Genomic DNA, 51,708 nt, shown 5'->3' on the forward strand with positions numbered 1-51,708 from the left:
TTGCGTTTCTTGGTGTAGCCGAACAATTTCAACGACCGCATCACCCGAGCAACCCGCTTATGATTAGCCGGCTCATGACCTGCTTGGTCTTTCAGCTCAGCAGTGATGCGTTTAACCCCGTAGCAACCTTGTTCTGTGGTGAATACAGCCTTAACTCGGGCACCGAGGATAACATCACTGAGCAGGCGTCTCTTCCGCGAAATATTTGGCCGCCTTACGCAGGATATCTCGTTCTTCACGAAGAAGTGCGTTCTCCCTTTTGAGCTGGCGGTTTTGTTCGACAACGGATACTGCTGTGGCCGCATTGTTGTTACGTGTGGACGCAGTGGACCCGTACTTGGTGATCCCGTTTTTCAGTGTGACTCGATTGATCCCAAGATCGGTGGCAATCTTCTGAATCGAAGCACCGTCGGAATTCTCGTACAATGCGACCACGTCACGGCGGAACTCCTTAGAGTAGGTCTTGCTTGGCATGATGTGGAGATTACCTTTCGTTCCCAAAAAGTTGGGATATCAGGTGTCTACCAAACGGGGGTCAGGTCCGTAACAGAAGTTGGGCTATCGGATAGCGGTTTGGGGTCTATCCGAAAGCGGTGTTGTTAGTTCTCCTGTTCTTTTTGGTTTACCAGACCTTTCGACAGGAATTGACGCTTCCTGGCGAGGAGAAAAGGCAGGTTGTCCTTAGCCGAAGATGGCGTGCAGGCATAGGCCGCCGCAAGAGGCGTTACGGTCAATTTCTTTATACTGGGAGGGCATGAGATTACTTCCCATCGCCTCCACCGTTCTCTTCGTCGGGTTAGCTGCCCCGCTTGCAGTGGCTGATGTCCCGGCCTCGCAGGTGCGCATCGACGATCAGGCAGACCTGCTCAGTGATGCCGAGGAGGCAGAGCTAGCTGAGGCCACTGCCCAGGTCACGCTCCCGGCAACGGTCACAGACGTGGATTTTCTCACCTTTGCCAGCAATGATGAGAACTTGAATGACACGGTGCGTTTCTACGCGGGCAGCCACGGGATGCAGGATTCTGAGGGCGAGAAGTACGCCGATGGTCATCTCATCGTGGCAATCGGAATGGATCCGCGCGGCATGGGGGTCTACGCCGGGGAGGATGTGGCCGATGACCTCAACTTGCGCTCCGATGAGCGGATCGCCGGAGTGGTAGACGCCATGCGCCCGCTTCTCCAGGATGAGAAGTGGAAGGACGGGATGCTGCGCGGCGTGCAGGCTGCAGCGGATACCGATCTTGTATCGGAATCCTCCGGTGGCAGTAGCAATGCCGGCTTGGTCGGGGGAATCCTCGCCGGTGGTGCGGGGATTCTCGGCGTGGGCGGTGTCGCAGTGGCGGTGGTAGTAGGCCGCAAGAGCAAAACCAAGCAGGCCCGCGAGGACTATGAGTTCATCCTCGCCCACCACGGCGATATGGCGCAGCGCCTCGATGAGATTGATGTGCGCGCGCACTCACTTAGCTCCCCGCTGGCCAATGATTCCCTGCGCAAGGAGTGGAAAGAGATCCAGGAGAACTTCCTCGCTGCCCACGAGGAGGTCACCCGGCTGGGCTCCTTGAGCACGAGTTCCTCCGATAAGGAGTTCCGCGAGCACGCAGGAGAGCTAAGCACGGCGCGCGCCGCGGTGGAGGCGGCGATTAATGCCGAGACCAACCTAGAGCAGCTGGCGCGGATGGAGCATGGGGATCCGGAGGTACGCAGGCGGGAGCTGACCACGCTGCACTCCGATGTGTTGGAGGCCGTCACTCAGTCCGAGGGCGAGCTCAATGAGCAGTTGACTGCCCTTGATGAGCGCGTGCTTGAGCTGCGCGAAAAGCTAGACGCACCAGAGTTTATGGATTCCTTCGCCGCCATCTTGGCGGACTACCGAGTACTCATTGATGAGCTCACGGATAGGCTTTACGCTAAATCGCAGGCAGAGCGCAGCGAGGACCACCGGGTAGGTGGCCTGGGATCGGCCGCCTGGCATCCAGGCGTGGGCACCTATTATGTACCCTTCTACACCACGAATGCCTGGTACCAGGCCGATGTGGAGAGCGCACAAGCCGCCAGCTCCAGCAGCGTCAACACTGGCTATTCCAGCGGTGGCTTCTCTGGGGCCGGCGGCTCGGGCAAGTTCTAGGCGCAGGAGGCTTAAGCCTCTACCGCAGCGCCTTCGCGGACCGGGTCGATGCCCAGGCGGTTGAGCATGTAGAGCACACGGGCCTCTAGGTCATCGGCCAACTCGCGGGTGGCCTCGAGGTCATCGGCGTTTTCGATGTCCCAGATCTTGACGTCCTTGCCCGCCTCATCGCGCTCGAGATGGCGGCCGAGGTAGACAATATAATCCGGCATGGCCACGGTGCGAACCTCATCGAGGTAGCGCTTGCCTGGCTCCAGCATCCCGCGCTCGTGCAGGACGTGGGCCATGTGGCCCTCTTCGCTGATTTCCGGGTGGGTGGCGGCGGCGTCGACTACGAGTGCCTCGCCGGCGTGCTTCTTGGTCAGGGCCACTGCCGCTTGGGCGAGGGCTACCTGGGAGCCGGCGACGAAGCGCACGTGGATGCGGTGGTCGCCGAAGTGCTCCTTGAGTTCGCGCTCCACCATGACAGGAACGAATTCCTCGAGGTTCGCGCTCTGGGAATGCTTAGCGATGACCTCGTCCGTCTTGCGGTTGATTTCCGCGGCGGAGTACTCGTGCCCATAGGCGCGGTGCAGATCCTCACGGATGACGTCAAAGCGGCGTTTGTTGATGTTAATCATCTCTAGCTCACCTTCTCACTTTCTCTTGTTAACCTTTAGTTAACCGTAGCACATTGCTGAGAAATGCAAATGGTGGGCACGCACCCAATATTTAATTTGCTACAAAACTGCAGGTGTAGGCACTTTCCAGAAACACAAAAGGCGGACAGGGGTTGTTCCCCTGGCCGCCTTCCGGCTTACATTCGGACGCAATTAACTTGGCGTTAACCTTGCTGCATCAATCTTGCAGCTTCCGCACTGCCTAGTGCCCGCGCTCCTGCTCGAGCGGCTTGCCCTCGTTCCACCACGGGGCAAGCTTGTTATCGAACATGGTCAACGCCGAGGCGATGGCCATGTGCATGTCTAGATATTGGTAGGTGCCCAGGCGCCCGCCGAAGAGGACATGATTGTCCTTGGCCTCGGCGGCGGCGCGGCCTCGATAAGCAGCGAGCTTGCTGCGGTCCTCCGGGGTGTTGATGGGGTAATAGGGCTCGTCACCCTCCGCCGCAAAGCGCGAATACTCCTTCATGATGACCGTCTTATCGGAGGGGTACTGGCTGGCACGCTCGGGGTGAAAGTGGCGGAACTCGTGGATGCGGGTGTAGTCCACGTCCGCATCGTTGTAGTTCATCACCGGGGTGCCCTGGAAGTCACCGGTGTCGAGGACCTCGAGGTCGAAGTCCAGCGTGCGCCAGCCCAGCTCGCCCTCGGCGAAGTCGAAGTAGCGGTCCAGCGGACCGGTATAGACCACGGGAGCCTCCAGCGACTGGGCGCGCAGGTCCTCGCGAACCTCGAACCAATCCGTGTTCAGGCGCACCTCAATACCTGGGTGATCAGCCATGTTCTTGAGCCACTGGGCGTAGCCCTCGCGCGGCAGGCCCTCGTAGGTGTCGTTGAAGTAGCGGTTGTTGAAGGTATAGCGCACCGGCAGGCGGGTGATATTGCCCGCCGGCAGCTCCTTGGGATCGGTCTGCCACTGCTTGGCGGTGTAGTCGCGGATGAAGGCCTCATAGAGAGGCCGTCCGATGAGGGAGATGGCCTTTTCCTCCAGGTTCTGCGCCTCATCTGCCGAGAACTCGCCCGCCTGCTCCTTGATGAGCTCGCGTGCCTCATCCGGGGAGTAGTAGCGGCCAAAGAACTGGTTAATAAGGCCCAGCCCCATGGGGAACTGGTACGCGGTGCCATCGTGCATGGCGAAGACACGGTGCTGGTAGTCCGTGAACTCGGTGAACTTGTTGCAGTATTCCCACACGCGCTGATTGGAGGTATGGAAGAGGTGCGCGCCATACTTGTGCACCTCGATGCCGGTCGTGGGCTCGGGCTCCGAGTAAGCGTTGCCGCCTAGGTGGTTACGGCGCTCCACGATGAGCACCTTCTTGCCCAGCTGAGAGGCAGCACGCTCGGCTACCGTCAGCCCGAAGAAACCCGATCCAACAACAATGAGGTCATAAGAAGTCATGCGTTCCACCATATTGCAGCCGCGGGTGCTACGAGGTTAAGGCACGGGCTAAAACCAGTTTTCCAACACTCGCCCGACGCCGCTTTCGCGGTTGCTCAGCGCGATCTCATCCGCGGCTTCCTTAACCGCGGGGGCGGCATTAGCCATGGCATAGCCCCGGCCGACCCAGCGCAGCATCTCAATATCATTGGGCATATCCCCAAAGGCGATTGTTTCCGCGCGGTCGATGCCGTGGTGCTGCGCCAGCCACTGCACGCCGTGTGCCTTGGTCACCCCTGCCGAGGCAACCTCTAAGATGCCATCATCCATGGAGTAGGTAATGTGCGCGACGTCTGGATCGATGAGCGGGCCGACGGCCTCGAACATCTCCGCCGAGCTTAAGTGCGGGTTGCGCAGCAGCAGCTTGGAGGCGGGACGGGCCACCACATCCTCGAGGGTAAGAACGCCGAAGCCATCAAAGACCGCGTTATCGGAATAGCTCGGGTCCACCACGAAGAGCTCGTTGACCGGGTCTTGGGGGGTATTGCCTACGCGTTCAGCACCCACAGAGACCCCGCCGGAGGAGCTCAATGCACCTTGAGCCAGCGTCACAACATCGTGGAGAACTTCTGGCTTCAACTCATAAGACTGCACCACGCGGTCTTGGAAGGAATCGAAGATGACCGCGCCATTGGAGGTCACGCAGATAGGCCGCACGGGAAGCTGATCTAACACGGGCCGAATCCAGCGATAGGGCCTACCCGTGGACAGGGCGAAGATGGCGCCACTGGCTACTGCGCGCGCGATGGTCTCGCGGTTGCGCTTGGTTACCCGGTGGTTGGCGTCCAATAAAGTGCCATCAATATCGCTGGCGATAAGCCGCGGCGCAGCCAGTGAAGTAGTCATAACTCACCAGTCTAGAGCCGCGGCCGCAATTGGGCGCGACGAAGGCTAGACCTCGATCTCCGTGTCGGCGTCATCCTCCCACTCCAGGGAGCGCTTCACGGCGCGGCGCCAATCCCGGTAGAGCGAATCTACCTCTTCCTTTTCCATCTTGGGCTTCCATACGTGCAGGTCGCCGCGCTGTTGGCCGAGGACCGAGAGATCATCCCAGAAACCGGCATCGAGGCCGGCGGCAAAGGCTGCGCCAGTGGCGGTGGTTTCCACGTCCTTGGGCCGGTGTACTTCCACGCCGAGGATATCGGCCTGGAACTGCATGAGCAGCTCGTTGTGGGTCATTCCGCCGTCCACACGCAGTTCCGAGATCTCCACACCAGAGTCCGCAACCATCGCATCCGCGACGTCGCGAGTCTGGTAGGCCGTGGCCTCCAGCACCGCGCGCGCGATGTGGTTGCGGTTGGCAAAGCGAGTCAGGCCCACGATGACGCCACGGGCATCGGGGCGCCAATAGGGGGCGAAGAGGCCGGAGAAGGCAGGGACAATATAGACACCGCCGTTGTCCTTGGCCGCGCGCGCCATGTTCTCAATCGAGGCGGAGTTCGGGATGATTTGCAGGTTATCGCGCAGCCACTGCACCAGCGAGCCGCCCATAGATACCGAGCCTTCCAGCGCGTAGATGGGCTTTTCGCCCTCCCGCTGGAAGCACACGGTGGTCAGCAGGCCGTTCTCGGAGAACTTCGGAGTGGTGCCGGTATTGAGCAAGAGGAAGAGGCCAGTGCCATAGGTATTCTTCGCAGAACCCGGACGGAAACATCCCTGACCGAACATCGCTGCCTGCTGGTCACCCAGAATTGCCCGAATGGGAACCCCGGACAAGGAGCCACGCTCACGGACCCTGCGGAAGTCACCCAGCGAGGGGCGAATCTCCGGCAGCATGGACATGGGGATGTCCATGGCCTTGCACAATTCCTCGTCCCACTCGAGCTTTTCGATGTCCATGAGAAGCGTACGCGAGGCATTGGTGACGTCGGTGGCGTGCAGGGCCGGTTCACCGTCATCACCCTCGACGCCGCCGGTGAGGTTCCACAGCAACCAGGTATCGATGGTGCCGAAGAGCAGATCGCCCTTCTCCGCCCGCTCGCGCGCACCCTCCACGTTGTCGAGGATCCACTTGACCTTGGGGCCGGCCGGGTAAGAGTTGATGATGAGACCGGTGCGCCGGCGCCAGGCATCCGGGCCATCGGCCGCGGAGAGTTCCTTGCAGATATCGGAGGTACGAGTGTCCTGCCAGACAATGGCGTTGTAGACCGGCTCGCCGGTGTTCTTATCCCAGACCACGGTGGTCTCACGCTGGTTGGTAATGCCCACGGCGGCGATGGAGTGGATGGCAATATCGGCCTCTGCCAAGGCTGCACCCACCGAGTAACGGGTGTTATTCCAAATCTCCTGCGGGTCATGCTCGACCCAGCCCTTCTCGGGGAAGATCTGCTCGTGCTCGTATTGGCCTACCGAAACTTGGTTGCCGTCATGGTCGAAGATGATGCAGCGCGTCGAGGTGGTGCCCTGATCGATTGCTACGACATACTTCTTCTCGGTCTTCTTCTCGGCGTCGTTGCCAGCTTCTTTAGGTGTCATTTCACTTCTCCTTTTTCTTCTTGCTTCTGATTGTTTCTACTTAGAGGACCACCGACAGTGTTCCCACTGCAACGGCCGCGGCAAGAGGAGCCACGATTGGCACCCAAGCATAGGACCAATTCGCGCTGCCCTTGTCCCGAATGGGAAGGACGAAGGCGTACATCAGGCGCGGGCCCAAGTCACGTACCGGGTTGATGGCATATCCCGTGGGGGTTCCCAGGGACAGGCCGATGGCCACGACGACGAAGGCGACACCGAAGTAGGTCAGCGGGCCGAGCTCACCGCCGGCAGGTCCGAAGGCGATGAACATCAAGAGCACGCTCGTGCCGATGAACTCGGTGAGAGCATTCCAGCCGTTCTTAGGGTGAGCAGGGGCGGTGAAGAAGATGCCGCCGGTCTGCGCGTTGGCGCCGGTGACGTTGCCTTGCTCGTCGAGATTATTGGCGTCGAAAAGCTGCTTGAAGGCGGCCCAGACCAAGATTGCGCCGACCATCGCGCCCAGCAACTGCCCGGCGACGTAGTAGCGAACCAGTCCCCACTCGAGCGAGCCATTCACAGCGAACAGTAGCGTCACCGCCGGGTTGAGGTGCCCGCCACTGGGATCCGCCACGCTGGCGCCAATGAATACGGCCATGCCCCAACCGAGGGCGATGACGATCCAATCCGATCCGCGAGCGCCAGAGGTGCGCAAGGTGACCAGCGCACACGCGCCGTTACCTAGGAGGAGCAGCAGGGCTGTTCCGAGGAACTCCCAGGTAAATGCGTCTAAACCTGTCATGGAATACATTCCTTCCACGGTCGTGGCCGTATCTGTGTGAGCGGCCCTGACTTATGCCAGGGCCGAGGGCGGGGAAGTGCCTTAAGGTTTAGGCGTTAACAACAATGTCGTTGGCCTCGCGGTCCGTCAGTGCCTTTTCTGCGGCGAGTTCCGCCTCAGTGCGGCTGCGGAAGAGCTCGACCTCAGCCTGTTTTTCCTCCTCGCTCCAGCCCACCAGCGGCGCGATGAAGTCCGCCACCGGGGAGGCGCAATCGAGACCGCGGTGGCCGTATTCGATGGAGATGCGCAGGCGGCGGGCCAGGACATCCTCTAGGTGCAGCGCGCCCTCGTGCGTGACGGCGTAGCGGGCCTCGGCCCACAGGTAGCCCGGGGCCGCAGGAATGGGCTCTAGCAGAGACTTCTCCTCGGAAGCGGGCGCCAAGACCTCGTCGATGAGGGATCCATAGCGTCCCAGCAGGTGGGTGATGATGTGCTCGCTGACCCCATAACGCTGAGCCAAGAGCGGGACCTGGTTGGCCAGCGCGTGATAGCCCGCAGCACCCAGGATCGGCGTCTTCTCCGTCACGGATTCGGCGACGGTGCCCGGCAGCTCCTCGGCGGCCAGGTCGACGGCGTCCTTACCGATCACGCGGTAGGTGGTGTACTTGCCGCCGGCAACGGAGACCAGTCCCGGCGCGATGACGGCGACGGCGTGGTTGCGCGAGAGGTTCGAGGTGGAATCGGACTTGCCCGAAAGCAGCGGGCGCAGGCCCGAGTAGACGCCCACGATGTCCTCGTGGGTCAGCGGCGTGCGTACGCGCTGGTTGACTTCCTCGAGGATGTAATCAATATCGGCGGCGGTGGGCGCGGGATCAGGCAGGGAGAGGCCGCGCTCCCAATCGGTGTCAGTGGTGCCGATGATCCAGTACTCGCCCCAGGGAATAACGAAGAGGACGGATTTTTCCGTGACGAAGCACAGCGCGGCATCCGCGTCGAGGCGCTCCTTGGGCACGACGATGTGCACGCCCTTGGAAGCATGGACGGTGAACCTGCCCTCTGCTCCGGCCAGCTGCTGGATCTTGTCGTTCCATACGCCGGTGGCGTTGATGAATACCTTGCCGCGCACGGTGGCCTCGCGCCCAGTAGCGTTGTCACGCACGCGAGCGGCGACGATGCGTCCGCGCGCGTCCTTGTCGAATCCGATGACCTCCGTGCCGGTGCGCACGGTGGCCCCGTACTCGGCGGCGGTGCGCAGGACGGTCATGGTGTGGCGGGCGTCGTCGACAAGCGTGTCGTAGTAGCGCACACCACCAACGACGGCATCCTCCTTGAGCCCCGGCGCGACCTTGAGCACGCCGCGTCGCGTGAGGTGCTTTTGCTTGGGCACGCTTTTTGCTCCACCCATGAGGTCATAGAGGGTGAAACCGCCGAACATCATCACGCGCTCCCACACGTGGTGGGTGAGGGGGAAGATGAACTTCAACGGCTTGACTAGGTGCGGGGCCAGGGTCGACATGTTGAGCTCACGCTCGTGGAGGGACTCAGCCACGAGGCGGAAGTCCAGCATGGCCAAGTAGCGCAGTCCACCGTGGAACATCTTGGAGGAGCGCGAGGAGGTACCCGCGGCGAAGTCACGGGCCTCGATGACGGTGGTCTTCAGCCCGCGCGTGGCGGCGTCGACCGCGGATCCCGCACCCACGGAACCGCCGCCGATGATGACCACGTCATGATCTTCTTCCTCGTAGCTATTCCAGACGGATTCGTAGTATTCGGGATTGAAATGTTGCCTGCTGACCTGTGCCATGTTCGGATTCTTCCCTTTCTGGGCTCATTTGTGGGCCCTTTTTTGGGCCCACTTCTCGGCCCGTGGCCATACCCAGGGTATAGGCCACAGCAACAACTTCAAAGTGGCGCTACTCACACGTAACTTTCGGTAGCGTAACCTGCATGGAGACAATCGACGCCCCCACCAACACCCATTTTTCACCCCCATCAGGGTGAGCAAGACCATACGTTGGCGCAAGCAAATGACTCACAAACACGCAGCTCTCCCCACCGCACGTCAACCAGATAGATCTACCCAAGCCAGCAAAGTGCCCGTAACATACCTACGAAAACCACAAAAGTAGAAAGAGCCAGCGCACAGTGTTTAAAGCCCTCAGTTTCCGGAGTGTCCGGAGTGTCCGGAATCTCGCATGACCACCGAAACCGCACCATTTGTTGCCGCCCAGAAAGCAGTTCAGAAACGCACTCTCGCCGTACTAGCGACAATGCAGGTGATCGGGACCATCGGCGTCGGCGTCGCGCCCTCGATTGGCATCCTCGTCGCCGATGAACTCACCAATAACGAGGCCTGGGCCGGGCTCGCCCGCACCTCCAGCACCCTAGGCGCTGCTCTCATGGGCGTGCCTTTTGGCCTCCTTGCGGCGCGGCGCGGCCGCCGTTTCGCTCTCAGCACCGGATGGTGGACCGCGGCCTGCGGCAGTGCGCTCCTCGTTCTCGCCGTTTCGCAGCACTTGGTGGCCTTGCTCTTCTTCGGGTTATTCCTCATGGGGGCAGGGTTGGCGGTCAGCCTGCAGGCGCGCTTCGCGGCCACAGACCTCGCCGATGTTCGCCATCACGGGCGCGCACTCTCCCTCATCGTCTGGGTCGGCACCATAGGCTCCGTTTTAGGCCCCAACCTCGCTGTCCCCGGGCGCTACATCACCAACGCGACGGGACTGAGCCTCTATGCCAGTGCTTTTGCGATAGCGGCGCTATGCATGGCTATGGCCGGTGTCATTTCCTTCACTTTCTTGCGCCCGGATCCATTGCTCGAGTCACTGAAGCACTCCGCCGCCGCTCGCCCCTTGGCCACTCCACTTTCCCAAAAAGAAGCCTTTGGCCAGGTATTTACTGAGCTACGCATCAACCCCGGTGCCCGCTATGCGGTTCTCGCCATCGTCTCCGCACACATCGTCATGGTGGCAATCATGACGATGACGCCGGTGCACATTACCCACCACGGCGGCTCAGTAGAGATCGTCGGCATCACCATCAGCCTCCACGTTCTCGGAATGTATGCTCTCGCCCCGCTCGTCGGCCAACTCACTGACCGGTGTGGTCACCGCATCACCATTGTCATCGGCGTTCTCATCTTCTTTGCCTCACTCCTCGCCGGAGTGTTCAAAGCAGAAGACTTTGGATGGATCGTATTCTCCCTGATCCTGCTGGGGCTGGGCTGGTCCTTCGTCAACGTCGCCGGCTCGGCCTTGTTCAGCTCCGTGGTATCCGCACAGTCTCGCACTGCGGCACAAGGCGGCGTCGATGCCCTATCCAACTTCTGTGGCGCCTTCGCCGCCTTGATATCGGGGCCACTGCTCGCGCTGACGTCTTTCCCCGTTCTGTCCATTTTCGGAATGCTCGCGCTAGTTCCGCTCTTGCTCCTCGTCCTGACGCGCTCCCCACAGATTCCATCGCGTCCGTGATTCACCGGTGCCACTGCCCTACGAGGTTTGAGACATACGCGTGGAGACTGCCTTTCCTTAACAGAATGTCGGGATATCAGGTGTCTACCAAACGGGGATCAGATCTTACAGAATTTATCTAAATGCTAACAGAGGCAGAAAACGGAGAACCTCCTCCAGCCCCTTCGAACTGCCTCAGCGTGCAATGGTGCAGACGGTACCCCTTCCAATGGGCTTGCCCACAAGTATGACCGCTACTACACCTACCCACCCCTGCTATCACAAGCACCCGCTACTAAAACCCTGGCTGCGACAGCAAACTGGATGCTAGTGCAGAATGATGTGCATCGGAGAGTTGTTGATTATGGAAGTCTTGGCTTCTAGAACAGTACTTGTAGAGGAGATCTCAACGGGGGAGCTCTTGCATCTCAGTTTTCTATCATCAAAAAAGCGGTAGCTAAATCCGACCGTGGGCACTCCTCCATTTCTTACCAGAGCTTTGTTTCTTCCCCACTTGCAATTGCTTATAAACCCATCGCACTCAACACGTGGGAACGTGAAAATGTAGTGGAACCACCGTGTTCCCCATACCGGTTCAAAAACCGTGTGGATTTCACGATACTCTGCAGTTTTTTCTATGTTGTCTTCGTCTTCCAATTCTTTAAACCCTTTATCAACAGGAATGTTCAAGGCAGAGATCACAGCAGCAACTATCGCCACCTTGCCAATCGTACGTCCACGGCATCAGCACCGGGGAAGATTGTGGGTGCCGATAATGCTTACTCGCAGACTCGGAAAAGGTTCGTGTACACCGCTTTTGTTACCCACGTGTTCTCTCACTGCGTTGTCGGGTGCGAGCTGCCAGAGAATCGATACGTACTGAAGCTTAGCCACTGCAATCTCTCAACCAAGCGCTTGTGTGCTCGAAAGGGATAACGGGTCTGATTCACCACCGCGACCACAGTTGACAGACCATCTGCTCTGGGGCCGGTCTGCTCGTTCCAAGTCGCAGCATTCCCATCGCATTGCAGGAAGGCAGCCTATCCAGAAAGACACTTCGGGAATTGCGAGGGGCAACGCACCGACAGACATCAAGGCCCGACCCCCAGTTCTACAACTCGACACTTTTTACAGCGGACCTGTGTAGCTAGACTCGAAGATCACGATGTTGAAAGGACAGACTGTGCTCTATATGATTCCCGGATTGCTAGCTGGGGCCGCCTTCTACTTCATCGTCTCGGCGAGCAACTGGTTCGCTTGGAAAGTATCTTCAAAGAAGTACCGGCTAAAGGCATATGGCCTACTGTTCATCCATTGTCTTGCCGCTATCGCATTCAGTATCTTCCTTGCGTTCCCAGGGGGTGGTGGGAACTGGGCAACCCACCTGCAGATCAGTGGATTCTTGCTGGCTGGATGCGTCCTAAGTTTCATTAACCGCTAGAGGCCCTCCAGATTCCACTGCTGTGTGGATTAAACCCTTGCAGTGGCTCGCCGCCGCGCCCTAACATAGCTCTGTTTGAGTGCACGGCTTTCTCTAGAGGCGAGCCTGCTTAGAAACGTCCCGCAAAACACCACAGAACAGGAAGAGAATTAAAGCAATGAGCTTGTCAGTAATTGAGGCTATTGAATCGCGCCGCTCCACCCGCAAGTACACCGACGAGATCCCCAACGCCGAGCTCATCGATAGGGTGGTTAAGCTTGCCCTCGAGGCACCCAGTGCTTTTAATGCTCAGCAAAGGGAGATCGTCGTGGTCACGGATCCGGATGTCAAGCAGGCGCTTTTCGATGCCTCCCATCAGCGCCAGTTCCTCGACGCCCCGGTTGTCTTCGTTGCGGTGGCACGGGCGGAGAATGATCCCAGCGATCTAGATGAGATCCTCGGGAGCGAGCGTGCCGCCCGCGTCGAGGGATTCCTCCATGGGCGCGACTTACAGGCCGCGCGCGAGGCTTCTTTGAAGGACGCCAGCCTCGCCGCCGCGTTCTTATTACTGGCAGCACAGTCCGAGGGGCTGGGCACCAGCCCGACGACCGGCTGGGATGAGGAGAAGGTCAAGCAGGCCCTCGGCATCGGCGGGCGCGCCGACCGAGCCATCGCCCTCATCATCGCCGCCGGCTTTCCAGCCGAGCATCCGCAGCACCCGGGCCGGTTGGATAATCGCCGCATCGACAACAGCTACTAGATCTACCTAATCCGGCCCCGCGTTTCACTGTCCTCCTCTACGGAACCTCCTCGCCGCAATCGGAAGGAAGATCAAGGTCAGCAAAAGTGGCCATGCGATCGCCCCAGCTAGGGCGTATTCACCCGCCAAGCTCTGCGTCTGCCACGTTGCAGACCCCAGTAGATCCCGCACGGCACTGGCAGTTGCCGATACCGGGTTGAGCTCGGCTAGCGCTCCCAACCACGCGGGCATTGTAGCGGGGTTGACAAAGACGCTGGAAAAGAACGCGATGGGCCACACCAAAATCTGTATATAGGCGACAGATTCGACCGACTTCGCGCCGTAGCCGATGTAGAGCCCAATCCACAGCATCGCGAACCTGAATAACATCAGGATTATAAAAGCGAGGAGAACTCTTCCGAGAGTGGTATCGGGGCGCCAGCCAATCAGCAACGCAAAGGCCACCATGATGGCAAGCGTGATGAGAGAACTAATCATGTCAGCGATGCAGCGACCGAGCACAATGGAGGCCGCATTAATGGGGAAGGAACGGAGCCGATCGTTGACGCCGCGTGCCGCATCAGCTGCAGCTGTCAGCGTGGTCCCATCCAACCCAAAGAGCATGGTCACGGCAAGCATTCCGGGGATCAAGAACTCCGTGTAGCTTACTTGCGCGGGAAGGGTCAGCGCCCCGCCAAATAGTCCTAGGAACAGGACGGTGACGAACACCGGGAATAGCCAGTTAGTCACCATCACACTGATCTGGGACTTCCACGACCGCATCACACGGACCGTGATGATCCAGGCCGCATCCCAAACACTGGGAGGCTGGACTGACTCCTGCGTGAGTATCTTTAGCGTCATGGCTAGTTGCTCTCCTTGTCCTTAGTGAGAATCGAGGGATCAGGCGTGCCACCCGTGAGCTTAAGAAATACTTCTTCCAATGAAGGCTTGCGCAGTGTGACTTCCTTCGGCGAGAGCCCTTGCTCGGTCATGGCGTGCAGGCTCGCCCCGAGTACGTCCGGGTCGGGAGCAGGAAGGGAAACCTCGAGCCTCCTCTCATTGATCTCAGCCTTGAAATCAATGGTCTTGAGCTCTACGAGTGCGGCCCTCGCATCCGCTTCTGTGTCGAAGCATAACCGAATCACCGCAGGCCCGACGATGTCTTTGAGCTCTTCAGACGTACCTTGAGCGACAACCTCGCCACGCGAGAGAAACACAACCTGATCCGCGAGCTGGTCTGCTTCCTCCAAGTACTGGGTTGTCAGCAAGATGGTTGTGCCCTCGCTAAGAAGCAAGCGCAGGGATTGCCACAGGTCACGTCGAGCCGCTGGGTCAAGGCCCGTTGTCGGCTCATCGACGAAGAGAACATCTGGACGGAAGATCATGCTAGCCGCGAGATCGAGCTTGCGCCGCATTCCACCCGAGAATCCCCGCACCGTCCGATCAGCTGCCTCGACAAGGCCAAACTGTCGAAGCAACTCTCCAGAGCGCGTGGCTGCGCCTCCTCGACTGAGTCCCCGGAGCCGACCGAATAGCATCAGGTTTTGCTCGGCTGTGAGCTGCTCGTCCACGGCCGCCGTCTGCCCGACCAAGGCGATATGGCTCCGCACCTGCTTAGCCTCAGTCTTCAAGTCGTAGCCCGCGACGCTCGCTCGGCCACGATCAAATCGCAACAGCGTTGCCAGCCCGCGGACCGCGGTGGTCTTGCCGGCACCATTCGGCCCCAGCAGGGCCACTACTTGGCCTTTTTCGACTTCCAAACTGAGATCTCGTAGCCCTACTTCTCCCTTTTTGGTGCGGTAGGACTTCCCTATTCCTTCGGCCTCGATTGCTAGTTTCATTCCGCACCTCCCGTATTTTACAGCGTACGGTACACCGTATCACATAATGTTATACGGCGTACAGTACTGTAGAATCCGACTAGCATCAAGGCTTCAAGGAAGGGAAAGAAATGGTCGAGCGCACGGGAAACGGTGACCCGTTGCAAAGCCTTGCGCTGCTGTGGCGCACCAATGTCAAGAAGGGGCGCTCAGGGTTGACACTCGATGCGATCATCGACGCTGGGATCGCCATTGCCAACGAGTCCGGAATTGACGGACTCTCGATGCGCAAGATTGCGGAGAAGCTCGGTGTCAGTGCAATGTCGCTCTATGCCCATGTTCCCAGCAAGACGGAGCTGATCGATCTCATGGTCGATCACGTCAACGGAAAGGTCTACCCAGATGCGGAAAGCCTTCCGCCGGAGTCCGGCTGGCGAGCTGGCCTAGAAGTGGTCGCAGAGCGAAACTGGAAGCTTCTGTCCGATCACCGCTGGCTGAACGACGTTGACACTGTTCGCCCGCCCCTAGGGCCGGGCACCACCGGAAAATACGACATCGAACTAAAGCCGTTGGTTGGAAGTGGGCTTGAGGATGTAGAGATTGACCAAATCCTTACACTCGTCCTTGAGCACGTCAAAGCAGCTGCGCGCCTCTCATCCGCGGTTGCAGCAACCAACGAAACAACTGGAAACAACGACCAAGAATGGTGGAGCGTCGCTGGGCCTGTCCTCACGGCCCTGATTGATCCTGCGAAGTACCCTCATGCCTCGAGGATTGGCATGGCCGCCGGCCAGGAATATGACTCGGCTGTCGATCCGGACCGCACCTATGCATTGGGGCTGCGGACGATACTCGATGGGGTGGAGTGTCTAATCCTTCAGAAGAACGAGAAGAACCCGGAATCCTGAGCAAAGATTCCTTATTCAAACTAGTTGCTCTCCTCCGCGCGCAGCTCACGTTGCCGCACGATGATATCGAGTACCTCGGCCGCGCCGTCCTTGTCGGCGGTGTAGGTGACAGAGCGGGCGTCACGCAGCACCTCGACCGGGGCGGATTCCAGCGCCACGCTGTTGAGCCAGCTCAGCCCCTCGTCGCCGTGCTGGCTGAGGAATGCCAGGACCTCCTGGGAGCCTTCGGCAGCAGGGTCAATGCCTAGCGCGTCAAGAACGGTATGCGCTGCGTTAGCGCGGGTGGCGGCGTGGGAGGTGATAATAGAGCCCTCGCCATATTGGGTGATGCTCAGTTCCTCGGCGAGTTCATCGCCGAGTGCCTCGCGGATCTGCTCCGGCAAGAGTTCTACGCTGCCGCTGAGTACCCCGGCGGCATCCGCGCTGGCTAGGTGCTGCCAATCGATGCCGGCTTCATCCCCCAAGGCTTGCTCCACCGCGAGCACGGTTTCCTCTGCTAGCGGATGGGAGTCCACGATGTCCTCGCCGTGGCGAATCAGGGCGCCGTTATTCTCAATGAACCAGAGATCTTGGGGCAGCTCGTCGCAGCGGTGGCTGCGCGCGCCCTCGGAGACGAGGACGAGGTGCTCGAGATCGTCGACAAGCGCGGCGAAGAGTTTACGCAAGCGTGCACTGATGGCGCCATCCTCGTAGACAAAAGCCTCCTCGTCAGCGATGACCACCTTGGGCACCTGCGAGTAATCGGCCTTGACTCGGTTGGGCAGGCGCGACATGATGACGCGGGATTGGGCGGCCGCGCCGACGAGCACCTGTTCCACGCGGGATCCGAGGTAGATCTCCTTGCTGCTAGCAGCAAGTTTCTCCTGGGCATCTGCAACATCACTCTTGAGCTGCTCGAGGACCTCAGCGATGCGCTCCTTGCCCTCACCCAGGCCGCGGCTGGCCTCCTCGAGGACGGCGTTGAGATTATCGTGCACCCAGGCCGTGATGTCGTTGGGGGTGGCGTTTTCAGTGTCCTGCTTCTTGGCAGGACTGTTCATGTGTATCTTGGACTTGGTGACATCCGCCAAGCTCAGCGAGATGTCCCGGACGCGATCTTTGAGGCCGGTGAGATCATCACTCAGGCGGCGCACGCGGTAGCGCTCGGACTCGATGGCCTTATCCTGGGACTCTGTCTGTGCCAGGCTGGGCGCTCCCCCGCCCTTGCGCGCGGGCACCCAATACTCGCCGGCAGGCATGGGACCGAACTCATCCTCGTACTCCTGCCACATCTTCTCCAGCTCGGCCTGCATGCGGCGGCGGATCTCTGTGGTATCAGCCTCGAAGTCACCTGTGGGATAGAAAGGCTCGAGTGCGTGGATGAGGATCGGGGTGTTGGTGCGCCCCAGGTGCCGCTTGTGACCCTTGGTCCACAAGCGCTGTGAACCGAAGATGACCTGCGGGATCACCGGAACACCAGCCTCGAAGGCGATGCGTACGGCACCGTTGCGCATGGCGCGAATCTCAAAACTGCGCGAAATCGTGCCCTCAGCGAAGACGCCGACGATCTCGCCGGCTTTGGCTGCGTCCACAGCAGCCTGCAGGGAACGTGAGCCATCGATGCGGTCGACGGAGATGTGCCCCATCAGCCGCATGAGAAAACCGACCCCCGGCTTGGCAAAAATCTCCGATTTAGCCAGGTAGCGCACGAGGCGGTGACGCAGGCGAGGCAAGAACCCGCCGAGGACGAAGTCCATGTAACCGGTGTGATTAAGCACGAGGACCGCGCCGCCGGTGGCAGGGATATTCTCCTCACCGCTCACCCGCATCTGCAGGCCTTGCGCCACGGTCACGCCCTTGGCAGCGCGGACGATCTGCCGATAGCAAAAGTCTTTCGCGCGCCTATTCTTCTTTCGCGCTTTGTTTGCAGATGCCTTCGCAGATGCATCCGATGGATTCGACACGGTGGGCTCCAATGCAAGGCCAGGAAACGATGATCTACTGTGTTCTATTTCGGTTCTTTAGTTCTTCTTTGGCTCAAGCACGTCTTTGCCCATGAAAGGCCGCAGAGCCTTCGGGACGATGACGGAGCCATCAGCCTGCTGGTGGTTTTCCAAGATGGCCACGAGCCAGCGCGTGGTAGCCAGCGTGCCGTTGAGCGTGGCGGCGGTCTGTGGCTTGCCGTTTTCATCGCGGTAACGGGTGGAAAGGCGGCGAGCCTGGAAGGTGGTGCAATTCGAGGTCGAGGTGAGCTCGCGGTAGGTCCCTTGGGTGGGCACCCAGGCCTCGTTATCGAACTTGCGGGCTGCTGAAGATCCGAGATCTCCGCCGGCGATGTCGATGGTGCGATAAGGCAGCTCCATGGCCGCGAGCATGTCCTTTTCCATCTGCAGCAACGCCTGGTGCTGAGCCTGAGCCTCCTCCGGCTTGCAATAGACAAACATCTCCACCTTGTCGAACTGGTGGACGCGCAAGATGCCGCGGGTGTCCTTGCCGTGGGAGCCAGCCTCACGGCGGAAGCACGATGACCAGCCGGCGTACTTGATGGGGCCGGAGGAAAGATCGATAATCTCATCCTTGTGGTAGCCAGCCAGGGCAACCTCGGAGGTACCTACCAGGTACAGATCATCCTTTTCGAGGTAGTAGATCTCATCCGAGTGCTGGCCCAAGAAGCCGGTACCCGCCATGATCTCCGGGTGCACCAGCACCGGCGGAACCATCAACTGGAAGCCTGCCTCGCGCGCCTTTTGGGCTGCCAGCAGCATCATGCCCAACTGCAAGAAGGCACCGTCACCGGTGAGGTAGTAGAAGCGTGCGCCGCCAACCTTGGCGCCACGCTTGACATCAATGAGGCCCAGGGACTCCCCGAGTGCCACGTGATCCTGGGGTTCGAAATCGAAGGTAGGTATCTCACCCACTTCTTCGACGACAATGAAGTCATCCTCGCCGCCGGCCGGGGCACCCTCGACGACGTTGGAGATCTTGTACTGCAGCTCTTCCACCTTGGCCTCGGCAGAGCTTTGAGTCTCCTCTGCCTCCTTGACGCGGGCCTTGAGCTCGTTGGAGCCCTCGAGCAGGCGCGGGCGGTCTTCCGGGGCGGCCTGCCCAATCTTCTTGCCAAAGGCTTTTTGCTCGGAGCGTAGCTCATCCGCGGTCTTAATTGCGCTGCGGCGGGCCTCATCGGCCTCGATCAGCGAATCAACTAGAGAGGGGTCCTCGCCACGGGTTACTTGGGAGGCTCGGACAACATCGGGATTTTCGCGCAGGTACTTGAGATCAATCACGTGCTAGATCCTACCGCACCGCCCCAGCCTTGCAGTGGTAATAACCAGCGATTTATTATGTAGACATGTCCTCCCCACACGCACTGCCCGCCCGCACCATCAGCGACGGCCCCATTCCCAAGCACGCGCAGTTGCGTGACATCCTCTCTGAGCTGTGCCAAACCACCCTCAAGCCGGGCGATATCCTGCCGGGCGAGCGCATCTTGGAGGAAACCTACGGTGTTTCCCGCATCACCGTGCGCCGCGCCATCGGGGATCTGGTCGCAGCCGGGCGGCTGCGCCGAGTCCGCGGCAAGGGAACCTTCGTGGCCCCCAACCCGCTCGTCTCCCGCCTGCACTTGGCCTCTTTCTCCGATGAGATGGGCGCGCAAGACGTCAAGGCCTCCTCGAAGATTTTGTTGGGCGGGCGTAGCACCGCACCGGAGGAGGTCTCCGCGTTCTTCGGCACCGATCCCTCCCTCCCGCACACGCACCTGCGCCGCCTGCGCCTGGGTGATGGCGAGCCCTATTCCATCGATGATGGCTGGTATAACTCCGCCTACGTGCCCAACCTGCTCGAAAATGACATCTATAGATCCGTCTACGCCATCTTGGATTCGAACTTCCGCGCCCCCATTACGGAGGCCGACCAGACGGTGACTGCGATCGCCGCGGATCCCGCCGTCGCCAAGCTGCTCGACGTGGAACCCGGCACGCCCCTGCTCCACATCATCCGGCACTCCCGTTCGGGCGATCGCCCCGTGGAATGGTGCTCTTCCGTCTACCGAACGGACCGCTACCGGCTTAACACCCGGGTCAGCAGGGCCCGCGACATTTAGCAGCAACGGCCGGTGACCAGTAGGATTGGAGTTCTTATGAGTAAATCTTCCTCTTGGCGCTCGGCTGCGGCGGTGAATTGGCTCCTGATCGCGGCCCTCATCACCGCCGCTTTCCTGGGCTCCTATGAATACTTCGCGCCGAGTAAAGAGAACGCGGCGGAATCCGGCGAATCCGCAGGTGGAAGCAATAGCACCGCGACTACCGCGGCCGCTGTCGCCGCCTTCTCCTCGGCCGAGCCGGGAACCTGCCTGACATGGGATATTTCCGCAGATTCCCCCGTCAGCAACTTCCAGGAAGTTACTTGCGACAAAGAGCACCGCTTCGAGGTCTCCGCGCGCGAGGATCTCAGCACCTACCCCACGAGTGAATTCGGCCCCTCGGCCACGCGCCCGGAGCTCAACCGCCAGGATCAGTTGCGCGATGAACTGTGCCAGTCCTCCACGCTGACCTACCTCAAGAGCAAGTGGGATCCCTCCGGAAAGTTTGACATCGCCTCCATTCTGCCGCCGCAAGGCGCGTGGGACGAAGGGGACCGCACGCTGCTCTGTGGCCTGCAGACCACCGATGATAAGGGAGTCCCGCAGCTGAGCACCGGAAATGTCGCCGCCGTGGATCAGTCCATCCTCGCCTCGCCCGGGCAATGCCGTGTCATCGGTGAGGACCAGGTCGTGCGCACTGTGGACTGCTCTCAGCCCCACCAGCTCGAGACCGTCTCCACGGTCAACCTGGCGGAGAAGTACCCCGAAGGCTATCCCGGTTCCGAGGAGCTGGATAAGTACCTCGGGCAGACCTGCACCGCAGCGGCCACCGAATACTTGGGCAACGAGGAAAACCTCTACCAATCCACGCTGCAGCCTTTCTGGGGATCACTATCTGAGGGCTCCTGGAACGGCGGTTCTCGCTCGGTGAACTGTTCCCTCGTCCACTCCAATGAGAATGGTTTTTCCACCATCACCGGCTCTGCCAAGGGCGGCCGCGATGCCCTTAATATCGACGGAAAGGCTCCTGAGGAGCGCCCCGCCCGCGACCCCATCCGCGAACCCGCCCGCTAGAAAAGCCGGTGGGTGCCTGGGACTGAAAGGCAGCTTTAAGACTATGGTGCATGTTTCCGAGGAGCGCTTCGACGAGATGCTCAATGACGCCCTCGATAAAATCCCCGAGGAATTTGTCCGGCGCATGCGCAACCTTGTCATTTTGGTCGAGGACTATAACCCGGAGCAGCCCAACCTCCTCGGGCTCTACGAAGGCGTGGCGCTGACCCACCGTACCTTCGACCACACCGGCCACCTGCCGGATGCCATCACCATCTACCGCGGCGCCCTCCAGGACTGGTGCTCCACCGAGGAAGAATTAGCTCGGCAAGTAGAAGTAACCGTTTTTCATGAATTCGGGCACTACTTTGGCTTCGAGGAAGAAGAACTCCACGCACTCGGCTGGGGCTAGTTCGCACGCCCCGGGTCCATCTCGGTATCGGCCCACCTGGTCAACGTCCACTGACCGAAGTCCCGCCCGCGCGGCTCCATGATGGTGAAACGGCAATTGGGCATATAACCACTGAAGGCAAAGTCTGCATCGATGCCGGTGGCGTGGCAGGTTGCCACCCTAATCGCCGCCCCGTGGCTGACAATGATGGCATCCTCCTCCGCGTCCAAGGTGTGAGCCACGCTCTCCAGGGTGGGGCGATAACGCGCGAGCAGATCGAGGTAGTTCTCCCCGCCCGGCATACGGGCCCCGGCGTCCCCATCGAGCCAACCCCGCAGGGTGACCATGTACTCGCGGTGGGAGTCCTCACTATTGCTCATCTCCAGATCGCCGGCAAATACCTCATGGATACCGCTCAACAGGGAGACTGCGATGTCGTGGGCGGGCAAGCCGCGAGTCTGTTCCCAGGAACGCGCGGCCAGCTGCGCGGTCTGCTGCGCGCGCAGAGCCACCGAGGAGTAGATCTTGAAAGGCCGATCCCCCGTGAGGGCGGTTAGTTCCTTGCCCACGCCCTGGGCTTGGGCGCGTCCGCGCTCAGTCAGCTCGGCCCCGGGTGGGCGAGTATCAAGCATGCGCTGGATATTGGAAAAGGTCTGGCCGTGGCGCAGGAGGATGATTCTTCCGCTCATGACTGCCTAGACTATCGCCCGCTTCGCGCGCTCGCTATCCAAGCATCGGCGGCGGCCAGCCGGTTGAGATCCCGTGGGGCCTCCCCCAGCTGCGTGGCCGAGGGCCAAGACCCCACAAAGATCAATTCTTGAGCCCGCAACCACAGCGCGCGCAGGGCCTCAGCCACCGGCTGATCCTCGATATGGCCAATCAAATCGGTGTGGAAACGGTAGATTCCTAGACCCTGCCGCGTGGGCCGCGATTCGATACGGGATAGATCCACTCCGCGATGCGCAAACTCCTCGAGCGCGCCGACCAAGGAGCCCGGCTCGTTGGGAAGGGTGAAAATAACTGAGGTGCGGTCTTGTCCCGTGCGCTCGGTGGGTTTGCCCGCCGGGCCGACAAGGACAAAGCGCGTGGTCGCGCCTTTCACGTCTGCTACCTCGCTGGACAAGGTGTCCAGCCCAAACAACTCCGCCGCACGGGCCGGGGCAGCGGCGGCATCAACCTCACCGCGAGCCACGGCCTCGGCGGCAGCAGCATTCGAGCTTGCCGGCACGTACTCGACCGCGGGGAGATGATCCTGCAGCCACCCGCGCACCTGCTGATAGGCCACTGGGTGGGTGGAGAAGGAAGCGACATCGCAAAGCTGCATGCCGGGCCGCGTCATGATGGAGAAGGACACCGGCAGATCCACCTCCCAGTAGATCTGGACCGGCCTGCCCTCCACGAGGGCGTCATAGGTGGCCGTCACCGCACCATCCACCGAGTTTTCTATGGCCACGCAGGCATAATCAGCCCGACCCTCGCGCACTGCGCGCAGCGCCGCCGAGGGCGAATCAACCGCTACAGGCTCCACGGCGCTAAATCGTGGGGCAAAGGCCTGCAAGGCCGCCTCCGTGAAAGTACCCGCCGGACCCAGGAATGCGATGGTGGTGCTCATGGCCATTAGCTTATCCCCTAGACTTATGCGGCATGGAATTCAGCTTGGAGCAGTTGCGGGCGGATCTGCGCGGTCTTTCGCCGCAACACCACGGATTCACTCACCTCGACCTCGACGGGCGCCCCCGCAGTACCGGGCGCCTAAGCGGGTGGATACTCTCCGCCAAAGACCTCAATGACGTCGAGGGTATGCCCACCACTCTCGGGTCGGTGCACCGGCAATACGTGGCCGATGAGACGGATCCCTTCCTCGCTCAGCTCGAAGAGGAGGGCGCGTTGCTCGTGGGCAAATCCGCCGCCCCAGAGCTGGGCCTCACCGTCGACACGGAACCCATCGGCCTGCCCCACCCCGTCAACCCGCTGCACCCTGGCGCGACACCGGGTGGATCCTCCGGCGGCGCAGCCGTGCAGGTAGCCCGCGGCCTTCTGCGCGCTGCTCACGCCACTGATGGCGGCGGTTCCATCCGCGTCCCTGCCGCGGCGTGCGGGGTGGTGGGTTTCAAACCCGCCGGCATTGATTTGGCCGCCACCGGCTTCATCACCCACAGCGTGGCCGATGCCGCTTTGCTGCACAACATTGTCCCTGCGGTGCCACGCGCGCGCATCGGCATCCTCATCGAGCCCCTCTTCGCGCAGACGGGCGTTGACCCCGTCATGCTGCGCGCAGTCGAGGAAGCCGTATCCACTTTGGAGGGCGCCGGCTTTGAGACTGTTGCGATTTCTCCCTATCCCCAGGCCGCCCACACTTTCCAGACTTTCCAGGATCTCTTTACCTACCGCCTGCGTTCCCTCCCCGATGCTGAGGATTACGTGGCCTGGCTGCGGGACAAGGGCCGGCGCGTCAGTGCGGCCGAGTACACACAGGCTCGCGCGCACAGCCGCGCTCTCCCAGAGCTTCTGGCCCAGCACTGGCAGGTTGATGCCATACTCAGCCCGATGCTGGCCTTCGATCCACCGCCCCTGGGTTCCTTCCGGGGGAACGCTCATCAGGAGAACTTCGACGCGCAGACCCGCTGGTCCCCGTGGGGTTCCCTCTTCAATGTGGCGCACCTGCCGGCCATCTCGGTGCCTTGGGCGCTGCCCGGGCGCGCCCCGGTTGGCCTCCAATTGGGCGCAATTACGCTTGACGACGCCGCCTTGCTCGGCCTCGCCGGAGTCCTACACCGATGAGGCTCGATCGCGGCCGCCAGGAGATTCTCCTCGTCCTCGCCTTGACCTTCGGGCTCTCCGGGGTGCGCTCCATCCTCAACCTCATCAGTTCCCTGGCCGCGCCGGAGAACCTCAATGCACAGCAGGTCACGCTCAACGCCACCGCCTCCCGGCTGCCGTTTATCGATCTAGGCTTGCAGCTCTGCAGCGCCGCCGCCCTTTTTGCCTATGGTGCGCTGGCCCTTTATCTCTTGGCCGGCGATAAGATTTCCCTGCCGCGCTGGCGGCCGCGTGACGGCGTGCTCGGTGTGGGCCTGGCTGCCGTCATCGGCATCCCTGGACTCGCCTTCTACCTGGCCGCTCTCCACTTCGGTTTGAGCAAAGAGGTCGTGCCCACCGACTTCGACAACGCCTGGGTGGAGGTTCCAGTCCTCCTCATTAAGTCCTTTGCCAATGCCTTCGCGGAGGAGGTAGTCGTAGTCTTCTGGCTTATCACTCGCCTGCGCCAGCGAAAATGGACCCTACCTGCCGCACTCGCCGCCTCCTCCATCCTGCGCGGTTCCTACCACCTCTACCAGGGCATATCCGCCGGCGTGGGCAACATCGTGATGGGCGTTATCTATGCCTACTTCTTCCACAAGACCGGCCGGGTATGGCCGCTTATCATCGGCCATTTTCTTATTGACGCCGTGGCCTTCCTAGGCTATTCCTTCCTCGGGCCGCTTCTTAGCCCTTACTTCGGGCTCTGATTTTTGCGCCTCCAGCACTTTCTCGATCCCGGGGCTTTGCGCCGATCATTGTAAGGTGTAGCGCATGACTGATTCTGGACGGGACCCAAGAAGGGAAGCGCGCCGCGCCGGCGACGCACGCTCCGAGGAGTTCGTGCTCGGTGCGGATGGCCGGCCGTTGACAGATCGCTACGGTCGTCCGGTGCGGCGTCGCAAAGCCGCCAACCCCCAGCGCCGTCCACCACGCGCCGAGCCGCACCACGAGTCCTTTCCTGCGGTTCACCCCCAGGAAACGCGCTTTGACTTAGGCTCCACGCATTCAGCGCACGAGCAGCGCCGACCCCTGCGCGGGCAGCAACCACAGCAGTACCGCCCGCAGCAGTATCGCACCGATCGACCCGATCCGTATCGCACCGATCGACCCCGCCAGTACCGCACCGATCGACCCGATCAGTACTCCCCAGAGCAGCGCCGTTCGGCGGGCCCGCAGGTCCCACGCAACTACTCTGCACCCCCGCGCTCTGCGGTACCGCACCGCCGCCGCAAGAAGAAGGCGCCAGTGCGTGTAATCGGTGGCTGCATGGGCTGGGGGCTGGCCATCATATTGGTCCTGGCTCTCGTCTTTACACTGTGGACGGATGCGCGCTTGACCCGCGTGAACGCGCTGCCTGAACAAAGAGTGGCCAATACCGCGGGCACGAACTGGCTGCTCGTGGGCTCAGACTCGCGTCAAGGGCTGACCGAGCAAGAGCAGGAGCAACTCGGGACGGGCGGCGACATCGGCGTCGGACGCACCGACACCATCATGCTCTTGCATATCCCCCGCTCAGGCAAGGCGCAGCTGGTCTCGATCCCACGCGATAGCTATGTCGAGGTGCCGGGGTTCGGCATGGACAAGATCAACGCCGCTTTTACCTACGGCGGTCCGCAGCTTTTGACCCAGACGGTGGAGCAATCCACCGGACTGCGCGTGGACCACTACGCCGAGATCGGCATGGGTGGGTTGGCCAATGTGGTGGATGCCGTGGGTGGCGTCGAGCTCTGTGTGGCAGAGCCTATCGATGATCCCCTGGCCGGAATCAACCTCGGGCCAGGCTGCCAGAAGATGCAGGGCCCGGAAGCCCTAGGCTATGTGCGCACCCGTGCCACCGCCCTCGGTGACCTCGACCGCGTGCAGCGCCAGCGGGACTTCTTCGCGGCTTTGCTGCACAAGATCACCTCCCCGGGGACTCTGATTAACCCCTTCCGGATGGTATCCCTGGTTAATCAGACTGCGTCCTCGTTCATCGTGGGAAGCAAGGACCACGTCTGGCACCTAGCGCGCGTGGCGCTGGCCATGGGCTCTGGAGTTGAGACCCAGACCGTGCCCATCGGCGGGTTCCAGGACACTGAGGTGGGCAACGTCGTCTTATGGGATGATGCCGCCACAGCCCAGCTCTGGGATTCGATGCGCTAGTTATTCGGTTGAGTTTGAGCCCGGCTCTTCCGGGTTTTAGAGGGCGTGGTGGGACTGGCATATAAGAAGCGAGTCCCTTGCCGGTCTTTCCCGGGATCATCGCCCTAGTCCTGCCCGCTTGCCCGCTGGGGGTTTGTTTTTGGGGTGCGGGAAGTCGCCGTTGGGCGGTGTTGTCCTAACGGCTAGTGTGTGGTGGCTGCCAGACTACTGTCCCGCCCTGTCGGGTAAGGCGCCCGCGCCGTGGTGGCGCATTCGGATCGTCGTCATTGATGCCGTTGTGATAACTACACAAGGTCACCAGGTTGGCAACGTTCGTCTCCCCACCATGACTCCACGGTGTGAGATGGTGGAACTGGCCTCTTTCTGCTGGGGTGTTACAGCCCGGCCACGCACACGTAGGGTGCTCTGCTGCCAGCATCGTGCGCTGCTTAACCGATGCGAATCGCTCAAAGCGGTACAAGTCCACCGGCCCCTGCGCCCGGCTTATCACCGTAATAAGACCCTCGTTGGCGCAGGCGCGTTCCACAAGCTGCGTACCGGTGATAACAGCCCCACTGGTGGTGCGTACTACAACATCATCGCGCTCGCGGCGCAGGATTGTGCCGTAGTCCTCCAACTGGAGGACTGCCATGGTCGTCACACGAGTACGTGCAGCCGGGGCCCCGTCTGCTTTGCCGAGCATGCGGGCGATAAAGCTCTCGCCTGGCCGCTTATGGTCGATGGTTCGGAAGGCATCCGCCATATCCAACCCATTGCCGGTCACTGTCAAGGTAGCCAGCCCGTTGGGGTGTTGGCGTAGCATCGCACGCTCGCAATACTTGCGGGGAACACGCATCTCACGCAGCCGGCGCCTAGCTACCGCGGTAACATGCTCGCCTGGGGTGGAGCATAATTCCACCCGCAGGTTCCACGCATCCAGTTTCCCTGTGATGCGACGGGTAAAGGATTCGATGTGTTGCAGGGTGCTCAGGGCGTGCCCATTGCGCCGAGCAGCATCAAGGGCTAAGCGCTGCTTGCCCGTATAAGGCGTGGGGCCGAAGTAGATGGCGTGCAGGCCTATAAGCTCGGCGGCATCCTGCGCGCTAGCCCCCATCTTCTCAAGGTCCGGCGCAGATAGCCCCGAGCATTCAGCAACGAGGTCAACACCTCGGCTAAGTTGTGCGAAATACTCCTGCAAGCCCATGACCGCCACGCTAAGCCACCGCCAAGCGGTGCGACAATCCCCAACCCGCACCAAACAAGGAAACTGTGGATAACCCGCCCGCGCCGGACGCAGTTATCCACAGACGGGCCGCCCAGCCAGAACTCGGCAGTGCAATAGCAAGGTCATTCGGCTTATCCTGAATGATCGGGCTCGGTGCTGACCAACAAAATCACTGCACTCTACAACCGGAAGAGCCCTCACACCTTGTCTCTAGCGCAGAGTGACCTGGCGGGACTTGATGTTCTCAAGCTGCTTGCGCTCCTCGGAATCAAGCTGGGCGTCGTTGTGGATTTCCTTTTCTAGGGCCTCATCCACGCGGGAAAGCTCTGCTTCGTAGGAGTCGAAGGCAACCTGCGGATCGAGGTCGAATACTGGGGCGATGAGACCGTGGGTGCGGAATACTCCGGCAAACTTGGTGCCTTCCCCGAGGTTCAGCTCACCGCGGGCTGCGACGCGAGCAAGCGCGTTAAGCAGGGCGGTTTCTTCCTCGGCGGGGCGCACCCAGCGGATATAGGCCTTGCCGCCGCCGGCGTTGGCCCAGAAAGCGGCTCCGGTGATGGACTCGCCCACGAGGTGAGCCTCGATGACGGAATCGTTGGCGGCCTGCATGGACTGCGCCACCTGTGCATTGGTGGTCGCGCCTTCCGGAATCCACCAAGAGAAGTCCTGGTAGACCTCGATGTCGAGGGTGGCATCCTTATCAAGTAGCTCGCTCAAGGCAGGCTCGGTGCCATCGGCCACGGTGGATTCCAAGGTGGCGCCGGGCTTGTTGTTCTTTACCCAGTTGAGGGCAAAGGCAAGGTCGCGCCCTGGGTTGTGGCTGTGGGATTGCACCTGGAGTGCCACGTAGGCATTCCCACCGAACTCATCCTCGCGGATAAGAGCGGCGGAGGCACCGGGCAGCACGGTGGCAACGTAGACGTCACGGTCGAAGCCGCGGACCTTGAGCGGTGCCGTGGCGGAGGGGGCGAACTCTTGCAGAGCGATGAGGCTGGCTTCTGCGGCGAGTCCGCCAAAGGGGCGCGGATCCTTCTCCAGCGCCGCGCGCTCGGCGGCACGCGCCGCCAGCTTTGCCTGGCGGCGGGACATGCCCTCGGGCAGGTTTTCTTGCTTCTTTTTCTTCTTGGCCATAGGCACCAAGATACCTGGGTGCTAGAGCTCTATGGCGTGCAGGGCCACTTCCGGTTGGTTGGTGGCGAGCATGTCGACGCCGTTGGACCACGCCCACTTCATGTCCTCGGGACGATCCACCGTCCACAGGTAGGTGGGAAGCCCGTGGGCGCCGATGGCGCTGGGCTGCATCTTCGCGCGCAGCAAAGACATGCCCAAGCCGGTAGGGCGCGAAAGCAAAATATCGGGCCGGTTGAAGTGACGCTCCCAATCCCGCCGCAGATAGATGCGATCGATGTCGGGAGCAATGCTGCGTATGCGCCGCATTGCTTTGTGGGAGAAGGAAATCATGTGAATACGTGGATCATCCAACAGTCCCGCGAGGCGCAGACGGTTCACCATCTCCTGCTCAAGCTTCTCTCCGTTGGGTGAGGGATGCTTGGTTTCAATGTAAATATGGTGCGGCTTGCCCTCCATCATCTCCAGCAGCTCATCGAGCAGGAACATGTGTTGGCCTTCGCCGATATCGACTTGGCGCAGGTCTTCCCAGTCCATCTCGGCGATGTGACCGGGGTTGCCGGCAACACGCTCCAAGGTGGCGTCGTGGTTGACCACGACCTTGCCGTCACGGCTTAAACGGATGTCGCATTCGATGCCATGGATAGGCAGTTCCATGGCTTTGGCAAAAGCTAGAGGGGATAGCTCCGGATATTTTCCGGAGTATCCCCTGTGGGCAACGATTTTCACTATCCGAAGAACTCTTCCTTGATTTCGTTCAGAGTCTTAGCCGAGGCATCGAAGCGCTCTTGCTCGTGCGCGTTGAGCTGCAGCTCAATCGGGCGCGCGATGCCGCCGCGGTCGATGATGGCCGGGGTGCCAATGTAGAGATCATTGACGCCGTACTCGCCCTGGAGGTAGGCCGATACCGGCAGCGCCACGCCCTGGTTCTGGATGATGGCGCGGGTGATGCGGGCCAGACCCATGCCGATGCCATAGGAGGTGGAGCCCTTGGCGTCGATGATCTTGTAGGCCGCGTCGCGGGTCTCTTCGAAGATGGTCTCGATGCGCTCGGCGTAACCGGGCTGCTCTTCCAACTTCTTCGCCAGCGGGACGCCGGCGATGTTCGCGGTGGAGACCACGGGGAGCTCGCTGTCGCCGTGCTCACCAACGATGTAGGCGTGAACGGAGGTCGGTGCGACATCCTCGAGCTCGCCGAGCATGTAGCGGTAGCGGGCCGAGTCGAGCACGGTGCCCGAGCCAACTACACGGTGGTGGTCGAGGCCGGAGGCCTTCCACACTGCGTAGGTCAGGATATCGACAGGGTTCGATGCGACAAGGAAGATGCCATCGAATCCGGCCTTCATGACGTCTCCGACGATGGAGTTCATAATCTTGACGTTCTTGCCCACGAGCTGCAGACGGGACTCGCCGGGCTTTTGCGCAGCGCCGGCGCAGATGACCACCATTGATGCATCCGCGCAGTCGGCGTAGGTGCCGGCGGTTACGCGGGTGCGGGTCGGTGCCCAGACGACACCGTGGTTGAGGTCTTGGACGTTGCCTTCCAGCTTCTTTTCATCGATATCGATGATTGCCAGGTGGTCAACAGTGCCTTGGTTGATTAGGGCGAAAGCGTATGCGACTCCCACATCGCCAGCGCCGATGAGTACGACTTTGTTTCCAACGAATTTTGCCATGCCCCCATTGTGCGTCAGGTCGCTCAAGAATGCGCGCTATGCGCACGATCTCACACAACCAAATGTCCGATCTCACATTCTGGCGATTATTCGGACACTATTGCTTGCACTACGGGCGTGCGCCTGCCCTGCACGCGGAGCGAGTTACTGGTTGAATGGCACTCATGCACTCCCTGGCCCGCAAGGTGCTGATTAAAGCACTGTCATCCGCACTTTTTGGACTCGAAGTGCTCAGTGATCTCACCCCTGGCCTGCGCATGACCGGACGCCGACGCCTCCCGCGCAACATGTCCGCCGGAATCTTGGGCGCTGAGGTTGCCACCTGGGCGGCCATCTCGCCCTCGTTGCTTCCCCGTCCGTGGTGGGTCACCGCCGCCAACGTCTCCATTGGCCAAGGAATAGGACACCTCGGAGCTACTGCGGCGGCGTTTTCGCTCAAGCGCTTCCTCCGCGCTGTCGGCAAGCGCCCGCAAGACCACGTCTCCGCGCGCTATCGCCGCGGCGCGCACCTCATCCTTGGCGCCGGAACCGTTATTTTTGCCGGCCTCTCCCTGCGCAACCAACGCCGCCAGGCCGCCTTGGTGGGACGCGACCTCGTGCGCGGACCGGCAACCGCTGCGGTGGGTTTGGCAGTGGGCACGGCCGGATATGGCGGACTCTTGCTGCTGGGCGAGCTCACCCAAGTGACCATCTCCTCTATCTCCCGCCGGCTCGGATCCTGGATTCCTGCAGGGATAGCCTGGCCGCTCGTGGCAGGTGGCCTGGCGCTGAGCTCGGTGGCCTTTTCTGATCGTGTGGTTCTGCGGCGCTGGCTACGCTCCGTGGCGCTCGACGCACAGCGCATCAACCGGCGCATCTTCCCCGGCACGATGATGCCCTGGGAACCAGAGCGCTCAGGCAGCCCCTGGTCGCATGAACGCTGGACTGCGCTGGGCCAACAGGGCCGGCGCTTCGTCTCCAACGGTCCGCGCGCCCACACCATCAAAGAGGTCATGGGATTCGACCACGCCCACGAACCCATCCGCATTTATGCAGGCCTCGTGCCGGGGCGTTCGGTGTACCAATCCGCGCAGCGCGTCATCTCCGAAATGGAGCGCACCGGCGCCTTCCGTCGCGACATCATCGTTATCCTCATGCCCGCCGGCTCCGGCTGGGTCAATAACTGGGGCGTATCCGGCTATGAGTTCCTCACTCGCGGCAACTGCGTGACCGTGTCCATGCAGTACTCTTATGCACCCTCGGTCTTCTCCTATGTCATTGATAAGAATGCCCCGAAGTTGGCCGCGCGCACGCTTATCGCCGCCATCCGGGAGGCCATGGAATCCCTGCCCGCAACGGATCGGCCCCGCCTCTACTTGGGTGGGGAATCCCTCGGCGCCTATGCCATTTTGGATAATTACCGCGATCTCGACGAACTCCTCGCCGATTGCAATGGTGCGGTATTTACTGGTCCGCCCAGCATGACGCGCTTTAACCAACGCTTAAACCGCGACCGCGATCCCGGTTCACTCGAGCGCCTCCCTGTGATCGACGGGGGCCGGCATGTGCGCTTCGTGTCCACGCCCGATCACACGCTTTACGACGCCTTTGGGACCAAGTACGCACACACCTGGCGCCGCCCGCGCATAATCATGGCCCAGCACGCTTCCGATGCCATTGTGTGGTGGAATCCCAAACTCATATTCTCGCCCCCCCATTGGATGCGCGAACCCCAGCCGCCGACACTTCACGCCGATACGCTGCGGCGTTTGGTCTGGGCTCCGCTTATCACCTTCTGGCAGATTGGCTTAGACCAGATCAACTCCCTCAACGTGCCCGGCGGGCACGGCCACAACTACTTCGAGGAAACATTCTGGTACTGGGACGCTGTCCTTGGCTCCCAATCGCAGGTGCGCCTCACCCAACAGCTGGCTGCCAGAATGACCCACTACCTGCGTCGCACGCAGTTTTAACCGCACTTAACCCCAGTACTGTGGTGCGGGCAGTAACCGTGCGGATTCTTGAAAAGATACTGCTGGTGCTCGTCCTCGGCCAGGTAATACTGCCCGGAATCGGTCTGTGAGAGCAGCTTGACCTCGGTGGTGGAATCGCCGTACCCGGACGCCCGCAGCTTCTGAGCATAGGAGTCCACCAGACTTTGTACTTCGGCGCGCTCGGCCTCGTCGTTGACGTAGAAAGCAGAGCGATATTGCGTGCCTACGTCATTGCCTTGGCGGAATCCCTGGGAGGGATCGTGGGCCTCAAGTGCTCGGACGACTAGATCGCGCAGCGAAACCTTGGCCGGATCGTAGACAACCTGCACCACCTCGGCGTGGTTAGTCATGCCCCCGCACACCTCATAATAAGTAGGGTTCGGCGTCGTTCCTCCGGCATAGCCCACCGAGGTCGACTCAACCCCCGGCATCTCCCAGAACAATTTCTCCGCACCCCAAAAACAACCTATGCCGAGAATGAGGGACTTTTGCCCCGGCTTCCACGGCCCAGTCACAGGGGTGCCCAATACTGCGTGCAGCTGTGGATCCAAGATTGGCTCGTCGCGTCCGGGCAGCGCTTTCTCGCGCGGAACTATCTTTGGCTCTGGCCTAAACATCCATGACATTAAAAGAAACCACCTTGAGTGCGATATTGGCGTTGCGTTGTTACGGCATTAGTGCGCCCTTATTGAGTCCCAACGCACAGAGATGACATTTGTTCCGTACGACTCTTTCCCTGCCCCCTTCTATTCAGGTAAACCCCCAGTGCTTTGCGCTACACGAATGCGATGTGTGCGAAAACTCTCAACCGTGCCTATCATTGGGCAACGTACCCAACGAAAGGACTAATAATGGCTGTATATGAACTTCCAGATCTTGACTACGCATTCGATGCACTCGAGCCACACATCTCCGCTGAGATCATGGAGCTGCACCACGACAAGCACCACGCAACCTACGTTGCTGGCGCTAACGCCGCCCTTGAAGCCCTCGAGGCTGAGCGCAACGGCGATGCCAACCCCGACCGCATCCGCGCTCTGTCCAAGAACCTTGCCTTCAACTTGGGTGGACATACCAACCACTCCATCTTCTGGAAGAATCTCTCCCCCAACGGTGGCGGCGAGCCCACCGGTGAACTGGCTGAGGCCATCGACCGGGACTTCGGTTCTTTTGAGAAGTTTAAGGCTCACTTCTCCGCTGTAGCGCTGGGTCTGCAGGGCTCCGGCTGGGCCGTACTCGGTTACGATCACATCGCTGGCCGCCTGCTCATTGAGCAGCTGACGGACCAGCAGGGCAACATCTCTGCGAACTTCACCCCGTTGCTCATGCTGGATATGTGGGAGCACGCCTTCTACCTCCAGTACAAGAACGTCAAGGCTGACTACGTCAAGGCCGTCTGGAACGTCTTCAACTGGGCTGATGTGGCAGAGCGCTTCGCCGCCGCCAGCAAGTAATTGCAGTAATTTCAGCTGAAGTAGCTTTATCACTATCGGTGTGGGGCGGGAACCGGATCTACCGGATTCCCGCCCCACACTTTTGTTATATGTGCAGCTTTCCGGATAGCGAGTGCCAAGACATTGCAGCTCAGCCATTTCTATTGTCTTATAGAAACTATTGAGGTGTAATACCTAGGTCATTTTCCGCTCTCCTAGAAAGCTCTATAGTGCCTAGAATCAGTAAGTCCTCTTGGAAGTTCTCCCGTGTATCACGCTCACAAACAGTGGTCGCGGGTATTTTGATAGTCGCCACCACTACACTTGGCGCACCCGCTGCATCGGCTTTAGGCCTTTCCAGTGGCAGTTCATCTTTAATCGGTTCAAGCTCTGTTCTGGGCGATGCCCAACACGCGGTCAACGAGGCGCAAATTGCCCAGATCCTAGAGAAGTACAATATTCCAGGTGCCCAAGTTGTACACCAAAAAGGCAGTGTGACCGATAGCTACGCTGTAGGAGTCGCCCGAAAAGACCTAGGAACTCCAGTGTCTGAAAACACTATGTTTCAAGCCGCATCCTTGACAAAGGTTGTCAGCACCTACGCTTTCCTCAAGCTCGTCGATGAGGGAAAACTCGACTTAGACACCCCCCTGTGGGATTACTATCAATCTCCTCGCATCGCGGGTAGTGCCGAAGCAAAGACCATCACTGCACGCATGGTTCTCAACCACACCACCGGGCTTCCCAACTGGGCCACCTCGCCCGGTGCCGAAGACTCAGCGCTCGTTCCGCAATGGACGCCAGGATCTAAGTTTGGTTACTCCGGAGATGCATTCTTCCTGCTGCAACAAGTAGTAGAGCACATGGAGAATAAAAACTTCGCAGACATACTCGACACCGAGGTATTCCGCCCCTTCAACATGGAACACTCTTCCTTAGTATTCCGTGAAGCAGATATCCCACTCATGACTGTGGGCCATAATGAGAATGGCGAACCAGGCAAGCTGAGCGAGTTCCGGCAAGGAAACGACGCTTATACCCTGCTTACCAGTGCAGATGACTACACTAAGTTCATCCAGCGGGCGATCATTTCTGGTGAGGGACTCTCGCCAGAAGTCCACCAAAAATGGCTTCAGGATTCTTCCGACGCTAATCAGACTCCCCCCAGCCCAGCGGATCCGTTCATCTCGTGGGGATTGGGAATAGGACTCGAGACCAGCGATCTAGGCCCAGCAGTCTGGCATTGGGGAGATAACGGTTCTCGGCGGGCCTTCTTCATAGCTTTCCCCGAGAGAAAGGAATCTGTTGCCATGTTCTGGAACAGCAGCAACGGGCAGAAGTCCGCAGAAGACCTACTGCAGCTCTTCCTTGGTAAGGGAGATTTCCATTCGACCGAATGGGTAAATGGAAATCCAGAGTAGTTTCTAGGAGACGAAGCCGCCGATGATGGCATCTCGCAGCTGGCGCACCGGCGGGGCATCGTCGGCTTTGCGCCAGATGAGGCCGAGCTCGCGATAGGCCGGGGGATCGAGCGGGATAAGGTTATCTACCTGTAGGTATGGGTCATCCAGTGGCAGCAAGGCGCAGCCTAATCCGGCAGAGACCAGTCCCGCCACGGTGGTCAGTTCCATCGACTCGAATACCAGCTTGGGGTTAAAGCCGGCGGAGGTGGCGAGGCCGTCGAGAAGCATTCGGGTACCATAGCCAGGCAACATGCCGATGAAGGCTTCCTCGGCAAAGTTCGCCAGCCGGGCCTTGGCTTGGCCTGCCGCCCAGTGTCCGTCGGGCACCGCGAGGCCCAGGCGCTGCAGTTTTATCTGGTGCCAGCCCAGGGCGGAGTCGGCATCGACGGGCCGCGGGCCAACGAGGGCAATATCGGACTCCCCCGCCACCACGCGCTCCTGTAGCTCCCGGGCTGCGCCCTGGTGGAGGCGGATGTCCACGCGCGGGTGAAGCTCGCGGTAGCTCTTGAGCAGATCGGGCACCATCCAGGTTCCCAGCGAGTGCATGAAATCGAGACGTACGGTTCCCCGCTCCGGATCCATGAGGCGGGAGACCGCGTCACGGGCGCGCTGCTGGGCGGCGAGCATAGCCTTCGCCGGCTCGAGGAAAGCCTGGCCGCGGGAGTTGGGAACGAGGCGGCGCCCGCTTCGCTCAAAGAGGGTGGCGCCGAGGTCCTTTTCAATGCGCTGCACCCGGCGGGTGAGCGCGGATTGCGATATCCCCAGCTCATCGGCCGCGGCCCCCACGAGGCCGACCTGCGCCACGGCGACCACGCCGCGGACATCCTCCAGGTTCATGGACACTCCTCAGTTAGATATTTCACTGCATTCATGCATATCGTGCATGAAGATTGTCGCTTTATTGCATTTTACACATGAGTGCGTGGGGGCAATGATGGTTCTATGACCAGAACCCGGCGCGCCACCATCGCGATGCTCTTTGTGGGACTAGCGATATTCTCCTGCCTCTATACCACGCAGGCCATGCTGCCCACGCTGGTAAAACAGCTGCACATGAGCTCCACGCAGGCGGCACTGACGGTTTCCGCGGCCACGGGGGCGCTGGCGCTGTGCGTGGTCCCGGCGTCGATCGCCTCCGAACGCTACGGGCGCGGGCGAGTGCTCATCATCTCCGCCATCGCCGCGACGGGCGTGGGCCTTATCGTGCCGCTGGCCCAGACGCCGCTGCAGCTCATTGTGCTGCGCGGGCTGCAGGGCGCGCTTCTGGCAGGGGCTCCGGCCACAGCGATGGCCTGGCTTTCTGAGGAGCTGGATTCCAAGGTCCTGCCGCGAGTCATGGGCATTTATATCGCCGGCACCTCCATCGGCGGCCTGAGCGGGCGCCTCATCCCCACAGGCGTCCTGGAATTCTCCACCTGGCGCTGGGCGCTCTTTGCCTCCGCGTGCGTATCGGCGCTCTTCGCCGTGGCCTGCATTCTCTTGCTCCCAGCCCAGCGCAATTTCCACCCCAAGGAGATTCACGTGCGCTCAGAATTGCGCGCGATCTTTGTCCACTGGCATGACCGGCGCCTCGCACCCCTTTTCATCGTGGCTTTCCTTTCCATGGGTGCCTTTGTCTCGCTCTACAACTTCCTCGGTTTCCGGCTCACCGAGCACTTCGGCCTCGCCCCCGCGCTGGCCGGATCGGTATTCTTGTTCTACCTCACCGGCACCTGGGCCTCAGCGCGCGCGGGAAGGCTGGTGAGCCGCCACGGGCATGGAACAACCCTTCTGGCAGCGTGTGTTCTGCTCGCTGTGGGCATCGCCTGCTGCATGGGGGGCATCGTCCTCACGCTTATCGGCATCGTCGCGCTGACCGTAGGCTTCTTCGCCGCCCATTCCACGGCATCGGGGTGGGTGAGCCACCTGGCCACCCACGATCGCGCGGAGGCCTCGAGCATGTACGTCTTCTGCTATTACCTGGGCTCGTCCATCTTGGGCGCTGTGGCGGGCGTGCTTTTCGACGCCTTCTCCTGGACCGGCTTCATCCTCTCCTACACCGCGGTGGCTCTGGCGCTGTGCGTGCTCGCCCTGACGATGCGCAAAGAGGCCTAGCCGCGCTCAGTCCTAGCCGCGCAGGGACCTAATCCCCGGCGCGCCGCGATCCATCCACTCGCGCACCACGCGGGTGGCCTGCACGTCACCGGAGTTGTACTCCAGCAGCTTGGCACGGCTTTCTGAATCCCCGGCGAGCGCGGCGCGACGGGCATTGACGGATTCCTCGCCGTCGAAGTCCTCCTGTGCCCAGTGGAAGCCCGCCACGGGCGCGACCTGCTTGAGGCCGAGCCCCATGGTGCCGGCGAAGTTGCGCTTAACGTGCAGGAAGAGGTCCACCCACTCCTTAGAGCCGATGAACTCCTCGACCTGGGCGAGGCTGGGTGAGTCAAAGCGCTGCGCGGACATGCGCATCCAGTGGTTCTCACCGTGGGCGGAATAGCAGTAGGCGGCAAAAGTCTTGCCCTGCGCGTGGGCGCCCGCGCGGATGCCCATGAGCCAATCCCAGAAGCGGGAGAAGTTCTCCGCCTCTGCCTTGCCACCCAGCGGCTCCCAGGTGACGAAGGGATGGTACTCGCCCTCGTACCACGCACCCCATAGGTATGCGCCCTGGTCGAGGTAGGCTTCCATGTCCACGTCGACTTCTACATCAGCGCGTGGCACAGATACCTTTCCGCGCCGCAGCAGCGGGATGCCCTCTCGCCACGCGGCCGCGAGGGCAGAGGTATCTCCCAAGCCGGCATCGATAAGCGCCTGCACCGTGTTGATGCCGCGCTCGCGCAGATCCGCGGCACGATCCCCGGGCAAGAAGAGCGAGATATCGTCGGCGGCACGCAGCTGCGGCTCGCAATACTGCCAGAAGCGACACGACGTGCACTCCTTGAGACGGACCGGCGCGCTGGGAAGCGGCTGCTCCAGCGGGGTATCGACGTCGAAGCGCGAGGTCTCGGTGAAAAAGGCCTGCGTGCGATCCTGCCCGATGATGCCCGCGTGGCCCGAGTATTGGCCTACGTGCTCCAGTCCACGCGCGGTCAGGGCTAGGCGGTAGCCGTCGACGGCGTGGTGGCGGATCTTGAATGGCGCCTCCATGGGCGCGCTCAGCCCCAGCCGGTGGGTGGGGACGACGAGGGTGCTATGGCGCTCGTTGCGCCGGGCCACGCGGTGGTTGGACACGATAACCGGGGTATAACCACCCTCCTCCTTGAGCAGGAGCTCGGCCTTGACCATCCACTCGCGCGTAGAGAAGACCGCGTTGGTGATGTGCGTGTAGCCAGCCGCGATGGCTTCTAAGGTGGCCAGCGAGCGCTCCCAATCATCCCCAACCAAGTCGATGCGGCGAAACCGGCCTGGCGCCTTGGCCGGGAGTGCGGCGAGGACTAGCTCCACGGCCGCGTCGTGGCGCTGCTTGCGTGCGAGCGAGGCGTGGGTGCGCGGGGTATCCGGATGCGCGCGGCGCTGCACGAGCCGGTAGCGACACCCCACCAGGTCCGAGGCTATGAGCACATCCTTCACACCGGGTGAGCATAGTAGAAGGGCAGGGTAATGTTGAATCGAGAATCAACGAACGTGAGGGAATATAGATGAGCATCATCAAGAAACTGCAAGAAGCCCGCGCCCATGCCCGCGCTGAGGCCAAGGCCGCCAAGCTGCGCACCAAGCTCGAGATGAAGGAGGCCTCCAAGTCCCGCATGCGGCAGCAAAAGCTGCTGGCCAGGCAGGAGAAGAACCTGCTCAAGACGGAGCAGAAGGGCCTGAAGACTAGGCGCAAGCACGAGTATAAGATGGCCAAGAATGAGCTCGATCGCCTGCGTCAGGGCCGGCTCAACTCCAGCAATATCAAGCGCTACGCCGGCGCCCTGCGCACAGCAGCGCCCTTGCTCCTGCCTCTCATCTACCGCGCAATAGTGTTCCTGCGCGAGGCCATGGAGCAGCGCCGCGCCCGCCAAGCTGGGGTCAGCGCGGATCAGCTCGCCGCCTTCGCGGGCCACGGCGCTTCTTTGCAGGCCCGCCTAGCCGGAATCCGCAATTCGCTCGAGGGCACGGGTATCCCCGCCGGCTTAAAGCGGGACGCACGCGAGCGCCTCGATGATCTCGAGGCCGCAGTGTCCAACGCCGAGTTCATGACGGATCAGCAGCGCCGCCGCGCGCACAAGGCCATTGAATCCGATATCGACGGCCTCACGGCTGAAATCCAGCAGCGTATCTCGCGCTAGAGCACGCCCTGCTCGCGGGCGGCGGCCACGGCCGAGGTGCGCGAGCGCACGCCCAGCTTGTCATAAATGTGCACGAGGTGGGACTTCACCGTGGCCTCCGAGAGCATGAGCTCTTGGCCAATCTCGCGGTTCGAGGCGCCGCCGGCCACCAGCTTGAGCACTTCTAGCTCGCGCGGGGTCAGAGAGGTACGCGGGGTGCGCACCCTAGTCATGAGCCTGTCCGCCACGATGGGGGAGAGCGCCGAATCACCGTCTGCCGCCGAGCGCACCGCGGCCACCAGCTCGGTGGGCGGGGCATCCTTGAGAAGGTAGCCCACCGCCCCGGCCTCGATGGCGCCGAGAATATCGGCGTCGGTATCGTAATTGGTCACCACGAGCACCTTCGGCGGATGCTCCATGCTGGATCGGATCTGGGCCGTAGCCTCAGCACCCCCCATGACGCGGGTTCCTTCGATGCCCGCCCCGAATCGCAGGTCCATGAGTACCACGTCGATTCCGCCGGCCTGAACTACGGAGACGGCAGCTTCAGCGGTCGCTGCTTCGCCGACGACCTCGATGTCTTCCGCCGCCTCTAGGACCGAGCGCAGCCCCAAGCGCACGATCTCGTGGTCATCAGCAAGCAGGACCTTAATCACGGCATTCCTCCTAAAGTCAGTACATCTATCATCCAAAAGTTTAATCTACATTGTTCGCTAAGGGCATACTAACGGAGACCGCCGTGCCGCTACCCGGCGCGGATTCGATGATGACCTTGCCGCCTAGCTCCTCCGCGCGCCTGCTCATCGCCGCCAGCCCGATGTGCCCCAGCCCGGCCGGGCGCGACTCCACCGCCGCCACGTCGAAGCCTTCCCCGTTATCGACCACGTCCATGCGCACCTCGTCCACGCCATAGGTCAGGGTAATTCGCGCGCGCGTTGCCCCCGCATGCTTGACGACGTTGCCCACCGCACCCTGGGCAATCCGCAGCAGCGCCGCCTCCACCTTCATGGGCAGCGCCACCGCCTCGCCCTCCGAGTCGACCTCCACCTGAAAGCTCGAGGTGGAGGCGAAGTTGCGGGCCATGCGCTCTAGGGCGCCCTCGAGGGAGGCGTCGGCAAGCGCGGCAGGCTGCAAAGCGGCGATCATGGCGCGCGCCTCGTGCAGGTTATCCGCCGCCGTGGTGCGCGCAAGCTCGATGCGCTCGCGTGCCTTATCAATGCCGGCAGAGTCCGCAGCCGCTCCAGCAGCGCTGCCCTCAGCGCCCTTCCCCTCGGCGCTATCAAGATCGCGGTCTGCGGCGTAGAGCAACATCTGTATCGAGGACAGCCCCTGGGCCACCGTGTCATGAATCTCGTGGGCGATGCGCTGGCGCTCAGCAATCATCCCCGCGTCGCGCTCCGTGGCCGCCAGCTGCGAGCGGGTCTCCATCAACTCCGCATTCATGCGCGCCAGCGCCCGGAAGGCAAAGAAGATGGCCACCGTGACCAGCGCCGACACCGCCGGTCCCATGACACCGCCAAAAGTAACGCCCTTGGGTATCTGGACCGCGACCGAGATGAGCGTGGCCACCACGACGAAGACGGAGCCCACGCCAATGTCTAGAACGTAGAGGTAGAGAAAGAATAGGGCAAAGACCAAGTAGATGGCCGCAGGAGTGACCATCGTATCCGCCACCCAGATGATGCTTAAGATGATGAGCCACAGATACGCTGCCGGCCGCGGCCACGTCTCAACGTAGATGGATCCGCTGATATAGACCACGGCGAAGGCCGCGAGCAACACGAGGTTGAGGACTGCCTGCGCCACCGGCAGGCCCACCGAGGTGAGAATGGCCACCACGAGCAAAGTCGCGGTGAGGATATGAATCCCGTTGCGAAATGCCTCAGTATCGACACTGTGCTGGACTACTCTTGGCTTCATGCGCAAAAGCCTACTTCCCCTCCTCTTGCCCTGTCTCCTCGCCACCACCGTGGCACTCGGCGCATGTTCCCCGCAGCCCTCAGAGAAGAAGGAACCCGCACCCGCGGCGGAGGGCGCCGGAGATCCCGCAGCCTCCGCAGCAACGGACACCGGTGCCGATAGCGCCGATGCAGACAACGCCACCGCAGCCGCGGAGCAAGGGCTACCTGCCACCGAGGGCGCACAAGTCAACGAGTGGACGAGCTGCCCCTACCTGGACTCGCAGTGGGTGGCAGACACCAATGGGCAGCGCCTGACCACGCAGGGAATTGATACCCGCTTCGACCCACCTGCCTGCGTATTCTGGTCCTACCCCGACGCCCCACAGATCACGGTCATCGTGCGGCACATGCCCAGCGTGGAGGAGGCCCGCGCAGTGGTGGACTGGGCGGCGCCCATTGACTCCACCGAGCCCGCCGACTTCGAGGGCTGGACCGGTGGGCGCGGCGTTTTTAGTGATAGCTCGGTCTACGCCGTGCAGAAGGATGACTACGCCGTTGCCGTGTGGACTAACCAGCAACAAACGCTCAAGGCAGAGCTCATCGCCAAGGAGGCAATCAGCAACCTCAAGCTCTAAGCTCTCGGCCCTAGCCTCTAGGCGCTAGCTCTGCGCTGTGCGCTCTAGACTGAGCCTCTCAGACTGCGACGTCGCTATAGGGCATGAGCGTGGATACCCAAGGGAATACCACGTCCATGAGCAGGAAGAACACGCCAACCGCGATGGCCAGCGCCAACAGTGCCTTAACTGGTACGGGACCCGGCAAGAGATTCCACAGCGCGCGATACATTAGTTCTCCTCCAATACGGGCGGGGTTTGCCCCGGCACCTTCGGCTCGTGTGACACTCCCATGGCGTGCACGATCATGCGCTCCGCGTTTGAGAAACGCGGGTGGCAGGTGGTCAGGGTCAACAGCCCCTCGCTCGCGGGCACGTCGGACTCGGGTATCGGCTTGGTTACTCCGACATCACCCGGCACGGTGATATGCCTTCCGACGACGGATTGATACTCCGGCTTAGCCATCTGCTCAGGGCTAAAGCAGTCCGCCGGGGCACCGGCAACGGGAAGCACACGGTAGGTGATCCACTCGTTCTGCGTCTCCACGACAATCGCGTCACAGGTGGACAGGTTATCTAGATCATTAAAAGGTGCGCCCTTGCCCACGCGGTGCCCGGCGACCGCGAAGTTACCTATCTCCCCCGGCATCTGCGAATCGACGTAGCGCCCTGGCCCGCGCAAAAGATCATCCTCGTCCGTGCCTTCCACGATGGCAAAGTTGAAGTCCGAGCCGAAGGCCGGGATATACATGCGCGCAAAGGCCTCACCCATTTCTGGATGCAGCTTGGCACGCGGATTGTGCCATTCCTGCTCGAGGTTCTCCTTAGCGTGCTCTTGGAGTTTATTTGATTCTATGTTGGTCCAATAGGACTCATAAAAAGTAAAAAGCAGGAGAATAACTCCCACCGTAAGCAGCAATTCCCCCACAACGTGACTGAAACTCACCCGGGATTTTTTCATGGAATTTAGCTTAATAGATGTAAGGTAGTAAGGCCCCATCAGCCTGCAAAAGGAAGCTCATGCTCACTATTTTCATGTACCCGGTATCCGGCATCATGAAGCTCTGGCACCTGCTCATTGCGAACCTCGTCGATGATTCGGTGGGATGGCTGATCTCCATTGTCTTGCTCGTGCTCACAGTCCGGGGGCTCATCGCGCCCCTGAACTGGATTTCGGTGCGCTCGGCCCGCCTGGCTGTGCTCATGCGCCCGCGCAACCGCGACATCGACCAGCGCATCGAGAAGGCCACCACCGCTGAGGAGATGGCGGCGCTGATGCGCGAGCGCGAGGAACTAGCTAAGGAATTTGGCTATCGCCCGGCTGCAGGCTGCGTCCCGCCGCTCATCATGATTCCGGTGTTCATTGGCTTGTACCAGGTCCTTCTGCGGATGGCCCGAGTTAATATGCACGTTGATTCCATTGGGCTGCTCAACCCGCAGGACATTGCCTCTTTCCGCGCATCAACGTTTCTTGGTGTCCCCATTACGGACTTCGCCCGTGACCACTTCTCCTTGATCACCCCGCTGCTTATCGCGGCCATCGCATTCACCGTGATCAATACCGGCATCTCTATCTTCCGCGGTTTTCTCACCACCCAATTTGATCAGAAGGCGAATCGACGGATCTTCTGGTTCATGCTCGCCGTCTTGTTCTTCGTGCCCTGGCTGCTGTGGCACGTGGCCCAGACCGGCCCGATTCCGGTGGCGATCATCTTCTACTGGGGCTGTGCCTACTTGTTCTCGCTCGTGCAGACCATCGTCTTCGAGCTCATCATGCTCAAGCGTTACCCTTTGCCCGATCTGGTGCACGAGCTGCGCCGTGAGAGCATCACTCGCTGGCGCAACAAGGAAAGCACGCCGAAGTTGAGCCGCGAGCAAAAGAAGGAAAAGGCCCTCTTACAGGTCGAGGCGCGCAAGATACTGCGAGAGGCAAAGACCGCGGCTAAGCAGGAGACTAAGACAGAGGTTCAGACAGAGCCTAAATTGAATAATCCGCCGGAGGAGCCGAAAGCATCTGATTAGCTAGGTCGCGGGCAGTGCGCAGCGGGGCGACGTCCCTTTCAACTCGGGCGCCGGCCATCCCTCCGTCGAGGAAGATGAGCATCTGGCTGGCCTGGGAGGATGAAGGATAGCCGTTTTTCGCCGTTAAGAGCGCAGTCATGGTGGAGTGGACCCAGTTGCGGTGCGCCAGACAGGCGTCGACGATTCCACGCTCCGAATCCGTTTCGGGGCGCGGGTACTCACCGGCTGCGTTGAGGAAGTGGGAGCCGCGGAACTCCATCTGTGGCTGTTCTTCGATGGCCTTGTCAAAGAAGGCGAGAAGCTTCTGCTCGGGGTCCATCATCCGCGCGGTGCGCTCTTCCCAGTCCTTGCGGTACTTCTCATCCAGGTTCTCGACATAGGCGATGACGAGGGAATCCTTAGAACCAAACAGGGAGTAGAGCGAAGCTTTCGCAACATCAGCCTCGCGGAGGATACGGTCAATTCCAATGACACGAATACCCTCGGTGCTAAAAAGATTAGTCGCCGACTCAAGGAGGCGGCTGCGGGGGCTGGGCCGGTTACGGCGCGACTTCTTCTCAGGCACGGACATCACACTCCTAAAACGACAAAACCGATTCATCTCCACAATATAGACAAACCGGTATGTACGCTAATTTACTGCTTAGCCTTACCCTTTACTAGGCCGACTAGCCAGAGCAGGATACAGGCGCCGATGGTGGCCGTGATGATCATCAGGATCCAGCTGTTTCCAGTCGAACCATTAAGAAAGCCGAGCAGTCCGCCGCCGATAATGCCGCCGATAACACCCACTATCAAGTTAGTAACGAGGCCTTGATCGCGCTTCATAATCTTACCTGCGAGCCAGCCAGCAATGAGGCCAACAACAATTGAGCCAACGAATCCGAGTCCTAGTCCCATAATGCTTACTCCTTCACTTAGGTTTTCTTTCTACCCTCTCCATGGTGTCACCATCATGGAGAAATGGCTAGGGCGCCCAGCCTTTGTTACTGGACGCCCACCGAAACGTTAGCGAATGGTTACTTCGAATCGGGACGAACAACCATCATGGGGCAGGGAGCCGCCTGCAACAGCGCGCGGGAGGTGGAGCCCAAGAGCATTCCCTTGAAGCCGCCCCGGCCGTGGGAACCCACGACCAAGAGCTGGGCGCCTTCAGCAGCGTCAGCCAAGGCGCGTACCGGGCGATCGCGGGCGATGATCTTCTTCACCTTGACCTCAGGGTACTTCTCCTGGAACTCGCTCAAGCGGCTGGTGAGCAACTCACCCTGCTCGCGCTCGATCTCCGCCCACTCGGCCTGTGCGGCGGCGAGGCCAGCCAACGATGCCTGTACCTGCATATCCATCCAGGTGTGCACGGCGATGAGCTCGGCACCGCGCGCCTGCGCCTCACGGAAAGCATAATCCGTGGCCTTGTGGGAGACCTCGGAGCCATCCACGCCGACGACGACGGGGCCGTACTTGGTGGATTCGGTCACGGGGTTGTCCTCACGGACAACGACTACCGGGCAAGAAGCATGAGCCACGACGGATGCGGAAACAGAACCCATCACCATGCCGGATAGGCCGCCCATGCCGCGGGAACCCATAACAATCATGGTGACGTCCTTGGACATCTCCAGCAACATGTCAATAGGGGAACCCTCAGCCACGGTGTGACCAATCTTGATCTCAGGGGCGATCTCGTGAGCTACGGCGCGAGCCTCATCGATCTTTTCCAGAGTTTCCGCCTGCAAGTCATCAAAAAGCTCCTTGGGCGGAACCATGCCCTCCGCATAAAGGAACTGCGGCATGGTGTAGCTCGCGGCGATGCGCAGCGGGATACCGCGCTTGAGGGCGGTATTAGCCGCCCAACGAACAGCATTCTTTGAAGCGTCAGAGCCATCTACAGCAACGACGACGATGTCTTCCTTAGCCATGATATGTCCTTTCAGGTGATTATACCATTTAGTCTAGTACGTACTAGCCTACGATGTCAGGGGTAGCGGCGTCCGCATTAGAGGGGAAAAGCACACTGTAGAAGAACTCCAAATTTGAGAAAATCACAGCACCGATACCATCAGAGAAAAACGCCACCAACGGCGTGAGTAGAGAGTCAAGATCCATGGGGCGTAGCTTAATACACATGCGAAAGGACTTCAGGCCTTTGCCTATTAAGGATGGCCTCAACCCCACTCGCGTGCGTACACCCGTGGCCGGCCTTAACGCCTGGGACTTCCTCGATGGCGTCATTTCCACCCAGCGTCACCGCCACCCCAGCGACGATGCTGCGGCCCTGCACGCCCGCTTCGCCGCGGGCGAAGTGGTCTTGCGTGACACGACCGTGCTGCGCCCCGATTCCATCCTGCCGCAGGGCGCTGACGTTTACTTTTATCGCATGCCCGCCCCGGAAACCCCCGTCCCCTACGACATCCCCGTGGTCTTTGAGGACGAGGACATCCTCGTCGTCGACAAGCCGCCGTTTATGGCCACGATGCCCCGTGCGCGCCACATCATGCAGACCGCCACGGTTCAGCTCCGGCGCAGCACCGGCAACAATGAGCTCTCGCCCGCACACCGCCTAGACCGCCTAACCTCCGGGATTTTGCTTTTTACCAAAAGGCGCGAAGTTCGCGGCGCCTATCAGACGCTTTTTGCCGCGCGCCAGGTCCAGAAAACCTATGAGGCGATAGCCGCCCTTTCCCCCTTCTCCACCCCCGTGCAGTGGCACTCGCACATGACCAAAACCCCGGGCGAAATCCAGGGCCGGCTTGGCGAAGGCCCTCCCAACGCCCACACCACCCTCCTCGATGTGGCACCGCTGGGCTCAGAAGAGACGGCCGCCTATGAAAGCGTGCACGGACCCCAACCGCCGCTCGGGCGCTACCGCCTACAGCCTCACACCGGCAAAACGCATCAACTGCGCCTGCACATGTGGGAGGCGGGAGTCCCCATCTTGGGCGACCCCGTCTACCCAGTTATTTTCCCCGCCGAGGCCGAGGACATGAACGTGCCCATGCATCTGAGCTCTGTGCGCCTCGAGTTCATTGACCCGCTCTCGGGGAAAGCACGAGACTTTCACTCCCGGCGAAAGCTCATGGCCTAAGACTCCCTCGTGGGGATAAGGTGTTCGTCCATTCTCAGCAGCTGTACCCGGAGCACAACTGGTGTTCGCCGCACACCGCGGCTGTTTTAGGGGGGAGGTTTCGAGCCCGTTGATTACCGGCTTCATCTGCGTTATCCCCGTTTCATCCTGGCAGGAGAAGGTAGACCAGCGCAAGGAATCCCTTGGAACGCGCCCACCTATGAGCGTGCGGGCTACAAGGTCCGCTCCAGCTGAATCCGCGGCCCTGAATACCCAGATGCACGGATATGCGCGGTGATTTCGGGGGCGTCGGTGATGATCTGCGCAGCCCGTGCGCCCCTGGCGGCCCCATGCACATGCGCCCAAGTCAGCATCGGGGACACGAGGGCCGCATCGGTCACCGCGAGATTGGCGATGTTGAGGCGCGTGGCGCCGCCATCATCTAATCCGGGCATGATCGTTAGCCGCATGGTGCCTACGATCGCATCGTCCTCATCGCGCACAACAGCGAGATAGTTCGCGGCGTTGATGTCCATGACATGAAAAGCGGATTCATAATCGTGCAGTGGTGCCGGGTTCGGCGTGAGCAATGCGATGATGGCGGGCAAATCCTCCCGGGCGGCACGCTGCACGCGGTATTTCCGCGCCCCTAGGCTAAACTGTGAGCCCGCGGAGCGACGGGCGGTGTCCTGCATGAGTCCAACCAAGTCGTCGAGCCAGGAACCCACATTCTCCCGTGCCTCAAGGGTGTCGGGGTAGCGGCAGCGCAGGTGGGCACCGGAGTCGTCGATAATGAACCAGACCATCACACCGTCAGTGCGCATGGCTGCACTGACGTACTGCGCCTCAAGCCCGATATCGTCAATACTTACCGGCAGGCGTCGTAGATCCAACCAGGATACGGCGAACATGCCCGGGGTATCAGGCATACCATCCCAGGGTGCGAGCACATCCTCAAGCGGCCAGGCCCCCAGCCGAATCGCCTCTTTCACGGCGTCAGCGGCATCGCCGGGTTCTGAGGAGTTGACCTCGAGAATGGAGTTGGTGATGAACCACCCCACGGAGTCGTGCCACTCCCGGTCAAAGCGGCTGTGCACCGGAAACAGCGCGCGCAGCGGGGTGCTGACGCGTTCCCTCGTCACCGCGGCCATGAGCGAGATGGTCAGTGCGAGGGTGGACACACCAAGTAAGCGTGCATGGGCGGCAAAGGTGGCGATGTCATCGACGGTGAACACCTCACGAACCTCCACCCGCTCCGGGTGGTGTCCGGGCTCGCCAAGTGGAAGCGGGAACCGTGGCATGACGCCACCCCCGGCGTCAATAATGTCGCGCCAGCGCTGCCGGATCGATTCCGGCGCGGGTTCGCGGTTCCTCAGAAGCCGGGTGTGCTCGGCAAAGGGCGGCGGGGTGGCCGCAGGCAGCTCCGTGCCATTCAACTCGGCGAGCAGGTCGCGGACGAGGACTAGCATGGACCACATATCCACGTGGGAGTGATCGCTAGCGATGACCAGAGTAGGGCGTTGAGCCGTCTCCGTAATGCACAGGAGGTATGAGGGACGACCGAAGGACACACAGTGAGTATCCAGAACCTCGCGGAATAAATCACGCATGGACTGCCCCGGTCGGGTCACATGTTGAGTCCACTCACCGCCGGTGACCTCGGTGTCAAGGAGGATCACCTCTCCGTCTGGACCATGGTCGAAGACCGTGCGCAGGGTTCCGTGCCGTTCAATGACCGCGCGCCACGCCTCGGCAAGCCGGTCTCGGTCCACCGGTGCGGGCAAGCGCATACTCATGGCCATCCAGCTTCCCGGACGGTTACCGGCCGAGACATGTCTGGCCTGATCAAAGGAGACGGGAGATCTCGTCCCCGTCGGCTCCACCGTCACCTGGTAGCTGCGCAGCGGGCCGAAAGGTAGCCTTAAGTGGGTGACGTGGGTGAGCCTCATGGCGGTATCCTAACGCAGAAGCAGTGCCATCGAAGATGTTAGGAGAGATCCCATGTCGACGTTTTCCCTTCCCGGTGCCAGGCTCGCCACTTACTTCAGTGATGAGCATGGGCATCCCGTTGTTCAGCTCCATGGGCTCACCTCCAGCAGGGAGCGCGACCGCCTGCTCGACCTCGATCTCGGGCGGGGGCTCAGTGGCACGAGGCTGCTGCGTTACGACGCCCGGGGCCACGGGCAGTCCACGGGCGGGATGGACCCGGAGGACTACACGTGGCCGCAGCTGGCCACCGACCTTCTCGCTCTCCTCGATGCCTTCTTTCCCGGCGAACAGGTCCACGGTGTGGGGCCCTCAATGGGCTGCGCCACCCTCCTACACGCCGCCGTGCGTGATCCGGGCAGATTCAGCGGGCTGACTCTCATGCTCCCACCGACGGCGTGGGAAACCCGCACTGCCCAGGCCGCTGACTACGAGGCTAGGGCCCGGTTCATCGAGGAGCAGGGGATGGAAAGATTCCTCCAAGCAGATGCGATGGCCGCGCCTCCGCCCGCCACCGTCGGACGTCCTGCGACCGTGCCCGACATCTCTGCGGAACTTCTCGTCCCCGCCTACCGCGGCGCGGCTCGGAGCAACCTTCCGACACGGGAGGATCTCACCACGCTGACCATGCCCGTGACCATCCTGTGCTGGACCGACGATCCGGGGCACCCGGTGTCGACAGCGGTTGATTTGGCCACCATCTTCCCCATGGCGCGGCTGTATATAGCGACCGCACCGCAGGAGGTCGCACGGTGGCCCGAGGTCCTCGCGGAGGACGTGGTGAGGGACACTAATATGGTCGCTCCACCACACCTGTGACCTCGGTGAATGTCAGGGGACAGATTAAATTGCACGTTTAGGGCCACGTAATTTACACGGCCTAGGAATTCTTTTACCGTCTTGTTTCTAGGTCTGAAATGCAAATCCGGCAGCCACTGTTCTCAGAACAGAAACTGCCGGATTTGTCCACCATGTCGCGACTCATATGTCAACGATGACGCGACTGAGGACACTGGTGGAGCATAGGGGAATCGAACCCCTGACCTTTGCATTGCGAACGCAACGCTCTACCAACTGAGCTAATGCCCCAATGAGAAAAAGGGTACTCTCATTGCCTAAACAATGAAAATCACGGTGGCGGTGACGGAGACGTCGCCAAGCATGCCGAGAACTGAGGCATACGTGGCTGTTCCTGCTTCGAAGACTGAGCTATTGGCGGCGATAGACAAGACCTTCACACGTCTTGAGGACGACCTCGACCGAGTTCCCTTCAGCGCGACACGAGAGTTGGTGCTTGAGGGCCACGTGAAGGGCACCCGGATGAGCCCAGCGGATCTGCTGGCATACCTGATTGGCTGGAACGAACAGGTTCTTACGTGGCATAGGCGCCGGGCCGAGGGGCTTTCGGATGAGCTTCCTGCCCCGGGCATCAAATGGAACCAGCTAGGGGTGCTTGCGCAACGCTTCTACCAGGAGCATGAGGGCGACACATGGGAGGAACTACGCGGGCAATTGCGTGATCTAAAAGGACGCATTGTCTCCTTGATCGAGGGATACTCTGACACCGAGTTATACGCCCAACCTTGGTACGGCAAGTGGACGATGGGACGCATGATCTCCCTCAATACCTCCTCGCCCTATAGCAATGCTCGGGGCCGCATCCGGGCCTGGTTGCGCACCCTGTAGCGAGGTGTGCCGCTGGAACCCGCATCGGTGCGCCTAAGGGCCCAACGGGCCGGCTTTGCCCGCTGCTATTTTGAGCAGCTCCTGATGGACGGCGTGGGCAGTGCGCAGGAGCAGCCCGCCGGTGTCTTCCTTGTGCGCGCGCAAGCGTGAGGTGGGACCGGATACGTTGATGGCGCCGACGATGGTGCCGAAGGAATCGCGCACTGGGACGCCGATGGAGGTCAAGCCGATCTCTACTTCCTCGGAAGCCACGGAGTAGCCGCGTTCGCGTTCATTGCGTAGCCGCTCGAGCAGCGTGGAAAGATCACCTGGGGTGCGCGTGCCGTATTCGGATCGCCCGATGTCGCGACGGGTAAGAAAGTCGACCTCCTCATCAGCAGAATCGAAAAGGAGAGCGCGCCCGGAAGCGGTGCAATGCAAGGGCGAGCGACGCCCCACCCATCCACCGGCTTGGAGCGATTGGTGGGACTTCTCCCGCAGGATCGTCAGGGATTGTGTTGACTCTTGGACGGACAGTAGCGCCCCCTCGCCGGTATATGCCACGAGCTTGCGCAAGGCCGGCACGCACACGCGAGCCAGGACGTTATTGCCCGCTGAGCCCGCGAGGACCCGCAGGCCCCAAGCCAGGGTATAGCGTTTGCTCTGGGGATCTTGGACCACCAATCCGCCTTGTTCCATGGATTTGAGCATGCGCGAGACCTGGGTCTTTTCCCGCCCCACCGCGCGCGCCAGTTCGGATACTGAGCGCGGTTCGCCGTTGGCTTTGAAAGCAAAAAGTAGTGCGGCTACCCGCTCCGCAACAGCCATAACAGGGCTCCTTTTTGTTGCATTTTAAGCAACTATTTAGGCCGGCATTCCCTATCAGGCCTTGTGAAGGAAAATTACCGGTGCAATTTAAGCAACCGGTATTGCAATTATAAACCTAGCGGACTTATCAGTTTTTTGTAAGTTGAGTCACTTCCAGACAAGAGTGAAGTGCCCCGGGTTTTGTTCCTAGGCATTTGCCTTGATTTCCATTATTGCCTGTGGCAAGTTCTGCTTCCAAAATTCGGTTTCCACCTCGGCTGGGGTTCGGTATCCCAGGCTTTGGTGGAGCCT

The 51,708-nt window shown here is 60.9% G+C and carries 49 protein-coding genes, 1 tRNA gene and 1 pseudogene; 20 read left to right on the top strand and 31 right to left on the bottom strand.

Features of this window, described 5'->3' with window-relative positions; genetic code table 11:
- Nucleotides 1–474: pseudogene (locus tag F4V60_RS11445) on the bottom strand (IS3 family transposase); the annotation flags it as partial.
- Nucleotides 475–754: 280 nt separating this feature from the next.
- Here F4V60_RS11445 and F4V60_RS11450 point away from each other — a divergent pair.
- Nucleotides 755–2,125 carry a DUF5129 domain-containing protein gene (locus F4V60_RS11450; RefSeq protein WP_075730696.1) on the top strand — a complete coding sequence of 457 codons (1,371 nt, stop codon included), beginning with the start codon at nucleotides 755–757 and terminating at the stop codon, nucleotides 2,123–2,125.
- Between the two features lie 11 nt (nucleotides 2,126–2,136).
- On the opposite strand, the gene F4V60_RS11455 is transcribed toward F4V60_RS11450, so the two are convergent.
- The 6 genes from F4V60_RS11455 to F4V60_RS11480 all read right to left on the bottom strand — a co-directional run bounded on the left by F4V60_RS11455 (nucleotide 2,137) and on the right by F4V60_RS11480 (nucleotide 9,258).
- Nucleotides 2,137–2,745: a three-helix bundle dimerization domain-containing protein gene (locus F4V60_RS11455; protein ID WP_075730697.1), complete on the bottom strand. Its 609-nt coding sequence runs from the start codon at nucleotides 2,743–2,745 to the stop codon at nucleotides 2,137–2,139.
- A 241-nt stretch (nucleotides 2,746–2,986) separates the two neighbouring features.
- The gene (gene glf / locus F4V60_RS11460) at nucleotides 2,987–4,183 is read right to left on the bottom strand and encodes a UDP-galactopyranose mutase (protein WP_075730698.1); all 1,197 of its coding nucleotides are present in this window, start codon (nucleotides 4,181–4,183) and stop codon (nucleotides 2,987–2,989) included.
- Nucleotides 4,184–4,231: 48 nt separating this feature from the next.
- Nucleotides 4,232–5,068: an HAD family hydrolase gene (locus tag F4V60_RS11465; RefSeq protein ID WP_075730699.1), complete on the bottom strand. Its 837-nt coding sequence runs from the start codon at nucleotides 5,066–5,068 to the stop codon at nucleotides 4,232–4,234.
- Between the two features lie 45 nt (nucleotides 5,069–5,113).
- Nucleotides 5,114–6,697: a glycerol kinase GlpK gene (gene glpK / locus F4V60_RS11470; protein WP_075730700.1), complete on the bottom strand. Its 1,584-nt coding sequence runs from the start codon at nucleotides 6,695–6,697 to the stop codon at nucleotides 5,114–5,116.
- A gap of 40 nt (nucleotides 6,698–6,737) precedes the next feature.
- Complete coding sequence (locus F4V60_RS11475; protein WP_075730701.1) at nucleotides 6,738–7,475, bottom strand: MIP/aquaporin family protein; 738 nt, start codon at nucleotides 7,473–7,475, stop codon at nucleotides 6,738–6,740.
- An 88-nt stretch (nucleotides 7,476–7,563) separates the two neighbouring features.
- Nucleotides 7,564–9,258 carry a glycerol-3-phosphate dehydrogenase/oxidase gene (locus F4V60_RS11480; protein ID WP_075730702.1) on the bottom strand — a complete coding sequence of 565 codons (1,695 nt, stop codon included), beginning with the start codon at nucleotides 9,256–9,258 and terminating at the stop codon, nucleotides 7,564–7,566.
- A gap of 391 nt (nucleotides 9,259–9,649) precedes the next feature.
- On the opposite strand from F4V60_RS11480, the gene F4V60_RS11485 reads away from it, so the two are divergent.
- Entirely contained in the window at nucleotides 9,650–10,921 is a 1,272-nt protein-coding gene (locus tag F4V60_RS11485; RefSeq protein ID WP_075730703.1) for an MFS transporter, read from the top strand.
- 306 nt (nucleotides 10,922–11,227) lie between these two features.
- On the opposite strand, the gene F4V60_RS11490 is transcribed toward F4V60_RS11485, so the two are convergent.
- Nucleotides 11,228–11,620: a hypothetical protein gene (locus F4V60_RS11490; protein WP_141256045.1), complete on the bottom strand. Its 393-nt coding sequence runs from the start codon at nucleotides 11,618–11,620 to the stop codon at nucleotides 11,228–11,230.
- A gap of 878 nt (nucleotides 11,621–12,498) precedes the next feature.
- Between F4V60_RS11490 and F4V60_RS11500 the strand changes: the two genes are divergently transcribed.
- Nucleotides 12,499–13,080, top strand: a complete 582-nt coding sequence (locus F4V60_RS11500) for a nitroreductase family protein (protein ID WP_075730705.1) — start codon at nucleotides 12,499–12,501, stop codon at nucleotides 13,078–13,080.
- A gap of 24 nt (nucleotides 13,081–13,104) precedes the next feature.
- On the opposite strand, the gene F4V60_RS11505 is transcribed toward F4V60_RS11500, so the two are convergent.
- Both F4V60_RS11505 and F4V60_RS11510 read right to left on the bottom strand, forming a co-directional pair.
- Entirely contained in the window at nucleotides 13,105–13,923 is an 819-nt protein-coding gene (locus F4V60_RS11505; protein ID WP_075730706.1) for an ABC transporter permease, read from the bottom strand.
- Between the two features lie 2 nt (nucleotides 13,924–13,925).
- Complete coding sequence (locus F4V60_RS11510) at nucleotides 13,926–14,903, bottom strand: ATP-binding cassette domain-containing protein (RefSeq protein ID WP_075730707.1); 978 nt, start codon at nucleotides 14,901–14,903, stop codon at nucleotides 13,926–13,928.
- Between the two features lie 110 nt (nucleotides 14,904–15,013).
- On the opposite strand from F4V60_RS11510, the gene F4V60_RS11515 reads away from it, so the two are divergent.
- Complete coding sequence (locus F4V60_RS11515) at nucleotides 15,014–15,790, top strand: TetR/AcrR family transcriptional regulator (RefSeq protein WP_075730708.1); 777 nt, start codon at nucleotides 15,014–15,016, stop codon at nucleotides 15,788–15,790.
- Between the two features lie 20 nt (nucleotides 15,791–15,810).
- Here F4V60_RS11515 and F4V60_RS11520 read toward each other — a convergent pair whose 3' ends face one another.
- Nucleotides 15,811–17,733 carry a 1-acyl-sn-glycerol-3-phosphate acyltransferase gene (locus F4V60_RS11520; protein ID WP_232315932.1) on the bottom strand — a complete coding sequence of 641 codons (1,923 nt, stop codon included), beginning with the start codon at nucleotides 17,731–17,733 and terminating at the stop codon, nucleotides 15,811–15,813.
- 57 nt (nucleotides 17,734–17,790) lie between these two features.
- On the bottom strand, nucleotides 17,791–19,053 hold the full coding sequence (gene serS, locus F4V60_RS11525) for a serine--tRNA ligase (protein WP_075730709.1): 1,263 nt from the start codon (nucleotides 19,051–19,053) through the stop codon (nucleotides 17,791–17,793).
- A 65-nt stretch (nucleotides 19,054–19,118) separates the two neighbouring features.
- Between serS and F4V60_RS11530 the strand changes: the two genes are divergently transcribed.
- Genes F4V60_RS11530 through F4V60_RS11540 form a run of 3 tightly spaced genes read left to right on the top strand, consistent with a single transcriptional unit; the run spans nucleotide 19,119 to nucleotide 21,315 of the window.
- A complete protein-coding gene (locus F4V60_RS11530; RefSeq protein ID WP_075730710.1) occupies nucleotides 19,119–19,871 on the top strand; it encodes a GntR family transcriptional regulator in 753 nt (250 codons plus the stop codon).
- 36 nt (nucleotides 19,872–19,907) lie between these two features.
- Nucleotides 19,908–20,924: a septum formation family protein gene (locus F4V60_RS11535; RefSeq protein ID WP_075730711.1), complete on the top strand. Its 1,017-nt coding sequence runs from the start codon at nucleotides 19,908–19,910 to the stop codon at nucleotides 20,922–20,924.
- 43 nt (nucleotides 20,925–20,967) lie between these two features.
- A complete protein-coding gene (locus tag F4V60_RS11540; RefSeq protein WP_075730712.1) occupies nucleotides 20,968–21,315 on the top strand; it encodes a metallopeptidase family protein in 348 nt (115 codons plus the stop codon).
- Here F4V60_RS11540 and F4V60_RS11545 read toward each other — a convergent pair.
- On the bottom strand, nucleotides 21,312–21,983 hold the full coding sequence (locus F4V60_RS11545; protein WP_075730713.1) for a histidine phosphatase family protein: 672 nt from the start codon (nucleotides 21,981–21,983) through the stop codon (nucleotides 21,312–21,314). The two genes, F4V60_RS11540 and F4V60_RS11545, sit on opposite strands and share 4 nt — an antisense overlap.
- A gap of 11 nt (nucleotides 21,984–21,994) precedes the next feature.
- Nucleotides 21,995–22,906 carry a prephenate dehydratase gene (gene pheA, locus F4V60_RS11550; protein WP_075731351.1) on the bottom strand — a complete coding sequence of 304 codons (912 nt, stop codon included), beginning with the start codon at nucleotides 22,904–22,906 and terminating at the stop codon, nucleotides 21,995–21,997.
- Between the two features lie 32 nt (nucleotides 22,907–22,938).
- On the opposite strand from pheA, the gene F4V60_RS11555 reads away from it, so the two are divergent.
- The 3 genes from F4V60_RS11555 to F4V60_RS11565 all read left to right on the top strand — a co-directional run bounded on the left by F4V60_RS11555 (nucleotide 22,939) and on the right by F4V60_RS11565 (nucleotide 26,238).
- Nucleotides 22,939–24,075, top strand: a complete 1,137-nt coding sequence (locus F4V60_RS11555) for an amidase (protein ID WP_075730714.1) — start codon at nucleotides 22,939–22,941, stop codon at nucleotides 24,073–24,075.
- Nucleotides 24,072–24,803: a CPBP family intramembrane glutamic endopeptidase gene (locus F4V60_RS11560; protein ID WP_075730715.1), complete on the top strand. Its 732-nt coding sequence runs from the start codon at nucleotides 24,072–24,074 to the stop codon at nucleotides 24,801–24,803. The genes F4V60_RS11555 and F4V60_RS11560 overlap by 4 nt, the downstream gene beginning before the upstream one ends.
- Before the next feature lie 64 nt (nucleotides 24,804–24,867).
- Entirely contained in the window at nucleotides 24,868–26,238 is a 1,371-nt protein-coding gene (locus F4V60_RS11565) for an LCP family protein (protein ID WP_075730716.1), read from the top strand.
- Between the two features lie 175 nt (nucleotides 26,239–26,413).
- Here the strand turns inward: F4V60_RS11565 and F4V60_RS11570 are convergent, their stop codons facing one another.
- The 4 genes from F4V60_RS11570 to F4V60_RS11585 form a co-directional block, all read right to left on the bottom strand.
- Nucleotides 26,414–27,421 carry an HNH endonuclease signature motif containing protein gene (locus tag F4V60_RS11570; RefSeq protein ID WP_075731353.1) on the bottom strand — a complete coding sequence of 336 codons (1,008 nt, stop codon included), beginning with the start codon at nucleotides 27,419–27,421 and terminating at the stop codon, nucleotides 26,414–26,416.
- Nucleotides 27,422–27,652: 231 nt separating this feature from the next.
- The gene (locus F4V60_RS11575; RefSeq protein WP_075730717.1) at nucleotides 27,653–28,573 is read right to left on the bottom strand and encodes a DUF5926 family protein; all 921 of its coding nucleotides are present in this window, start codon (nucleotides 28,571–28,573) and stop codon (nucleotides 27,653–27,655) included.
- Nucleotides 28,574–28,594: 21 nt separating this feature from the next.
- On the bottom strand, nucleotides 28,595–29,299 hold the full coding sequence (locus F4V60_RS11580; RefSeq protein ID WP_075730718.1) for a glycerophosphodiester phosphodiesterase family protein: 705 nt from the start codon (nucleotides 29,297–29,299) through the stop codon (nucleotides 28,595–28,597).
- On the bottom strand, nucleotides 29,299–30,246 hold the full coding sequence (locus F4V60_RS11585; protein WP_075730719.1) for an L-lactate dehydrogenase: 948 nt from the start codon (nucleotides 30,244–30,246) through the stop codon (nucleotides 29,299–29,301). The genes F4V60_RS11580 and F4V60_RS11585 overlap by 1 nt, the downstream gene beginning before the upstream one ends.
- Nucleotides 30,247–30,401: 155 nt before the next feature.
- On the opposite strand from F4V60_RS11585, the gene F4V60_RS11590 reads away from it, so the two are divergent.
- Nucleotides 30,402–32,198, top strand: a complete 1,797-nt coding sequence (locus F4V60_RS11590; protein ID WP_232315933.1) for an alpha/beta-hydrolase family protein — start codon at nucleotides 30,402–30,404, stop codon at nucleotides 32,196–32,198.
- On the opposite strand, the gene msrA is transcribed toward F4V60_RS11590, so the two are convergent.
- A complete protein-coding gene (msrA, locus tag F4V60_RS11595; protein WP_075730720.1) occupies nucleotides 32,195–32,845 on the bottom strand; it encodes a peptide-methionine (S)-S-oxide reductase MsrA in 651 nt (216 codons plus the stop codon). The genes F4V60_RS11590 and msrA overlap by 4 nt on opposite strands.
- A gap of 225 nt (nucleotides 32,846–33,070) precedes the next feature.
- On the opposite strand from msrA, the gene F4V60_RS11600 reads away from it, so the two are divergent.
- A complete protein-coding gene (locus F4V60_RS11600; protein ID WP_075730721.1) occupies nucleotides 33,071–33,673 on the top strand; it encodes a superoxide dismutase in 603 nt (200 codons plus the stop codon).
- 266 nt (nucleotides 33,674–33,939) lie between these two features.
- Nucleotides 33,940–35,073: a serine hydrolase domain-containing protein gene (locus F4V60_RS11605; RefSeq protein WP_075730722.1), complete on the top strand. Its 1,134-nt coding sequence runs from the start codon at nucleotides 33,940–33,942 to the stop codon at nucleotides 35,071–35,073.
- Between the two features lie 3 nt (nucleotides 35,074–35,076).
- On the opposite strand, the gene F4V60_RS11610 is transcribed toward F4V60_RS11605, so the two are convergent.
- Nucleotides 35,077–35,952: a LysR family transcriptional regulator gene (locus tag F4V60_RS11610; protein ID WP_075730723.1), complete on the bottom strand. Its 876-nt coding sequence runs from the start codon at nucleotides 35,950–35,952 to the stop codon at nucleotides 35,077–35,079.
- Nucleotides 35,953–36,057: 105 nt separating this feature from the next.
- On the opposite strand from F4V60_RS11610, the gene F4V60_RS11615 reads away from it, so the two are divergent.
- Nucleotides 36,058–37,209, top strand: a complete 1,152-nt coding sequence (locus F4V60_RS11615) for an MFS transporter (protein WP_075730724.1) — start codon at nucleotides 36,058–36,060, stop codon at nucleotides 37,207–37,209.
- 12 nt (nucleotides 37,210–37,221) lie between these two features.
- Here the strand turns inward: F4V60_RS11615 and F4V60_RS11620 are convergent, their stop codons facing one another.
- Nucleotides 37,222–38,661, bottom strand: a complete 1,440-nt coding sequence (locus F4V60_RS11620; protein ID WP_084559221.1) for a TM0106 family RecB-like putative nuclease — start codon at nucleotides 38,659–38,661, stop codon at nucleotides 37,222–37,224.
- A gap of 68 nt (nucleotides 38,662–38,729) precedes the next feature.
- Here F4V60_RS11620 and F4V60_RS11625 point away from each other — a divergent pair, with 68 nt between their 5' ends.
- Nucleotides 38,730–39,362 carry a DUF6474 family protein gene (locus tag F4V60_RS11625; protein WP_075730725.1) on the top strand — a complete coding sequence of 211 codons (633 nt, stop codon included), beginning with the start codon at nucleotides 38,730–38,732 and terminating at the stop codon, nucleotides 39,360–39,362.
- Here F4V60_RS11625 and F4V60_RS11630 read toward each other — a convergent pair.
- Nucleotides 39,359–39,997 (bottom strand): response regulator, encoded by a 639-nt coding sequence (locus F4V60_RS11630; protein ID WP_075730726.1) that lies wholly within the window; start codon nucleotides 39,995–39,997, stop codon nucleotides 39,359–39,361. The genes F4V60_RS11625 and F4V60_RS11630 overlap by 4 nt on opposite strands.
- A gap of 40 nt (nucleotides 39,998–40,037) precedes the next feature.
- Complete coding sequence (locus tag F4V60_RS11635) at nucleotides 40,038–41,261, bottom strand: sensor histidine kinase (protein ID WP_075730727.1); 1,224 nt, start codon at nucleotides 41,259–41,261, stop codon at nucleotides 40,038–40,040.
- Between F4V60_RS11635 and F4V60_RS11640 the strand changes: the two genes are divergently transcribed.
- Nucleotides 41,260–41,877, top strand: a complete 618-nt coding sequence (locus F4V60_RS11640) for a DUF2020 domain-containing protein (RefSeq protein WP_075730728.1) — start codon at nucleotides 41,260–41,262, stop codon at nucleotides 41,875–41,877. The two genes, F4V60_RS11635 and F4V60_RS11640, sit on opposite strands and share 2 nt — an antisense overlap.
- A 58-nt stretch (nucleotides 41,878–41,935) precedes the next feature.
- On the opposite strand, the gene F4V60_RS12575 is transcribed toward F4V60_RS11640, so the two are convergent.
- Together F4V60_RS12575 and F4V60_RS11645 are read right to left on the bottom strand one after the other, a co-directional pair.
- The gene (locus F4V60_RS12575) at nucleotides 41,936–42,088 is read right to left on the bottom strand and encodes a hypothetical protein (RefSeq protein WP_170216856.1); all 153 of its coding nucleotides are present in this window, start codon (nucleotides 42,086–42,088) and stop codon (nucleotides 41,936–41,938) included.
- Complete coding sequence (locus tag F4V60_RS11645) at nucleotides 42,088–42,816, bottom strand: class E sortase (RefSeq protein WP_075730729.1); 729 nt, start codon at nucleotides 42,814–42,816, stop codon at nucleotides 42,088–42,090. Before F4V60_RS11645 ends, F4V60_RS12575 begins: the two co-directional genes overlap by 1 nt.
- A 59-nt stretch (nucleotides 42,817–42,875) precedes the next feature.
- Here F4V60_RS11645 and yidC point away from each other — a divergent pair, with 59 nt between their 5' ends.
- Nucleotides 42,876–43,877: a membrane protein insertase YidC gene (yidC, locus tag F4V60_RS11650; RefSeq protein WP_075730730.1), complete on the top strand. Its 1,002-nt coding sequence runs from the start codon at nucleotides 42,876–42,878 to the stop codon at nucleotides 43,875–43,877.
- Here the strand turns inward: yidC and F4V60_RS11655 are convergent.
- The 3 genes from F4V60_RS11655 to F4V60_RS11665 all read right to left on the bottom strand — a co-directional run bounded on the left by F4V60_RS11655 (nucleotide 43,834) and on the right by F4V60_RS11665 (nucleotide 45,793).
- Nucleotides 43,834–44,442, bottom strand: coding sequence for a TetR/AcrR family transcriptional regulator (locus F4V60_RS11655; RefSeq protein ID WP_075731359.1), 609 nt, complete (start codon nucleotides 44,440–44,442; stop codon nucleotides 43,834–43,836). The two genes, yidC and F4V60_RS11655, sit on opposite strands and share 44 nt — an antisense overlap.
- Before the next feature lie 71 nt (nucleotides 44,443–44,513).
- The gene (locus tag F4V60_RS11660; protein WP_075730731.1) at nucleotides 44,514–44,777 is read right to left on the bottom strand and encodes a GlsB/YeaQ/YmgE family stress response membrane protein; all 264 of its coding nucleotides are present in this window, start codon (nucleotides 44,775–44,777) and stop codon (nucleotides 44,514–44,516) included.
- Nucleotides 44,778–44,896: 119 nt separating this feature from the next.
- Entirely contained in the window at nucleotides 44,897–45,793 is an 897-nt protein-coding gene (locus F4V60_RS11665; RefSeq protein WP_075730732.1) for a universal stress protein, read from the bottom strand.
- A gap of 122 nt (nucleotides 45,794–45,915) precedes the next feature.
- On the opposite strand from F4V60_RS11665, the gene F4V60_RS11670 reads away from it, so the two are divergent.
- Complete coding sequence (locus F4V60_RS11670) at nucleotides 45,916–46,959, top strand: pseudouridine synthase (RefSeq protein ID WP_373862542.1); 1,044 nt, start codon at nucleotides 45,916–45,918, stop codon at nucleotides 46,957–46,959.
- 212 nt (nucleotides 46,960–47,171) lie between these two features.
- Here the strand turns inward: F4V60_RS11670 and F4V60_RS11675 are convergent, their stop codons facing one another.
- A complete protein-coding gene (locus F4V60_RS11675) occupies nucleotides 47,172–48,887 on the bottom strand; it encodes a condensation domain-containing protein (RefSeq protein WP_075730734.1) in 1,716 nt (571 codons plus the stop codon).
- Nucleotides 48,888–48,939: 52 nt separating this feature from the next.
- Between F4V60_RS11675 and F4V60_RS11680 the strand changes: the two genes are divergently transcribed.
- The gene (locus F4V60_RS11680; RefSeq protein ID WP_075730735.1) at nucleotides 48,940–49,743 is read left to right on the top strand and encodes an alpha/beta fold hydrolase; all 804 of its coding nucleotides are present in this window, start codon (nucleotides 48,940–48,942) and stop codon (nucleotides 49,741–49,743) included.
- 194 nt (nucleotides 49,744–49,937) lie between these two features.
- Here the strand turns inward: F4V60_RS11680 and F4V60_RS11685 are convergent.
- Nucleotides 49,938–50,013 (bottom strand) — tRNA-Ala (locus tag F4V60_RS11685).
- A 72-nt stretch (nucleotides 50,014–50,085) separates the two neighbouring features.
- On the opposite strand from F4V60_RS11685, the gene F4V60_RS11690 reads away from it, so the two are divergent.
- Nucleotides 50,086–50,610, top strand: a complete 525-nt coding sequence (locus F4V60_RS11690; RefSeq protein WP_269747427.1) for a ClbS/DfsB family four-helix bundle protein — start codon at nucleotides 50,086–50,088, stop codon at nucleotides 50,608–50,610.
- A 33-nt stretch (nucleotides 50,611–50,643) separates the two neighbouring features.
- On the opposite strand, the gene F4V60_RS11695 is transcribed toward F4V60_RS11690, so the two are convergent.
- A complete protein-coding gene (locus tag F4V60_RS11695; protein ID WP_075730736.1) occupies nucleotides 50,644–51,417 on the bottom strand; it encodes an IclR family transcriptional regulator in 774 nt (257 codons plus the stop codon).
- Nucleotides 51,418–51,708 lie beyond the last annotated feature (291 nt).

Origin of the sequence: Corynebacterium flavescens, assembly GCF_008693105.1 — a bacterium.
Classification (GTDB): domain Bacteria; phylum Actinomycetota; class Actinomycetes; order Mycobacteriales; family Mycobacteriaceae; genus Corynebacterium; species Corynebacterium flavescens.

What these genes read in the sequence shown, in the direction of transcription:
- F4V60_RS11640 (WP_075730728.1), top strand. Translation starts at nt 41,260, where the DNA reads ATGCGCAAAAGCCTACTTCCCCTCCTCTTGCCCTGTCTCCTCGCCACC.
- F4V60_RS11465 (WP_075730699.1), bottom strand. Translation starts at nt 5,068, where the DNA reads ATGACTACTTCACTGGCTGCGCCGCGGCTTATCGCCAGCGATATTGAT.
- F4V60_RS11610 (WP_075730723.1), bottom strand. Translation starts at nt 35,952, where the DNA reads ATGAACCTGGAGGATGTCCGCGGCGTGGTCGCCGTGGCGCAGGTCGGC.
- F4V60_RS12575 (WP_170216856.1), bottom strand. Translation starts at nt 42,088, where the DNA reads ATGTATCGCGCGCTGTGGAATCTCTTGCCGGGTCCCGTACCAGTTAAG.
- F4V60_RS11565 (WP_075730716.1), top strand. Translation starts at nt 24,868, where the DNA reads ATGACTGATTCTGGACGGGACCCAAGAAGGGAAGCGCGCCGCGCCGGC.
- F4V60_RS11505 (WP_075730706.1), bottom strand. Translation starts at nt 13,923, where the DNA reads ATGACGCTAAAGATACTCACGCAGGAGTCAGTCCAGCCTCCCAGTGTT.
- F4V60_RS11585 (WP_075730719.1), bottom strand. Translation starts at nt 30,246, where the DNA reads ATGGCAAAATTCGTTGGAAACAAAGTCGTACTCATCGGCGCTGGCGAT.
- F4V60_RS11530 (WP_075730710.1), top strand. Translation starts at nt 19,119, where the DNA reads ATGTCCTCCCCACACGCACTGCCCGCCCGCACCATCAGCGACGGCCCC.
- F4V60_RS11570 (WP_075731353.1), bottom strand. Translation starts at nt 27,421, where the DNA reads ATGGGCTTGCAGGAGTATTTCGCACAACTTAGCCGAGGTGTTGACCTC.
- F4V60_RS11675 (WP_075730734.1), bottom strand. Translation starts at nt 48,887, where the DNA reads ATGAGGCTCACCCACGTCACCCACTTAAGGCTACCTTTCGGCCCGCTG.
- F4V60_RS11485 (WP_075730703.1), top strand. Translation starts at nt 9,650, where the DNA reads ATGACCACCGAAACCGCACCATTTGTTGCCGCCCAGAAAGCAGTTCAG.
- F4V60_RS11645 (WP_075730729.1), bottom strand. Translation starts at nt 42,816, where the DNA reads ATGAAAAAATCCCGGGTGAGTTTCAGTCACGTTGTGGGGGAATTGCTG.
- yidC (WP_075730730.1), top strand. Translation starts at nt 42,876, where the DNA reads ATGCTCACTATTTTCATGTACCCGGTATCCGGCATCATGAAGCTCTGG.
- F4V60_RS11615 (WP_075730724.1), top strand. Translation starts at nt 36,058, where the DNA reads ATGACCAGAACCCGGCGCGCCACCATCGCGATGCTCTTTGTGGGACTA.
- F4V60_RS11535 (WP_075730711.1), top strand. Translation starts at nt 19,908, where the DNA reads ATGAGTAAATCTTCCTCTTGGCGCTCGGCTGCGGCGGTGAATTGGCTC.
- F4V60_RS11475 (WP_075730701.1), bottom strand. Translation starts at nt 7,475, where the DNA reads ATGACAGGTTTAGACGCATTTACCTGGGAGTTCCTCGGAACAGCCCTG.
- F4V60_RS11500 (WP_075730705.1), top strand. Translation starts at nt 12,499, where the DNA reads ATGAGCTTGTCAGTAATTGAGGCTATTGAATCGCGCCGCTCCACCCGC.
- F4V60_RS11540 (WP_075730712.1), top strand. Translation starts at nt 20,968, where the DNA reads ATGGTGCATGTTTCCGAGGAGCGCTTCGACGAGATGCTCAATGACGCC.
- F4V60_RS11510 (WP_075730707.1), bottom strand. Translation starts at nt 14,903, where the DNA reads ATGAAACTAGCAATCGAGGCCGAAGGAATAGGGAAGTCCTACCGCACC.
- glpK (WP_075730700.1), bottom strand. Translation starts at nt 6,697, where the DNA reads ATGACACCTAAAGAAGCTGGCAACGACGCCGAGAAGAAGACCGAGAAG.
- pheA (WP_075731351.1), bottom strand. Translation starts at nt 22,906, where the DNA reads ATGAGCACCACCATCGCATTCCTGGGTCCGGCGGGTACTTTCACGGAG.
- F4V60_RS11625 (WP_075730725.1), top strand. Translation starts at nt 38,730, where the DNA reads ATGAGCATCATCAAGAAACTGCAAGAAGCCCGCGCCCATGCCCGCGCT.
- F4V60_RS11680 (WP_075730735.1), top strand. Translation starts at nt 48,940, where the DNA reads ATGTCGACGTTTTCCCTTCCCGGTGCCAGGCTCGCCACTTACTTCAGT.
- glf (WP_075730698.1), bottom strand. Translation starts at nt 4,183, where the DNA reads ATGACTTCTTATGACCTCATTGTTGTTGGATCGGGTTTCTTCGGGCTG.
- F4V60_RS11635 (WP_075730727.1), bottom strand. Translation starts at nt 41,261, where the DNA reads ATGAAGCCAAGAGTAGTCCAGCACAGTGTCGATACTGAGGCATTTCGC.
- F4V60_RS11515 (WP_075730708.1), top strand. Translation starts at nt 15,014, where the DNA reads ATGGTCGAGCGCACGGGAAACGGTGACCCGTTGCAAAGCCTTGCGCTG.
- F4V60_RS11600 (WP_075730721.1), top strand. Translation starts at nt 33,071, where the DNA reads ATGGCTGTATATGAACTTCCAGATCTTGACTACGCATTCGATGCACTC.
- F4V60_RS11480 (WP_075730702.1), bottom strand. Translation starts at nt 9,258, where the DNA reads ATGGCACAGGTCAGCAGGCAACATTTCAATCCCGAATACTACGAATCC.
- F4V60_RS11545 (WP_075730713.1), bottom strand. Translation starts at nt 21,983, where the DNA reads ATGAGCGGAAGAATCATCCTCCTGCGCCACGGCCAGACCTTTTCCAAT.
- F4V60_RS11665 (WP_075730732.1), bottom strand. Translation starts at nt 45,793, where the DNA reads ATGGCTAAGGAAGACATCGTCGTCGTTGCTGTAGATGGCTCTGACGCT.
- F4V60_RS11455 (WP_075730697.1), bottom strand. Translation starts at nt 2,745, where the DNA reads ATGATTAACATCAACAAACGCCGCTTTGACGTCATCCGTGAGGATCTG.
- F4V60_RS11690 (WP_269747427.1), top strand. Translation starts at nt 50,086, where the DNA reads ATGCCGAGAACTGAGGCATACGTGGCTGTTCCTGCTTCGAAGACTGAG.
- F4V60_RS11590 (WP_232315933.1), top strand. Translation starts at nt 30,402, where the DNA reads ATGGCACTCATGCACTCCCTGGCCCGCAAGGTGCTGATTAAAGCACTG.
- F4V60_RS11660 (WP_075730731.1), bottom strand. Translation starts at nt 44,777, where the DNA reads ATGGGACTAGGACTCGGATTCGTTGGCTCAATTGTTGTTGGCCTCATT.
- F4V60_RS11695 (WP_075730736.1), bottom strand. Translation starts at nt 51,417, where the DNA reads ATGGCTGTTGCGGAGCGGGTAGCCGCACTACTTTTTGCTTTCAAAGCC.
- F4V60_RS11575 (WP_075730717.1), bottom strand. Translation starts at nt 28,573, where the DNA reads ATGGCCAAGAAGAAAAAGAAGCAAGAAAACCTGCCCGAGGGCATGTCC.
- msrA (WP_075730720.1), bottom strand. Translation starts at nt 32,845, where the DNA reads ATGTCATGGATGTTTAGGCCAGAGCCAAAGATAGTTCCGCGCGAGAAA.
- F4V60_RS11450 (WP_075730696.1), top strand. Translation starts at nt 755, where the DNA reads ATGAGATTACTTCCCATCGCCTCCACCGTTCTCTTCGTCGGGTTAGCT.
- F4V60_RS11560 (WP_075730715.1), top strand. Translation starts at nt 24,072, where the DNA reads ATGAGGCTCGATCGCGGCCGCCAGGAGATTCTCCTCGTCCTCGCCTTG.
- F4V60_RS11555 (WP_075730714.1), top strand. Translation starts at nt 22,939, where the DNA reads ATGGAATTCAGCTTGGAGCAGTTGCGGGCGGATCTGCGCGGTCTTTCG.